This is a genomic window from Bradyrhizobium sp. Bra64 (assembly GCF_024519875.1).
In the GTDB taxonomy this organism is placed as follows: Bacteria; Pseudomonadota; Alphaproteobacteria; order Rhizobiales; family Xanthobacteraceae; genus Bradyrhizobium; species Bradyrhizobium japonicum_G.
In genome coordinates this window covers 1-53,276 of sequence record NZ_JALJRD010000019.1, presented here as the reverse complement: position 1 = coordinate 53,276, position 53,276 = coordinate 1, and the positions used below count along the sequence as shown (strand labels likewise).

Here is a 53,276-nt window from a genome sequence, read left to right as displayed (position 1 = left end):
TCCTTGGCCGACTGCGCGGCGATCTTCTCGGTCTGGTTGGCGTTGTCGGCGTTCTGCTTCACGTTCGAAGCCATCTCTTCCATCGAAGAAGAGGCCTCTTCCGCGGACGAAGCCTGCTCGGTCGCGCCCTGCGAGAGCTGCTCGGCGCTCGCGGACAGTTCCTGGCTGCCGGCGGAGACATTCTGCGCCGCCGTGAGCGCCTCCGACACGATCTGCCGGAGCTTCTCCACCATGCGCACGAGGGCTAGACCGAGCGTGTCCTTGTCCGACAGCGGCTTGGCCTCCACCGTGAGGTTGCCATGAGCGATCTCGTTCGCCACAGCCGCGGTCTGGTTCAAATTCACAGTCATCGCATTCAGCGACTTGATGAGATCCCCGATCTCGTCATTGCTGGAGGGCTCGATCTTTCGGCTGAGATCACCGATGGCCACCGCGTCGGCAAGGCTCACCGCGCTGAAAAGCGACCGGCTGATGTTCAGCGCCATCCAGACGGCGGCACCTATGGCAATGACCAGCGATGCAAGAATCAGCGAAAGCAGAATGATGGTGGCACGGCTGCCGTCGACCCTGGCCTGCTCGCTCTCGTCGGCCATCTGTTTCTTGACATAGGTGATGTAGTCGCTCGCCGCGGTGAGCGCCGGCGTGGAGGCCTTCAGGCCCTCGGTCATGGACCGCTCGGTCGCCTTGGCTCTATCGTGCTTTGCCAACACGAGCGTTTGATCCTGGACGTTGTTCGAATTTGCATACGCGTTAGCGAACGTCTCGATCATTTTTCTGCCGGTCTCGCTCGCGCTGGCGTAGACCTCGTCTTTCACCTTCAGGGCGCGCTCGCGGAGCTGGGAGATCTGGCCGATAAACTTGTCCTGATCGGCATCGGCCGCCAGGATGGTGTTCTTTTCCGCTCGTACCTGAAGCAATACGGTTTCCTGAAGCTCGCCGACCTTCGCCAGCCGAGCGGCCCTGGCCGACAGGTGCTCGGCCGTCACGACCATATCGTTCAGCTTCATATAGGCGACGCCTCCGGCGATCATGGAGAGCAGGATGACGACGCCGAACGCGCTGGCAAGCTTGGCTTTGACGGTGAATCTCATATCAATCTCGTTGGTTCGAATTGGGGTGCTTACGCTTGACCACGCACTTGCAAACTCAGGCGGCGCGGGACGAATCCGCGGCCGTGTTACGTCCTTCCGGGACCTCGTCGTTCGCCATCAGCTTGCCGAGATCGAAGATCACGACGAATTTCTCGCCCTTGCGGCCGATGCCGGCGGCATAGTCGGACTGCCATTTGCCGCCGACCTCGGGGATCGGCTCGATCGCCTGCTCGTCGATGTCGGTGACCTCGAACACGCAATCGGCGACGAAGCCGACGCCGACCAGACGATCCTTCATCGGCACGTCGAGGATGATGATGCGGGTCGCCTCGGTCGCTTCCACGGCCGGCAGACCGAGCTTGGTCCGGAGGTCGACGATCGGATAACCGCTGCCGCGCACGTCGATCATGCCGAGCAGGAAGTTCGGTGCATGCGGAAGCCGCGAGATCGGCCGCATGTCGAGAATTTCCCGGACATTGCGGATGCTGATGCCGAACGTCTCTCCGGCGAGCCCGAGCGTCAGATATTGCGAGGTTGCGGCCATGATGCAGTCCAGGGATACCGAGGGGCAGCGAATGAGCGCGGTCCGGCACGAGGCCGGACCGTTTTGATCAGCGTTGGAACTCGGCGTCGCGGTCGTCTTCGCCGTCATGCATGTCGAAAGCGAAGCCGCCGCCGCCAGCGACCTTCATCGCGCGTGCCGGCTTGCGGACCGGCGCAGGCTTTTTCGAGCCGCGATCAGCCGCCGCCATGGTTGCCGCCATGGTTGCCGCCTTGGCGCGCAGCTGGCCGACCGCACGGTCGATCGGCGCGGCTGCGGCTCTTTCATTGTGGTTGGCGTGCTCGATCCGGAAGAAGGAGATAGTGGACTGAAGCTGCTCGGCCTGCGAGGCGAGCTCTTCCGAGGTGGACGAGACCTGCTCGGAAGCGCTGGCGTTCTGCTGGCCGACCTTGTCGAGCTGCTGGATCGCCTGGTTGATCTGGGCCGAACCGACGTCCTGCTCGCGGCAGGCGGCGGTGATCTCCTGGACCAGCTCGGCGGTCTTCTTGATGTCGGGCACGAGCTTGGACAGCATAGAGCCTGCTTCCTGCGCGACCTTGACGGTCTCCGTCGACAGCGTACCGATGTCGGCCGCCGCCGCCTGGCTGCGTTCGGCGAGCTTGCGCACCTCGGAGGCGACCACCGCAAAGCCCTTGCCATGCTCGCCGGCGCGCGCGGCTTCGACCGCGGCGTTGAGCGCGAGCAGGTCGGTCTGTCGCGCGATCTCCTGCACGATCGTGATCTTCTCGGCAATGGTCTGCATCGCGTTGACGGCACGCCCCACCGCGACGCCGCTGGCCTCGGCGTCCTTGGCCGACTGCGCGGCGATCTTCTCGGTCTGGTTGGCGTTGTCGGCGTTCTGCTTCACGTTCGAGGCCATCTCTTCCATCGAGGACGAGGCTTCTTCCGCGGAGGAGGCCTGCTCGGTCGCGCCCTGCGACAGCTGCTCCGCACTTGCGGACAGTTCCTGGCTGCCGGCGGAGACGTTCTGCGCGGCCGTGAGCGCCTCGGCGACGATCTGCCGAAGCTTCTCGACCATCGCATTCAGAGACCCGACGAGGTCGCCGATCTCGTCGTTGCTGGCCGAGGGAATGGTCTGGCTGAGATCGCCCTCAGCCACTGCGCCGGCAAGACCGACCGCACGGCCAAGCGACCGGCTGATCGAGATCGAAATCCACAAGGCCGCGCCGATCGCAACCATCAGCGAGACACCGAGCAGCGTCAGCAGCATGAACTGGGCTTGGTGGCCTTCGTCCTTCGACTGAACGGCCTGCTCCGCCATCTGCTTCTTTGTGTTCTCGACATAAACGCCCATGGATTCGAGCGCATCATTCACCACCTTGCGCCCCTCGTTCGTCGAGCGTTCGGTCGCCTTGACCTTGTCGGTCTTTGCAAGCCGGATCGTCTCCTCCTGATAGGCGTTCATCCTGGCGTAGGTCACGGCGAAGCCATCGAGCAGCTTCCGACCAGCCTCACTCGCCAACGCGTAGACTTCGTCCTTGGTCTTCAGGGCGCTCTCGCGGCGTTTGGCGGCGTCGGCCGCGGCCTGCTCGACCTCAGTCTCGCTACCGATGATGGCGTTCTTTTCCGCGCGAAGCTGGATCAGAATGTCTTTCTCGATCTCCGTTGCCTTTTCCATGCGTTTCGCGCGCAGGACCATGTTGTCGGCGGTCGCCATCATATCGCCGAGCTTCATGTAGGCCACGCCACCCGCGACCATGGACAGGACGATGACCAGCCCGAACGCGCCGGCAAGCTTTGCCTTGACCGTAAATCTCATTTCCAGCCTCTACCCCAGTCTCGCCCCGAGACCTCATTTCAATTCAGGATGCGTTCCATGTTGGGAACGATGACGAACTCTTCACGCCATTTGGCGATGAAGCGAATGAACTCCGGCTTCCAATGCATGCCGACGCGCGGTGTCTGCTGCACGTCGGTCTGCGATATCTCGGTGACCTCGTAGACCTTGTCGGCGGTCAGACCGACCAGCACCGGCTCACCGTCGAGATCGAGCTCGATGACGACGATGCGCGTGTCGGCCGAGTCGTCGAGCTGCGGCATGCCGAAGCGGATGCGCAGGTCCGCGAGCGGAATGACGTTGCCGCGCACGTTGATCACGCTGGGAACGAACGACCGCGCGCCCGCGACCCTGGTCACGGGGACCGGATCGATGATCTCGCGCACGAGGCCCGCGTCGAGCGCGAACTTCTCCTCGCCGAGGCCGATCATCACGACCTGCATCGCGCCCGCCTTAGACTCGCCGGCCTGCATCTCGTACATCACGCCGCCTCGCTGATGTGCTGCTTCTCGACTTTCGACTGCGCCAGCGTCACGAGCTGCGCAACGTCGAGGATCAGCGCCGCCGTACCGTCACCGAGGATGGTCGCGCCGGAGAAGATCGTGACGTCCGAATGCAGCTTGGAGAGCGACTTGATCACGGTCTGGTGGTTGCCGATGATCTGGTCGGCGACGAGACCGACGTGAGTCTCGCCGGTCGAGATGATGATGGTCTTCTGGTGCCGGTCCGGCGTGCCCGATGCGGTCATGATCTCGCGCAGCCTGAGGAAGGGCACGAGGTTGCCGCGCACGTTGAGGAAGTTGCGACCGCGGGAGCGCTCGTCCTCGGCCGTCAGCTCGATGCATTCCTCCACCGCCGACAGCGGAATGATGTAGCGGCCTTCGCCGACGCGGATCAAGAGACCCTCGATGATCGCGAGCGTCAGCGGCAGGCGCAGCGTCACCGTGGTGCCCTGGCCTGGTCTGGTCGACAAATCGATCGTGCCGCGCATGTTCTCGATGGTGCGCCTGACCACGTCCATGCCGACGCCGCGGCCGGACAGCGCCGAGATGGTCTGCGCGGTCGAGAAGCCCGGGTGGAACAGGAACTGGTGGATTTCGTGGTCGGTGAGCACGGCGCCAGCCGCGATCAGGCCCTGCTCTTCCGCTTTCGCTCGGATCCGCGCGGTGTTGAGGCCGCCGCCATTGTCCTTCACGGTGACCAGCACCTGCGCGCCGGAATGGACAGCAGCGAGCTCGATCCGGCCCTGTTCCGTCTTGCCGTTGGCAGCGCGAGTCGCGGTGTCCTCGATGCCGTGGTCGATGGCGTTGCGGATCAGGTGAACCAGGGGATCGGCGAGGCACTCGATCATGGTCTTGTCGAGCTCGGTATCCTCGCCCGTGGTGACGAATTCGACCGGCTTCGACAGATCGCGCGACAGATCGTGGATCAGGCGGCGGAACCGCCCGAACAGCGAGCCGATCGGCACCATGCGCGCGCCCATCGTGGTGTCACGCAGGGACGAGGCAAGACGTTCGATTTCCTCGGCGATCATCTTGATCGAAAGGTCGGAGCCGGACGAAGCTAGCTGGGTCAGGCGCGCCTGGGCGATGACGAGCTCGCCGACGCGGTCCATCAGCTCATCGAGACGCTCCGCCTGGACGCGGACGGTGGCGATGCCGCGATCGTCGCGCTTGGCCTCGGACTTCGATTCGGATTTGGGGTTCGGCTTCGATTCAGATTTGGGCTCCGCCTTGACGGCAGGCTGCGCGGCAATCGGCGCGGCCGCCTCGACCATCGGCACAGGCATTTCGACCGGCGGAGCCGGCTCCTCGTCGAGCAGCTGGAAGAGCGGCATCGGCGCCGGCGCTTCGACCTGCTCCAGCGGCGAAAGCGTCAGCTTCATCTCGTCCTGGACGAACATGAAGACGTCGTCGATCGCGTCCTTGTCGCAGGCGGCGTGCAGCTTCACGTCCCACTTCAGATAGCAGTCTTCCGGGTCCATCTCGTCGAGGAACGGGATGCCGTCGGTCACCGGCACGACAAAGCAGGGCCCGAGCTTGCAGAGATCTTCCAGCAGGTCGAGCGGGTTCGAGCCGTTGCGCAGGATGTGGGATTCGAATTCCAGATAGAGATGCCAGCCGGCCTGCTTGCTCCCGCCGGGGACCGGCACAGGCGCATCGGCGATCCCGCCGACGGATGCGACAGGCTGGTCCGACGACACGAATCGCTTGAGGTCGTCGAGGATGGCATCGCCGATGACGTCGTCGGTCGACTGGGGATCCTCGATCAGCGCGCGGATGTAGTCCTTGGCCGCGAGCGCGACCGAGATCAGATCCTGCGTCGGCTTGATCTCGCCCTTGCGGACGCGGTCGAAGGCCGTCTCGAATTCGTGGGTGAACGAGGCGACCTTGTCGAAGCCGAACATGGCGCCCGAGCCCTTGATCGTATGCAGGGCGCGGAATGCGGAATCGACCAGTTCGCGGTCGTCGGGACGCTGGCCGAGATCGAGCAGGGCCCCTTCAAGAACTTCGAAGAGTTCGCTGGCTTCCTGACGAAAGACCTCGGTCGGGTCCATTGCGCTCATGCACGCACCAGCTTGCCGACGACAGCGAGCAACTGCTCGGGCTTGAACGGCTTGGTGATCCAGCCGGTGGCTCCGGCGCTCTTGGCCTCCTGCTTCACCGTGTCATTGGATTCGGTGGTCAGGAACACGATGGGCATGCCGACCGCGCTCGGAAGCTTGCGCAGCGCCCGGATCAGCTCCAGGCCGTTCATGACGGGCATGTTGAGGTCGGTGATGACGAGATCGAGCTTGCCGGCTTGCGCCTTGGCGAGCCCCTGTGCGCCGTCGCCGGCCTCGATGACGCTGTGACCGGCCGGCTCGAGCACGACTTTGATCATCTGCCGGATGCTGGGAGAGTCGTCGACCGTGAGAATCGTGGCCATTAGGCGCCATCTTTCTTTTGCGGGAAATGCTGATCGATCATCGCCTCGCTGGCGAAGCCGGCGCGGCGAAGGGTGTTGCGCAGAGACTGGGAGAAGGAGGTCAGGACCACAGGCCGGCCCTGGGCCTCGCCGGTCTTGGCGGTGGACAGCAGAAGCTGGATCGAGGTCACGTCGGCCTTGTCGACGCTTGAGCAATCGATCTCGAGCCGATCCTGCCGGCCGAACGCCTCGCGAATGAGGTCGTAGACATTGCGGATCGCAGCGATGCTGCAATCGGCAGGCAGCCGAAGGGACCATTTCGGCTCGGTGACATCAGACGACATGCGTCCCCCAAATTTCCTCAGGATTCTCTGCACGCATGGCGAGAATCCCGCTCGACGACTATTCGCAACGGAGAGTATGCAAACCCCTAATGAGCGCCTCCGTACAACTACGGGTCACAATTCGAAGAACTTCGCGTATGCATGCAGACGTGCATGGCCCGCCCAAATCTCATGCGCCGCGCGCGGTCTCGAGGCAGTTCGGCACGGGTTGGATGTTTGCTCCGCGTTAAATCGCAAAGGCTATTCGTTGAGGTCATGCTTCGCCATCCGAACGAGTCGGGCCGCCGATGCTGACCCAAGCGCTTCTGATTGATGACAGCCGCTCTGTCCTCAATTTCCTGAAACGTCATATCGAAGCCGAAGGCCTGGTCGAGGCTACCACCTTCCTCGATCCCGTCGAGGCGCTGGCCTGCGCGCGCGAGCGTGTCTTCGATCTCGTGCTGGTCGACTACGAGATGCCGCATATGGACGGCATCAGCTTCATCCGCGCCTTCCGCACCCTGCCCGGCTGCGCCGACATCCCGATCGCGATGATCACGTCGCGACAGACCGATGACGTGAAGATGGAAGCGCTGCAGGCTGGTGCAACCGATTTCTTACCGAAACAGCCACAGAGCCTCGAGATGACGGTGCGCCTGCGCAATCTGGTGCGGCTTGGTGCAGCCGTGCGCAAGCAGAACGACCGTGCGGCCGATCTGGCGAGCGCGGTGGCGGCCGCGACCCGGAAGCTCGGCGAGCGCGAAGAGGAGATCATCCTGCGGCTCGCGCTCGCGGTCGAGTACCGCGACAACGACACCGGCGAGCACACGCTGCGGGTCGCCCGCTACAGCCGCATCATCGCCGAGCAGCTCGGCCTGCCGGCCCGGCTCTGCCGCGACATCTATCTGGCCGCCCCTCTGCACGACGTCGGCAAGGTCGCCATCCCCGACAACATCCTGCTCAAGCCCGGGAAGTTGACCGGCGAGGAGATGGCGGTAATTCGCACCCATGCGACGATCGGCGAAAGGATCCTGGCGGATTCCAGCTGCGAGCTGATCCAGCTCGGTGCGCAGATTGCCGCAGGTCATCACGAGCGCTGGGACGGCGCGGGCTATCCGAGCGGCCTCAAGACAGACGAGATCCCGGTCGCCGCACGCGTGGTCGCGGTCGCCGACGTCTTCGATGCGCTGACGACGCGGCGGCCATATAAAGAGCCGATGGAGCTGGAAGTGGCGCGCGACTATCTGGTCGAAAACCAGGGCCGACAGTTCGACCCGGCCTGTGTCGGGGCCTTCCTGTCGCGCTGGGACGAGGTGGTGGAAATCGCCGCCGGTCAACAGGCGACACCGTATCAGAAGACCGAGGCCACGCTCGCTCCCAACATGTGCGCTCCCTATATAGAGAGTGCAGCGGAGAGCCACCCGGTCGAGGTCACTTTGGCCGAGGCCATCCCTGCCGAATGATATTATCAATCCGGCCAAAGGCTTGCCGTCGCACCGTTTCTCCGGTCGCCGGTTTGAACCTGTTCCTGATAGAGTGCACCAATAACTAAGAGTGATTCTGGTCACACTTGCCTGGGCGCTCCGCTGCTAAGCATCGGGCCAGGACGGGGACCGGGCAAGCATCGGTCGAATTGGATGAGAATTCCCATGAGAAGCCTGATCGGCGCCGTTGTCGGCGCGTGCTGTCTTTCGGCCCCCGCTTTGGCGGAGACTCCGGCCGCCATCGTCGAGGATGTGCAGGGCAAGGTCGACGGCATCGCGTTCATGGATTATGTGGCGCCGGGCAGGATCATCAAGCTGGGACCCAAGGCAAGCATTACGCTCAGCTATCTGAAATCCTGCCTACGCGAGACCATCAGCGAAGGCGTCGTCCTGGTCGGCACCGAGCAGAGCACCGTGCAACTCGGCGATGTCAAGCGGGAAAAGGTGCCCTGCGATACCAACGCGGCAAAACTGTCGGACCGCGAGGCGAACCAGAGTGCCGCGACGACTTTCCGCACCATGCGCTCGGACGCCAAGGGCGCTCCGGCCAGGCTGCCGACGCTCTACGGCGTCGCGCCGCTGGTGCAGGCCAAGAGCGGCAGCACCCTGGTGATCGAACGCACCGATGGCAAGGAGCCAACGATCAGCGTGCCGCTCAAGAGCGAGACCATGGTCGGCGGCAAGTTCTACGACTTTGCCAAGGCCGGAAAGTCACTGACCCCGGGCGGTAGTTACCTCGCCATTCTCGGTACCAAGCGCTACGCGTTCCAGATCGATGCCAGCGCCACGTCCTCGCCGACGCCGATCGTCGGCCGCCTGCTGCGGCTCGAATAGGCAACCAGCGACGGGGCGATGCGGCGGATCGGCAGGGGGGACATCGTTGCGGCGATCCTGATTGCGCTCCTTACGGGCGCGGTCGCCACGTCTCCGCCGCTCCAGACCCTGCAAGGCCTGTCGCTCGACATCCTCACGGCGCTGCGCGGCAAGCTGATCGGCGACCACCGCGATCCCGCGACATCGCCGGTCGTCGTCGTGGCCATCGACGGCGAGACCTACGAGACCCCGCCCTTCAAGGGATCACCGACGCAGACCTGGACGCGCGAGATCGGCCGGGTGCTCGGAAGCATCACCGAGGGCGGTGCCAAGGTGATCGGCTTCGACGTCATCTTCAAGAACTCGATCGAGCAGTCGGAGATTCCCTTCGGCGACGCGCCGCTCGGCGCCCGCATGAAGGGATTTGACCGGGACTATCTGATCGCCCTGCGGCAGATATCAGACAATGGCAAGCTGGTGCTCGGCGAGATCCTGAGCAACGACCATCCAGAACCACCCTATCGCGCGCAGCAACTGGCGGTGCGAAACAACGTCCGTGCGCTCAATGTCTACACCGATGCGGACGATGTCATCAGGCGAATGCCGCTCACTTTCTCCATCGACGGCAAGCCGGTGCCTGCCATGGCCGTCGAGCTCGCCGCGCGCGCGCTCGGTGCAAAGCCTGAGATCGCACCGTCCGGCGCGACCGAACTGTCCGGCTATGCCATCCCGAGCGTGGTGCCGAATACACTCACGCTCAATTTTCGAGGGATGGGCCGCGACGTACCGACCTTTTCGTTCGCCGACCTCCGGGCCTGCGTCGAAAAAGGCGACCGCGATTTCTTCCGCCGCGCATTCGACGGCAAGGTCGTGCTGCTCGGCACCGCCCTGAATTTCGAGGACCGCAAGCTCACCTCCATGCGCCTGTCCGGTGGACATGACGGAACGCCGGCCGCAAGATGCGCCCTGCCCGCACCGGCTAGCATCGCACAGAAGACCCGCAGCGACGTCGCCGGCGTCTTCGTGCACGCCACCGCAGTCCGAAATCTGATCGAGCGCGACGCCGTGACCGAGCTTGGCTTTCCGCTACGGAGCATTCTCACGATCGTGTTCTCAGCAATCATCGCTTGCGCGGCCTGCGTGCTCGCACCGGGTGGCGCGCTGCTCGCATGGTTCGGCCTCACCGCCGTCTACGCCGCAATGGCCGTCGGCGCATTCGTCCATGCCTTGGCGCTGCCACTGACGGAGCCGGCACTGGCGAGCCTTGCCGCGCTCGCCATGATGATCGGCTACCGTTTCGTGCTGGCCGACCGCGACGAACGTTTCCTGCGCAAGAGTTTCGCGTTCTACCTTGCACCCGAAGTGATCGACACCATGGTCGCCTCGGGCAAGATGCCGGCGCTCGGCGGCGAGATGCGCAACGTCACCATGTTTTTCTCCGACCTCAGCGGCTTCTCCTCGATCGCGGAGACGATGACGCCGGGCGAGCTGGTGACCTTGATGAACGAATATCTGTCCGCCATGACCGACATCATCGAAAGCCATGGCGGCTATGTCGACAAATATATCGGCGATTCCATCGTCGCCATGTTCGGCGCGCCCGCCGACGATCCCACGCACGCGCGCAACGCCGTCCGGGCCGCGCTGAAATGCCACGAGGAGCTGGCAGAGCTCAACGCCGGCAGTGCCGCCTTCGCCGGCCGCGGCCTGTCGCACCGCATCGGGCTCAACAGCGGCGAGGCCGTTGTCGGCAACATCGGTTCCCGCCGCCGCTTCAACTACACCGTGATGAGCGACACCGTGAACGTCGCCTCGCGGCTCGAAGGCGCCAACAAATATTACGGCACCGCGATCATGGCTTCGGAGACGACGATGGCCCAGACCGGCGATGCCTTCGCCTGGCGCGAGCTCGACGCGATCAGGGTGATGGGACGCGGCGAGGCGATCAAGGTGTTCGAGCCGCTCGCGGTCAAGGGCGCGGAGACCGCCGGTCAGACGAAGATGGCCGCCGCTTACGCAAGCGGACTGGCTTGCTGGCGCGCGCGGGAGTTTGCGAAGGCAGCCGACGCGTTCGATGACGCGGCAGACAGCGATCCGGCATCAGCGCTGTTCGCTGAACGCGCGCGGCGACACGCCTCCAGCCCGCCGCCTTCTGAATGGACGCCGGTGAATACGCTGGAAGGCAAATAGCGGCATTTGCGAGCACTAAAACGGCAACCCCACGTAATTCTCTGCCAGCAGCCGCTGCGCCGTCTCGGACGAGAGCAGATATTCGAGTTCGGTCTGCTGGAGCCGCTCCTCGTAGTCGCTCCGGTCGGGAAAACGGTGCAGCAGCATCGTCATCCACCAGGAAAAGCGTTGCGCCTTCCATATCCGCGCCAGTGCCTTGGCCGAATAGCCCCGGAGTCCGGAATCATCGCCGTTCCGATAATGCGCGAGCATGGCGTGGTAGAGATAGTAGATGTCCGAGGCCGCGCTATTGAGCCCACGCGCGCCCGTCGGCGGCACGATGTGCGCGGCATCGCCGGCGAGGAACAAACGACCGTAGCTCATCGGCTCGGCGACGAAGCTGCGCAAGGGCGCGATGCTCTTCTCGATGGACGGTCCCGCGATCAGGCGGCCTGCGACCTCCTCCGGCAGGCGGCGCTTCAGCTCGGCCCAGAATGCATCGTCGCTCCAGTCCTCCACCTTGTCGGTGAGCGGCACCTGGACGTAATAGCGGCTCAGCACTTGTGAGCGCAGAGAACACAGCGCAAAGCCGCGGGAGTGCTTCACATAGATCAGCTCCGGCGAGGCCGGCTTGGTACGCGACAGCACGCCGAGCCAGCCGAACGGATAGACCTTCTCATATTCCCGCAGCACGTCCTTGGGGATCGACTTGCGGCTGACGCCGTGAAAGCCGTCGGCGCCGACGATATAGTCGCAATCGACCCGGATGATCTCGCCGTTCGAACGATAGGTCACGTAAGGCCGATCAGACGTGAGGTCGTGCGGCGTCACGTCCTCGGCATTGTGCACGACGTTGCCGCCGAGGCGGTCGCGCGCCTCGTAGAGATCGCCCGTCAGCTCGGTCTGGCCGTAGACCAGCACCGAATTGCCGCCGGAATGCCGGTGCAGATCGATATGGGAGAGCACGCCGTCATGTGCGATCTCGAAACCGTTGTGGATCTCGCCCTCGCGGTCCATCCGTTCGCCGCATTGCGCCTCGCGCATCAGCCTGGCGAAGCCATGCTCGAGAACACCGGCACGGATGCGGGCGAGCACGTGGTCGCGGCTGTATTTCTCCAGCACGACCGTGTCGATGCCCTTCAAATGCAGGAGCTGCGACAACAGCAATCCGGACGGCCCACCACCGATGATACAGACCTGAACTTTCATTTTTGCGTCCTCCCGTCGGCAGTTTTTTGCAGTTTCGGCGCCGCAAACCGATGGAGGGTTTCGTCTTTGTCTTGTACAATTCGAACATGCGAAGCTTGTCCCCTGCCCCGGCAATCCGGGTCTACAATCTGTTCGGCGAGTCCGGCGACCTTCCCGACGTCGTGCATTGCGAAACGATCGCGGCGCGCTCGGTGCTGCACGACTGGACACTGGCCGTGCACCGCCATGCCCGGCTGCACCAGGTGCTGCTGATCGAGCACGGCGGCGGCGAAGCTACGCTCGACGGGCGAGTGGTGCAGCTGAAGCCGATGCAAATCGTCAACGTGCCTGTCGGCCACGTCCATGGCTTCCGCTTCGTGCCTGATACGCAAGGCTGGGTGCTGACCATCGCCGCGGAAATATTGGACGAGGCCCTGCTTGCCTCGGAAGGCCTGCGCGGCGCGCTGTCACGATCGGCCGTGGTACGCGGCACGCCGCAGGTCCGCTCGACCATGAAGCAGATCTTTGCCGAGCACGCCGCACGCGATTTCGGCCGCGCGCATGTGCTGCGTGCACTGTCGGCGGCCATGATCGGACTTGTGGCCCGCGCGCTCACCAGCGAGAGCGTCGGCACCGGCACGGCGGAAAGCGGACTCTACCGGCGCTTCGAGGCGCTTCTGGAGCAGCATCACCTGGAACGCTGGAGCGTTGCAGACTATGCAGGCGCGCTGTCGATCACGCCGACCCATCTCAACCGGATGACACGGGCGGCGACCGGCGACACGGCCTCGCACCTGATCCTCAACCGCCTGATCCGCGAAGCGCGGCGCAACCTCGTCTACACCAACCTGCCGGTCTCGACGATCGCCTATGCGCTCGGCTTCGAGGACCCCGCCTATTTCAGCCGCGTCTACGCCGCAGCCACGGGAGTGTCGCCACGCGCCTTTCGCGCGCAGCTCCATGGCGAGGACAATTGAGGCCTCAGACGTCGAAGAACACCGTCTCTTCCGGCCCCTGCAAATTGATCGTGAATGAATACACCACCTTGCCGCCGCGTTCGCTGCGTGTGGCAATCAACGTCTTGCGGCGCACCGCCGGTTCGACCAGGTTGAGCACGGGATCGACGGCATTGGCCGCCTCTTCATCCGAGAAGTACAGCCGCGTGTTGAGGCCGATGTTGATGCCGCGCGCGACGATCCAGACATTGATGTGCGGCGCGCATTTGCGCCCCGTCCTGTCGATGATCCCGCCCGGTTTGATGGTCTCGAAGGTGACGAGCCCGCTGTCGAAATCCGAGCCGCCGCGGCCCCAGCCGCGAAAATCCTGTTCCAGCGCGGCGGCGGAGCGATCGGCCGGATGGTTGTAACGGCCGGCCGCATTGGCCTGCCATATTTCCAGCAGCACGTCGCGCAGCGGCGTGCCGCTGCCGTCGAGTACCTTGCCCTCCAGCACGATGCGTTCGCCCTGCGTATTCGGCGTCACCAGGACATTCGAAAAATTCTTCTCGAAGATGTCGAAGCCTGCCATGGCCGGGATCAGCCCGATATGGACGTAGGGCCCGGCGGTCTGCGAGGCGGTCTCCTTGAGGTAGTTGAGCTGCTGCGGCATTGCTCAGTTTCCTTCCGGGCGGTTTTCAAAGAAGGTGGAGCGCTGGCCGCGCAGGACGATGTCGAAGCGGTAGGCGAGCGAGTCGAACGGGGTGGAGGCATTGAGGTCGAGCGGCGCGACGAGGCGGTCCAGCGCGTCCTTGTCCGGAATCGTCGTCAGGATCGGGCAGACAGGGATCAGGGGATCGCCCTCGAAATACATCTGGGTGATCAGCCGCTGCGCAAAGCCCGAACCGAACACCGAGAAATGGATGTGGGCGGGACGCCAGCTATTGACGTAGTTGCGCCAGGGATAGGGCCCGGGCTTCACGGTGCGGAAATAATAATAGCCGGTGTCGTCGGTCAGCGCGCGGCCGCAGCCGCCGAAATTCGGATCGATCGGCGCCAGATAGGTGTCCTTCTTGTGCCGGTAGCGGCCTCCGGAATTGGCCTGCCAGAACTCGACCAGTGTGTGCGGCACGCCGCGGCCGGTCTCGTCCAGCACGCGGCCGTGGACGATGATGCGCTCGCCGACGGGATCGCCGTCCTTGGCGTAGTTGCGGATCAGGTCGTTGTCGAGCGGGCCGAGATCATTGTGGCCGAACACCGGTCCGCTGATCTCCGAAACCGAATTCTCCAGCGACAGCAGCGCCTGGCGCGGCGACCGCAGGACCGAGGATTTGTAACCGGGCGCATGCGCCGGCGGATGGATCGAGCGATCGCGCTGGAAGAAACCGCCGTCGCCGAGCGGCGGCGTGAACGGCTCGGGGCGGTTGAGGCGGGGATCCTGCAAGGCTGGGAATGGAGCCTGGGCATTCATCGGCATGTCTCTCCCTTGGCGCCCGGATCCGGGCGCGGCTTATCGGGAGATCATGGAACGATCTATTCTCAAGATAAATAGATCGATTATAATGAATTGCATGAAAGGAATCGATCATTTGGCCCTGGACGGCCACGCGCTCGAACTGTTCCTCGCCGTGCTGGAGGAAGGTTCGGTGACAGCGGCCGCAACGCGGCTCGGCCTGACGCAATCCGCGGTCAGCCACGGCCTGAACAAGCTGCGGCGGATCGCCGGCGATCCGCTGTTCGCCAAGTCCGGCCGCGGTATCGTTGCCACCGCGCACGCCCAGGCGCTGGCCGCGAAAGCCCGCGCGCTGATCGACGAGATGCGCAGCTTTGCCGGCGGCGTCAGCTTCGAACCGGCTCGCGCGCAACTTTCGCTGACGATCGCCGCCAATGATTTCCAGCGCGATTTGCTGCTACCGCGGTTCTTCGACCATGTCGCCGCACAAGTGAAGAGCCTGAACCTGCGCGTGATCCCCTCGCAATCGCCCTCGCCCGCGATGCTGCGCGAAAACCGCTGCGATCTTTTGATCACGCCGCTGCCTCCATCCGGCGTCGACATCGTGCAGAAGCGACTGCTGAGCGATCATTACGTTTGCTACTTCGATCCCAAGACGCGCGCGGCACCAGCCGGCCGCGGCGCCTATCTCGCGGCGCGGCACATCACGGTGGTCTATACCGACAATGAGCGGCTCGACTTCGATCGCCGGCTCGCGGCGAACGGCTTCCACCGCGACATCGCGATCTCGGTGCCGAGCTTTTCCGGCGTGCCGTCGTTCCTGCGCGGCTCGCAGATGCTGGCGAGCATGCCGAGCCTGCTCGCCTCCGGCGTGATGCGCGGCTTCGCGCAAGCGCGGATTCCACTGGCGTCCCGCACGCGAACGCTGGCCGAGCTGCCGATGTTCATGGTCTGGCACCAGCGCTACCAGAAAGATCCTGCCCAACGGTGGGTCAGGAGCCAGCTCGAGACCGCGGCGGCGATGGCCGAGGCCTGAGCGATCGCCCCCCGGCCCGAGGACAGCCTGATCCTCGCCAAACCCACTGGTTGCGCAGGGGGAGCCACGCTAGAATTCCCCCCATGACAGTGACCGACATTGCGAGCCGGACCTACAATCACAGCTGGCGGCTGGATCCCATCATCCGCAGCCTGCTGGATACCGACTTTTACAAGCTATTGATGTTGCAGATGATTCGGGAATCGTACCCGAATCAGCAGGTGACCTTCTCGGTCATCAACCGCTCGCGGCATGTCCGGCTCGCCGAGATCATCGACGAGGGCGAGCTGCGCGCCCAGCTCGACCACGCCCGCACCATTCGCTTCGGCAAGAAGGAGCTGATCTGGCTTGCCGGTAACACCTTCTACGGCAAGACCCACATGTTCTCGGCGGACTTCATTCGCTGGCTGGCCGAATTCCGCCTGCCCGAATACGAGTTGCGCAAGGTCGAAGGTCAATACGAGCTGCATTTCCATGGGCCTTGGACCCACACCACGATGTGGGAGATTCCCGCACTCGCGATCCTCAACGAATTACGCTCGCGCGCCGCGATGAAGGGCCGCGGCCGCTTCGAGCTCGACGTGCTCTATGCCCGGGCCAAGGCCAAGCTGTGGACCAAGGTGGAGCGGCTGCGCAAGCTGGAGGGCCTCCGGTTGTCCGACTTCGGCACCCGCCGTCGCCACGGCTTCCTCTGGCAGCGCTGGTGCGTCGAGGCGGTGAAGGAAGGCCTCGGCCCATCCTTCATCGGCACCTCGAACGTGCTGCTCGCGATGGACAATGATCTCGAAGCGATCGGCACCAATGCGCATGAGCTGCCGATGGTCGCGGCCGCGCTCGCCAGGGACGACGAGGAGTTGCGATGGGCGCCCTATCGCATCCTCGACCAGTGGCGCCAAACCTATGGCGGCAACCTCCTGATCGCACTGCCCGACGCCTTCGGCACCAAGGCCTTCCTGCGCGATGCGCCGGAATGGGTCGCCGACTGGACCGGCTTCCGCCCCGACAGCGCGCCGCCGATCCAGGCCGGCGAAGAAATCATCAAGTGGTGGGAGCAGAAGGGCCGCAATCCCAAGGACAAGCTGCTGGTGTTCTCCGACGCGATGGACGTGGGCTCGATCGAGGAGACCTATCAGCATTTCGGTGGCCGGGTGCGTCTGTCCTTCGGCTGGGGCACCAACCTCACCAATGATTTCGTCGGCTGCCCGCCGGACGCCTCGATCAATCTCGACCCGATCTCGATCGTTTGCAAAGTGTCGTCTGTCGACGGCCACCCGGCGGTCAAGCTCTCCGACAATCCGGAGAAGGCAACCGGCATGCCCTCCGAGATCGAGCGTTATTTGCGCGTGTTCGGCGATGTCGGCCGGGTGCGCAAGCCGGTGCTGGTCTAGCACCGGACCAAACTCTCTCGATAGGTAACCCGCGCAGGACGAATGCGAGGCATTGGTTTGCAGTTGCCGCGCCGGTTCCGGTTTGTCGGCATTTGCAACGATCTGCACACATCCACTTCACGACGCCTTCACCCTCCGATGCAGTCCCCTGCGGAATTGAGGTCGAGTTAAGCAACCTTGTCCTCTACTTGGCGTTGCAGGCGCAACGCTCCACAGGGGTTCGTTGATCGATTTGGGGAACGCAGGTGTTTCGCAGGACAACGTCGTCGACGAAGGGAGGCAGCTTCCTTCACGTCATCAAGCTCGTCTCGCCTTTCGTCATGGTCGTCGTGCTCCAGGCGGCGATTGCGGGATTCAGCCTCGAGGTGATGTCATCGGTCCGCGCCTATGTCGCGGGCGAAGCGCTGTGGTCGCGCTCGCAGAAGAACGCCGTCTATTTCCTCAATCTTTATCTGCATTCGGGCGAGCCGAACCAGTTCGCGCAATACCAGGCTTCACTCTCCGTTCCCATCGGCGACGAGTTCGCGCGCTGGGCGCTCGAGCGCGATCCGGTTGACGTCGAGGCCGCCCGCATCGGCTTCCTGCAAGGCGGCAATCATCCCGATGACGTTCCGGGATTGATCTGGCTGTTTCGCTATTTCAGCCGCGTCAGCTTCCTCCAGGAAGCGATCAGCGAGTGGGCTGCTACCGATCCCATGCTGCTGGAGCTGAGCGTCTTCGGCGAGGTCATCCGGTCCGAGCTGGAGAAGGGCCCTGTTCAGGACAGCGGCCGCCTGCGCTTCCTGTCGTCGCGGCTCTCGGAGCTCAACACCCAGTTCACGGTGCATGCCAATCGCTTCTCCACCGTCCTCGGCGAAGGCTCCCGCGCGATCAAGGTGACGCTGACCTGCATCAACATCGTCACCGCCGCGACGCTGATCCTGCTGCTGATCTGGCATACGCGGCGATTGGTGCTGCAACGACATGCAATCGAGGATGCCTTGCACGCCGAGAAGGAACGTCTGGCCTGGCAGGCATCGCACGATTGGCTGACCGGCTTGTCCAACCGCCGCGCCTTCGAGGCGCGACTGCAAGGCGAGCTGGACACGACCGCGGCGGGACCGCTGGTCCTGATCCTGCTGGACCTCGACCAGTTCAAGAACGTCAATGACAGTTGCGGCCATCTCGCCGGCGACCGCCTGCTTTGCCAGGTCTCGCGCCTGCTGCAACAGGACCGGCGGCCACACGACCTGGTGGCCCGGCTCGGCGGCGACGAATTCGGCCTGATCCTGCCGCACTGCCCGCCCTCGCATGCCGTCGATATCGCCGAACGGCTGCGGCGATCGCTCGAGCTGTTCAGCTTCGCCTGGGACGACCGTTGCTTCGCGGTGACCGCCAGCATCGGCGTTGCCTGCATCTCCGGCGGCAAGACCACGCTCGAGGACGCGATGCGGCGTGCGGATACCGCCTGCTATCGCGCCAAGGAGAGGGGCCGCAACCGGGTTCAGGTCGAGAGTGCGAAAGCCGACGTCGTCGTTGTCGCAGCCCGGCCGCGCGAGGCTGCCCGCGCCTGACGCTGCTCGCCCCTCTCACCGTCGAGGCAGAATCCCGAGACCCGCAAGATGCGCGTCGAGGAATTGTTCGATCTGCTGGCGCAGCATCTGAGGTGGCACCGCCACCATGCGCTCTTCGAGACCGAGCGAGATGATCCCGTGCACCGCCGAAAACAGCGTGCGCGACAACAGTGCGATCTTGACGTCATCCGCATCGGGCAACAGCCGCACCAGAGGTGGATGCATCAAGGCGAAAGCATCCATCACCATCTGCAGGATATCATCGGGATAAGGACGGTCGTCCTCCATCCGATGCTCGAACAGCGAGCGCAGCAGGTTGGCGTGCTCGGCGAAGAATTCGAGGTAGGTCGCGGCGAGCCCGTAGAGCTGGCGAACGGGATCCTCGGCCGGAACCTGGCCAAGCCGCATCGTCAGCGCCTGAACGGTCTCCCGGTTGACCGTCAGGATCACCCCGTCGAAGTCGCCAAACTCGTTATAGACGCTGCCAACCGAGCAGCCGGCGGCCTCCGCAACGTCCCGAACCTTCAGCGATCTCAGGCCCTTAGCCGCAATGATACTGCGGGCGATCTCCACGACCTGGAGCCGCCGGCGATATTTTTTTCGGTCCCGCAGCGATTCTTCTTGAACATTGTTCATTTTCAAGCTACTCACATGAACATTGTTCAATTTAACCTGGAGACCTGCAAAATGCAAACGCTCGCTGTTGATATCGCCTTCACCTTCATCGACGACGCCGCATCCCTCGTGACCGGATTGGGCCGCGCTATCCTGCGGCTCGCGATGACGCCGATCGATCGCATCGCGAATGCCTGCGACATTGCCGGTGTACTGAGCGAGCGCCGCGCGACCTTCCGGATGTGGCGGGCCAACCGCGCCCGTGCCCGCCAAGAGGGCCGCCGCTTCAGCCTTATCGGCCACCTCTCGCCCTTCCGCCGCCTCTCCCAACTCACCTGAGGCGGGAGCAGCCGGCACGTTTGGGTCACCTCGAATGCAATATCAGGTTGCAAGAAAGGACTTACCATGTCCCGACATTCGAAGCCGATGCCGCGACCTTCGGCGATGCGGTTCAGGTTTTCCTCACCGCCCGCGGCGATATCCCGGCGGGCGCGGTCCCCTACCGGAGCTCGACAGGCCGTAACCGAACCATTGCGAACCAAACCACACCGTGCGGAGACCAACAGGATCGGAAGGTAAGCGCGCAGAGCAGGCCGGGGCGACCGTCAACCCGCAATTGCCCGTCGCATATCCTCTGGACCCGACGTCCAACCGACAATGAAACTATCTCAGGCTGCCTTCCAAAACAGGACTGGTCATGATCAGGGAATTGATGTCGTCACGCCGCTTCGCGCCGCTGTTCTGGGCGCAGTTCTTTTCGGCACTCAATGACAACGTGCTCAAGAACGCACTCGTCATCATCCTGCTTTACAGTGCCGCGACCGGCCACGGCGATGCGCTGGTGACTGTCGCAGGCGCCGTCTTCATCTTCCCTTATTTCATCCTGTCCGGGCTCGGCGGCCAGCTCGCCGACAAATACGTCAAGTCCGTCGTCGCGCGGCGGCTCAAATTCGCCGAGATCTTCGCCGCGGCCTTTGCCGCCGCTGGCTTCTTCCTGCATTCGGTGCCGCTGTTGTTCGCAGCGCTCGCGCTGTTCGGCATCATCGCCGCCCTGTTCGGCCCCGTGAAATACGCGATGCTGCCGGATCAGCTCGAACTCGGAGAGCTTGCGAGCGGCAATGCGCTGGTCGAAGGCGCGACCTTCATGGCCATCCTGCTCGGCACCGTCGCCGGCGGCCAGTTCGTGGCCGGTTCCGCGCATATGGGCTGGGTCGCATCGGCCGTTGTCGTGCTGGCCCTGCTGTCATGGGCCTTCGCCTCCCGCATCCCCGCGACGACGCCGTCTGCACCCGACCTGCCCGTCAACGCCAATCCCTGGACCTCGACGCTCGGCCTGTTGAAGACGCTGCACGCCGACCACCGGCTATGGGACGGCACCGTGATCGTCTCCTGGTTCTGGCTGGTCGGCGCGATCGTGCTGTCGCTGCTGCCGGCGCTGGTCAAGGACGTCGTCGGCGGTACCGAGGGCGTGGTGACGCTGTGTCTTGCGATCTTCGCAATCGGCATCGCCATCGGCTCGCTGTTCGCAGCAAGCCTCAGCCACGTTCGCCCGAACCTCGCACTGGTGCCGATCGGCGCCATCATCATGGGGTTTGCGGGCCTCGATCTCGCCTGGGCGATCGGTGTGACCGCCAAGGGTCAAGACATCACCGCCGCCGACTTCGCAACCTCGTTCGCGGGCCTGCGCATGCTGGTCGACTTCGTCGCCTTCGCATTCGGCGGCGGGTTGTTCGTCGTTCCCTCCTTCGCCGCGGTCCAGGCCTGGTCGGCAGCATCCGAGCGCGCCCGCATCATCGCCGCCGGCAATGTGCTGCAGGCGGCCTTCATGGTGGCCGGCTCGCTGTTCGTCGCGCTGCTGCAGGCGGCGGGCCTCCATATCGGCTGGATCTTCTTCGGCCTCGGCGTCGCCAGCTTCGGCGCGGTGTGGTTCGTGCTCACGAAGTGGGGCAAGGAAGGCGTGCGCGATTTCGGCGGACTGCTGTTCCGCGCCCTCTTCCGCACCGAGGTTCGCGGCCTAGAAAACCTGCCGCCTCCGGGCACCCGGATGCTGATCGCGCCCAACCATGTCAGCCTGATCGACGGCCCGCTGCTGCACGCCGTGTTGCCGATCGACGCGAGCTTCGCGGTCGACACCGGCATCGCCAAGGCCTGGTGGGCCAAGCCGTTTCTGCGCGTGGTCAAGCACTACACCATGGACCCGACCAAGCCGCTGGCCGCGCGCGACCTGATCAAGCTCGTCGCCGCCGGAGAACCGGTGGTCATCTTCCCGGAAGGACGCATCACCGTCTCCGGCTCGCTGATGAAGGTCTATGACGGCACCGCGATGATCGCAGACAAGGCCGACGCGGTGGTCGTGCCGGTGCGCATCGAAGGCGCGCAGCGCTCGCATCTCAGCTACCTCAACAGCAGCCAGATCAAGCGCACGTGGTTTCCGCGGGTAACGGTGACGATCCTGCCGCCGGTCAAGCTGCCGGTCGATCCGGCGCTGAAGGGCAAGACGCGCCGCAATGCCGCCGGCGCCGCGCTCCAGGACGTGATGATCGACGCCCTCGTGAAGAACGCCATGCTCGATCACACGCTGTTCGAGGCGCTCGGACATGCCTATCGCGACCGCGACACCGGCAAGGTCATCGTCGAGGACGCGCTCGGCACCAAGCTGACCTATCGCAAGCTGATTCTCGGCGCGCAGGTCTTGAGCCGGAAGCTCGAGAACGGCACCGCGGTCGGCGAGAATGTCGGCGTGCTGCTGCCGAACTCCGCGGGCGTCGCCGTCGTCTTCATGGCGCTGCAGAACATCGGCCGGGTGCCGGCGATGCTCAACTTCTCGGCGGGCCCGGTCAACGTGCTCGCCGCCATGAAGGCCGCGCAGGTCAGGACCGTGCTGACGTCCAAGGCCTTCATCGAGAAGGGCAAGCTCGACAAGCTGATGGCTGCGATCTCCGCCGAGGCGCGCGTGGTCTATCTCGAGGACGTCCGCGCCTCGATCAGCACGGCCGACAAGATCAAGGGCCTGCTCGCAGGCACCGCGCCGCGCGTCACCCGCCAGGCCAGCGATCCGGCCGTGGTGCTGTTCACGTCGGGTTCGGAAGGCACGCCCAAGGGCGTGGTGTTGTCCCACCGCAACATCCTCGCCAACGCGGCGCAGGCTTTGGCGCGGGTCGATGCCAACGCCAATGACAAGGTGTTCAACGTGCTGCCGGTGTTCCACTCGTTCGGGCTCACGGGCGGCATGATGATGCCGCTGCTCGCGGGCATTCCGATCTACATGTATCCCTCGCCGCTGCACTACCGGATCGTGCCCGAGCTGATCTACCAGACCGGCGCCACGATCCTGTTCGGCACCGACACGTTCCTTGCCGGCTACGCCCGCTCGGCGCATGCCTATGACTTCCGCACCCTGCGCCTGGTGATCGCCGGCGCCGAGGCGGTCAAGGATAGGACGCGGCAGGTGTTCATGGAGCGTTACGGCATCCGCATCCTCGAAGGCTATGGCGTCACCGAGACGGCGCCGGTGCTGGCGATGAACACGCCGATGGCCAATCGCCCCGGCACCGTTGGCCGGCTGTCGCCGCTGATGGAAAGCCGCCTCGATCCGGTCCCCGGCATCGAGGAAGGTGGACGCCTCTCGGTGCGCGGACCGAACGTGATGCTCGGCTATCTGCGGGCCGAAAATCCCGGCGTGCTCGAAGTGCTCGCGGAGGGCTGGCACGACACCGGCGACATCGTCGCGATCGACGCGGCCGGCTTCATCACCATCAAGGGCCGCGCCAAGCGCTTCGCCAAGATCGCAGGCGAAATGGTCTCGCTGTCCGCGGTCGAGACCATCGCGACGACCCTGTGGCCGCACGCCGCATCGATTGCCGTGTCGATCCCGGACCCGCGCAAGGGCGAGCGCATCGTGCTGCTGACGACGGAAAAGGCCGCCGAGCGCAGTGCGATGCAGGGCCAGGCCAAGGCCATCGGCGCATCCGAACTGGCCGTGCCCGCGGCGATCATGGTGGTCGACAAGGTGCCGTTGCTCGGCACCGGCAAGACCGACTACGTCACGGCAACGACGATGGCCCGCGAGCAGGCGTCCGCGCCGGAGCGCGAGGTGGCGTAAGACCCAGCCCAAGGCTGTCGCACCGGCGGTTGGTCGGCGCGACAGCGTGGTGCCGCTCAAAGCTACGTAGCCTGCCCCTCAAGAGCCAGGGCCATCGCATATGTGAGCGATTTCTCCGCAGCCATCCTTCGAGACGCCCGCCGTTGGCGGGCCCTCAGGATGATGACCGAGTGTGCGGCCTTCGTTTCGACGAGTACCGATACCACTTAGCCTCATGCTGAGGCGACCACGAAGCGGTCGTCTCGAAGGACGAGGCGCGCGCTGTGATCGCGCAAAATGCCATATGCGATTGCCGCCCCTCAAGAGCCGGCTTCGCTGCGACGCTCCTGTGCATAGCGAACCAGTGCCGCGAAGCGGTAGATGCCGTGCACGAACTTGCCGTAGGGCATGGTGATGAACAGCGCGAACACCGCGCCGAGATGCAGTGCCAGCAGCGGCCCCATCGCGGCGGTTTCCCGCAACAGCAGGAGCAGCATGCCGGTGAAGCCGGTCAGGAACAGCATGGCGATGAAGCCAACATCCATGCCGTAGCGCTGCTCGTCAAGCAGCTCCGGTGCGTGGCGCGATTTCGCGATGAACAATCCGATCGGCCCGATGATCAGACCGAGGCCGCCGAGCGTGCCGAGCACCACGGGCAGATCCCACCACGGATACGGCGCCTCGCGGCTAAGGAGATAGTGATAGAGCGTGGCGACTGACGTCGCGGCAAAGCACAGCAGGAAGCCGTAGAAGGTCAAATGATGGAAAAGCTTGCGCCGGTCGGTCGGCTTGTCGTCCTCGTTGTAGCAGCCGACGCCGCCGCCATGGAGATAGCGCAGCTCGCCGGCATCGCGGATCGCCTGGACAATCGAGCCGCCGTCGGCGCGGCCGCCGATCGGCGTACCGATGTCGCGCCAGAACGCGCGCACGCTCATGACCAGCGCGAGGATCGCATAGAGAAAGGCGGCGCTGAACAATGCGGCCATCGCGTTGTGCGGCATCAGTCTGTAGAACGCGCCGGGACCGGCGTGCACGCCGAACAGCACGCTGTGGTCATTGAGAGCAGCAAAGCCGAGGATGAAGGCCGCCATGCTGAGCGCGGCGACGATGCTGATGACGAGGCCGTTGCGCGCGAAGGCGCCCGAAAGTGCATGCGGCCAGGCATAGGCTGCATAGGACTCGGCGCGCGCGACCGCCAGCGTCTTTGGGACGTTGACGTTGAACTCGTGCGGCGGCGAGAACTGGCAGTCGACATAGCAGGCGCCACAGGAATGGCATAGGTTTGCGAGATAGTTGAGGTCGCCGTCCGAGAACGCACGGCGCATCTCCATGGCGGGAAACACCGCGCAGAGCCCCTCGCAGTAGCGGCAGGAATTGCAGACCGTCATCAGACGGTCGGCCTCGTCCAAAATTCTAGTTCCGTGCATGTTTCGCCGCTTCCCGTCCTGCGATCCGTCCGAACACGCTGCCGATCGTCATGCCCATGCCGGCGGCATAACCCTTGCCGAGCACGTTGCCGGCCATGATCTCGCCAGCCGCGAACATGTTGGCCGACGGCTTGCCGTCCGCCATCAGCAGCCGCGCCTCCTTGGTGACGCGGGTGCCGAGATAGGTGAAGGTGATGCCGGGCCGCACCGGATAGGCGAGATAAGGCGGCGTTTCGATTTTGCGCGCCCAATGCGTCTTTTGCGGCGTGATGCCCTCGGTGCGGCAGTCGTCGAGAATGGTGTGGTCGAAGGTGCCGGGCCGCACCGCCGCGTTGAACTCGGTGACGGTCTTTTCCAGCGCGGCTGGATCGAGCTGCAGCTTGCCGGCAAGCTCGGCCACCGTCTGCCCGGCGATCGGCGGGAACAGCGTCGGCATGAACGAGGTGACCACGGTCGAATCAAAAATGATGTAGGCGATCTGGTCGGGCTGCGCCGCGACCAGCCGGCCCCAGATCGCGTAGCGCTTCGGCCAGATGTCCTCGCCCTCGTCGTAGAACCGCTGCGAATGCTTGTTGACGACGATGCCGAACACGACCGAGTCGTGGCGCGTGATGATGCCACCGTCGAATTTCGGCGCACGGGCATCGATCGCCACCGCGTGGCACTGGGTGGGATCGCCGACCTCCTGCACGCCCTTGTCGAGCAGCATCTTCAGGATCGAGCCGCGATTATAGGGCGTACCGCGGATCAGGAAATTGTCGGCAGCCTCGCCCCAATATTGCTTGAGCCATTCGATGTTGGCCTCGAAACCGCCGGCCGCGGCGACCAGTGACGTCGCGCGGATCTCGGTCTCGCCCTTGACGGGCCGCTCGAGGCGCGCGGCGAGGAACATGCCGTCCTCGATCACGAGCTCGGTGACTTCGGCATCATATTCGACGTCGACGCCCAGCCGCTCGGCGGTCAGATACAGCGCATTCAGCATCGCGCGCCCGCCACCGAGGAAGAACGAGTTGGTGCGGCCGAGACTCAGCGTGCCGCCGAGCGAGGGCTGCCAGCGCACGCCCTGCTCCACGATCCAGTTCAGGATATCCTTGGACTCGCGGATCATGTGGCGGGCGAGCATCTCGTCGGTCTGTCCGCCGGTGACACGCAGCAGATCCTCCCAGAATTCCTCCTCGGTATACGGACCTGTGAGAATTTCGGTCGCCGCGTCATGAGCGCAGCGCATGTTGCGGGTGTGGCGGGTGTTGCCGCCGCGATAGAACTTTGGCGCGCCTTCGAGCACGAGGACGGAGGCGCCGCCACGCCGCGCAGCGATCGCCGCGCACAGCGCCGCATTGCCACCGCCGATCACCAGCACGTCGTATTTGCTGCTCATGCCGTGTACCCGGAGCGACGAAGTTAGAGACATTCTGCCCGACGGCAGCCTCGCCCACTCCGGACCGCCATTGCGCACCTTTGTATACAAGAATATACAGTAAGGGAGCAAGCGGCATCTCTGCATGGGCAGGATGCGCCTCGAGGGACCATGGCCAGACGCCCGGCAAAGACAGGCGGCTCGATCGCGCGCGGCGGCGGCGTGGCGCTCGGCGAAGCCGTGTTCCGTTCGCTCTGCGAGGCGCTGCAAGCCGGTAGCTACCGCGCCGGCGATCGCCTGCGCGAGGAGGAGGTCGCCCAGCGACTGAAGGTCAGCCGCACGCCGGTGCGGGAGGCGCTCGGCCGGCTCGCCGCGCGTGGTTTCGTCGAGCCGGCCGGCGGCCGCGGCGTGATCGTGCGCAACCTCGACATTTCAGAAGTGGTCGAGCTTTACGCCATGCGCGAGATCATGGAAGGCGCGGCCGCGCGCCTGGCCGCCGAGCATGCCTCGACGACGGAGATCGATGCACTCAGGGATATCGAACAGTCTTTTGTTGAATCCTCCGCGACCGACGCGGCCGAGATGGCGCGGCTCAACCGCGCCTTCCACGAAGCCGTCTGCCGCGCCGCGCGCAACCGCTATCTCGACAACGCCTCCCGCGAATTGCAGGACTGGATCGCGCTGCTCGGTCCCACCACCTTCACGGTGACGGGACGCCCATCGACCAGCCACAGCGAGCACCAAATCATCATCGAGGCCATCGCCGCGCGCGACGGCGACAAGGCCGAGCAGCTCGCGCGCGCGCATATCCGCGAGGCGTTACGCTGCCGTCTCAAGCTGTTGCAGAAGCAGTAGAACGCAACGCTCAGGCGATCAAGTCTGCGGCAACCGCGTTCGACACGTCCCGCACATCACCCGGCTTGAGCCGCACCTGCAGTCCGCGCTGACCGCCATTGACATACACATACTCGTGCGCGAGCGCGATCTGCTCGATCACGACGGGCACCGGTTTCCGCTGCCCGAACGGACTGATGCCGCCGACCTTGAAGCCGGTGAGGCGCTCGGCCTCCGGCGGCTTCATCATTTGCGCGGACTTGCCGCCGACAGCAGCGGCGAGCTTCTTCATCGACACTTCCTGGTCGGACGGAACGATGATGCAGACCGGCTTGCCGTCGACCAGGGCTATCAGCGTCTTCAACACGCGCGCGGGATCCTCAGCCAGGGCAGCCGCCGCCTGGAGGCCGATGCTCTCGGCGTCGGGATCGTAGTCGTAAGCGTGAACGGTGAAGGCGACACCGGCGGCTGTGAGCGCGCGTGTGGCGGGGGTGACTTTCGACATGGATTACGTTTACCACCGTCGTTGCGAGCGGCGAAGCCGGCGCTGTTGGTGATCATGCATTGATGCAGGTGTTTTGACCGACGCCGCAAGTCGTTTCGGCAAGACCGAAAATTCCTCAAGCCTTTCAACCCCTCGCCTACTGTGCATGGGGTTGTTTTTCGCGAATTGCTACTCCGCCGCGTCCCGCATCTCCGCGCGCTCGGCTCTCGCCGCGCAGAACTTGAACTCCGGGATCTTGCCGAACGGATCGAGCGCCGGATTGGTCAGCAGGTTCGCCGCCGCCTCCGCGTAGCAGAACGGCATGAACACCATGTTCTCGGGCACGTCGCGGTCGGAGCGGACCTTGACCTCGACCGCGCCACGGCGGGTCTCCAGGCGAATGAAATCGCCGGGCGCCAGCTTCTTCCTGTGCATGTCCTTTGGCGACATGAACGCAACCGCCTCGGGCTCGATCTGGTCGAGCACCTGGGCGCGGCGCGTCATCGAGCCGGTGTGCCAGTGCTCGAGCACGCGGCCGGTCGAGAGCACCATCGGATATTCGTCGTCGGGGATCTCGTCCGGCGGGATGACGTGAGCCGGCACGATCTTGCCGCGCCCGCTCGCGGTCGGGAATCCGGTCGTGAAGATGATCTCGTTGCCCGGCTTGTCCGGATCGTCCGCCGGATAGGTCACGGCACCTTCGCGCACCAGCCGTTCCCAGCTGATGTTCTTGAGCGACGGCATGAGCTCTGCCATCTCGGTGTAGACATCGCCGGGGCCGGCATAATTCCACGGCAGGCCCATGCGCTTGCCGATCTCCTGGATGATCCAGAGATCCTGCCGCGCATCGCCCGGTGGCTTGATCACCTGGCGCGCGAGCTGCACGCGGCGATCGGTGTTGGTGAAGGAGCCTTCCTTCTCGGCAAAGGCCGAGGCCGGCAGGATGACGTCGGCGTGGAATGCGGTCTCGGTGACGAAGAGGTCCTGCACCACGAGGTGATCGAGCATGGCGAGCGCCTGGCGCGCATGCTGCAGATCGGGGTCGGACATCGCCGGATTCTCACCCTCGATATACATGCCCTTGATCTCGCCGGCGTGGATCGCATTCATGATCTCGACCACGGTCAGGCCGCGGACGGGATCGAGGTCTTGGCCCCACAGCTTCTCGAAGGCCCCGCGCAAATCGTCGCGACCGACCGGCTGATAGTCCGGCAGGAACATCGGGATCAGGCCGGCGTCGGACGCGCCCTGCACGTTGTTCTGTCCGCGCAGCGGATGCAGGCCGGTGCCGGGACGGCCGACCTGGCCGGTGATCAGCGCCAGCGCGATCAGGCAGCGCGCATTGTCGGTGCCGTGAACGTGCTGGCTGATGCCCATGCCCCAGAAGATGATCGACGATTTTGCGCGCGCATAGGTACGCGCCACCTCGCGCAGGGTTTGCGCCGGGACGCCGCAGATCGGCTCCATCTTCTCCGGCGTGAACTCCTTGATCTTCTCCTTGAGATCCTCGAAGCCTTCGGTGTAGCCGGCGATGTACTGATCGTCCGTCAGGCCTTCTGTGATGATCGTGTTGATCATCGCGTTCAGCATGGCGACGTCGGAGCCGGGCTTGAATTGCAGATGCTTGGTGGCATGACGCGACAGCGTCTGCCGGCGCGGATCCATCACGAACAGCTTGGCGCCATTCTGCTTGACCGCGTTCTTGATGAAGGTCGCGGCGACCGGATGATTCACGGTCGGATTGGCGCCGATCACGATGATGACCTCGGCGTCCATCGCCGCCGAGAACGGCGCCGACACCGCACCGGAGCTCAGGCCCTCGAACAGCGCGGCGACCGACGAGGCGTGGCACAGACGGGTGCAATGGTCGACATTGTTCGAACCGAAGCCGGTGCGTACCAGCTTCTGGAACAGATAGGCCTCCTCGTTCGAGCCCTTGGCCGAGCCGAAGCCCGCCAGCGCCTTCACGCCGTTGGTGTCGCGGATCTTGACCAGGCCCTTGGCGGCGATGTCGAGCGCTTCCTCCCAGCTCGCTTCACGGAAATGCGTGAAAGGATTGGCCGGATCGACCTGGTCGTTGGAATCCTTCTTCGCATTCGGCAGCCGCACCAGCGGCTTGGTCAGGCGATGCGGATGGTGGATGTAGTCGAAGCCGAAACGGCCCTTCACACAGAGACGATTGTGATTGGCGGGGCCGTCGCGGCCCTCGGCGTAGATCACCTTCTCGTCCTTGACCTCGTAGGTCACCTGGCAGCCGACGCCGCAGAACGGGCAGAGCGAATCCACCTTCTTGTCGGCATAGGTGACGCGCGTCTGCGCCTCGTCCAGCATCACGGCCGGCATCAGCGCGCCGGTCGGACAGGCCTGCACGCATTCGCCGCAGGCAACGCAGGTGGATTCGCCCATGGGATCGTCGAAGTCGAACACGATCTTCGAGCCATGACTGCGATAGGCCATGCCGATGACGTCGTTGACCTGCACCTCGCGGCAGGCGCGCACGCAGAGGCCGCACTGGATGCAGGCATCGAGATTGACGCGCATCGCCGGATGGCTGGCATCGGTCGCCCAGCGCTCGGCGGCAGGGAAGCGGCTCTCGGTGACGCCAGTGGTCTCGGCCCAGTGCCAGAATTTGGATTCCGGATCATGCGAGGTCTCGCGCGCCGGCTGGTCGGCGACGAGCAGCTCCATCACAATCTTTTGCGCCGCGACCGCACGGTGGCTTTCGGACTTCACCTTCATGCCGACCGACGGCGTGCGCTTGCAGGAGGCCGCAAGCACGCGCTCGCCCTCGATCTCCACCATGCAGGCGCGGCAATTGCCGTCGGGGCGATAGTCCGGCGCCGGCGAATAGCACAGATGGGGAATCTCCCGGCCCTGGCGTTTTGCGACTTGCCAGATCGTCTCGCCGGGACTGGCCTCGACCTGCTTGCCGTCAAGCTCGAACGTAATCTTCGTCATTCGGCCGCTTCCTTGAACTCGTCAGGGAAATATTTGATCACGGTGGCAAGCGGATTCGATGCCGCCTGTCCGAGCCCGCAGATCGAGGCATCACGCATCGCCTGGCTCAATTCCTCCAGCAAGGCGCGGTTCCAGACCGGCTGCTGCATCAGCAGCGCCGCCTTCTGGGTTCCGACGCGGCATGGCGTGCACTGGCCGCAGCTTTCGTCCTCGAAGAACTTCATCAGGTTCAGCGCCGCCGCCCGCACGCTGTCCTTCTGCGACAGGATCACGATCGCGGCCGAGCCGATAAAGCAGCCGTATTTCTCCAGCGTGCCGAAATCGAGCGGGATGTCGTCCATCGACGCCGGCAGGATGCCGCCGGACGCGCCGCCCGGCAGATAAGCATAGAACTGATGGCCGTCGGCCATGCCGCCGCAATATTCGTCGATCAACTCGCGCACGGTGATGCCTGCGGGCGCGAGCTTCATGCCCGGCGTCTTGACGCGGCCTGACACCGAGAAGCTGCGCAGGCCATGACGCTCGTGCCGCCCATGGCCCTTCCACCAGTCAGCGCCCTTCTCGACGATGTCGCGCACCCACCACAGCGTCTCGATGTTGTTGATCAACGTCGGCAGTCCGAACAGGCCGACCTGAAACGGGTAAGGCGGCTTGTGCCGGGGCAGGCCGCGCTTGCCCTCGATGCTTTCCAGCAGCGAAGATTCCTCGCCGCAGATATAGGCACCGGCGCCGCGGCGCATGTGCAACGTCGGGCCGCCCGCGGGCAGCTTCGCGAGCTCGCGCTCGAGGATTTCGCGCGATGCCGGATATTCATCGCGCAGGTAGATGTAGACGTCGGAGGCCTGCACCACATGCGCGCCGATCAGCATGCCCTCGAGAAAGCGATGCGGATCGCTTTCGAGATAGACGCGATCCTTGAACGTGCCGGGCTCGCCCTCGTCGCCGTTGATCGCCATCAACCGCGGCCCGGGCTCGCCCAGCACCGCGCGCCATTTGCGCCCCGTCGGGAAGCCGGCGCCGCCGAGCCCGCGCAGCGAGGCGTCGTCGAGCGCCTTCAGCAGATCATCCTTCGACAGTTCGCCGGAGCGCACGCGATCGAGCAGCTTGTAGCCGCCGCCGGCGACATAGGCGTCGTAGTCGATATATTTGGGCAGATGCGCGTGGGTGTCGCCGGCCTTCGCGGCGGCCATCACATTTGCGACCGTCGCATGATCGACGAAGTTGTGGCCGACCTCGGCCGCCGGCGCGGTATCGCAGCGCCCGACGCAGGGCGCGCGGACGACACGGATGCCGGGACCCGACGCGCTCTGCAGATCCTCGAGCAGCTTCTCGCCGCCGAGCATCGCGCAAGTCAGCGAATCGCAGACGCGGATCGTCAGCGGCGCGATATCGGGCTCGCCTTCCTTCACGATATCGAAATGCGCGTAGAACGTCGCGGTCTCGAACACCTCGGCGAAGGCGAGATTCATCTCGTCGGCAAGCGCGGCAAGATGCGCGGCCGAGATCTGGTGATATTTGTCCTGGATCAGATGGAGATATTCGATCAGGAGATCGCGCCGCCGCGACCGGTCGCCGAGCAGCTGCTCGATCTCGTGCGCGGCGGTGGGATCGACCTGCCGCCCCTTGGGCGTGGCCTTGGCTCGCTTCCGTCCCTCGCCCGGATGCTCGAACGAGCGGACCTCATGCACGTCGTGGTTCATCGATGAGTCTCGTAAACCTTCTTTAGAACATGTCCAAGTCTAGCTTTTGGCATACCAGATGCCAAGCGAATTCATCCGTTCCGATAAGCATTTAAGGGGCATGCGGCCCAACAAGCCTCACGCCCCCCTACGCAAACTGATCGTGGAACCGGCTCAGGTCTTGTTCATGCACTCTTCGATGTAGAACCAGCGATCGTCGCCGGCGAGGCCCTTGGCTTTCACGTCGGCACGGCAGGCCTTGAGCTTTGGCTTGTTGGCCGCCCACTTCGCCTTCATGTCCTTCAGCTTCTGCATGGTGAGCTTGATCTTGCCAGGCTTGGCCTCGGTCGTCGCGGCTGGTGCGGTGGTCGCAGGTGCCGCCGCGGTTTGCGCGGACGCGGCATGAAGGCTTGCGGCCAGCAGCATGGCGGCAAGGCAGATACGGGTGCGAAGCATAGGAATCCCCCTAGGTCCCATTCTCATTGATCAGCAAGGCGAACACCGCGGGAAGCTGGCGTCAGCCTCCCGCGGGTGGTGGGTTTGCGGTCAGAGGATTTTAACCGCGCTCTCGAGCGTCTTATACACGCCCCACGCCATGGGAACGCCGACGACGAGCCAGAAAATCGCAGCCTTGGCGTCGAGGCCGCCAGTGCCGATTCCGAACGAACCCGTCTGGACAACATTGGCGCCGGCGTTCGCCGCCTGCAACTTCGCGACCTCCGCCTCGCTCATGTACCATTTCGAAGCGACCGGCTTGATCAGGTAGTTGCAGATGATGCCCGCAATCAGCATCGCGCAGAGAATGTACATAGTCGTATTGTATAGCTGGTCACGCGGCACACCCGCCGCGAGCTGGAACTCGCGGATGTAGTTGACCACAACGGGGCCGATGATGCCCGCGGTGGACCACGCCGTCAGCAGCCGGCCGTGGATGGCGCCGACGAACTGGGTCCCGAACATATCGGCGAGATAGGCCGGCACGGTCGCGAAGCCCCCGCCATACATCGACAGGATGACGCCGAAGCCGAGCACGAACAGCAGCTTCGAGCCCATCGCCGCAAAGGTCGGCGCCAGCGCGTAGAGCACGATGCCGAGGATGAAGAACGTATAGTAGGTGTTCTTGCGGCCGATATAGTCCGACAGCGACGCCCAGAAGAAGCGACCGCCGATGTTAAACAATGACAGCAGGCCCGCGAAGCCCGCCGCGATGCCGGCGATGACCGTCTTCTGATCGACCGAGAGCTGACTAAAGGTGAGCTCCGGATGGCCGATCAGCTTTCCGGCGAAGATTTCCTGCAACATCGGAGAGGCCATGCCGATCACACCGATGCCGGCAGACACGTTCAAGCACAGCACCCACCAGATCAGCCAGAACTGCGGCGTCTTGTGCGCGTTGTCCAGGTGAACGTGATGCTCGGAGATCATCGTTTTCTTCTCGCTCGGCGGCGTCCAGCCCTCGGGCTTCCAGCCCGCCGGCGTCACGCGGTAGGCGAACGCGCCGATGGTCATGAAGAAGAAATAGACCACGCCCATGACGACGAAGGCCTGCCACACGCCGACCTCGGTCGATGTCTTGAAGTAGTTGATCAGGAGATTGGCAAACGGTGCGCCGATCATAGCGCCGCCGCCGAAGCCCATGATCGCCATGCCGGTCGCCATGCCGCGGCGATCGGGGAACCATTTGATCAGCGTCGACACCGGCGAGATGTAACCGAGACCAAGGCCGATGCCGCCGATCACGCCGGAGCCGAGCCACATGATCCAGAGCTGATGCAGATAGATGCCGATGGCGCCGAGAATGAGACCGCCGCACCAGCAGATCGCCGCGACGAAGCCGGCCTTGCGCGGACCGACCCGCTCGAGCCAGCCGCCCCAAACAGCGGCCGCAACGCCGAGCACGACGAAGAATAGGGTGAACATCCAGCCGAGGCTCGCGACCTTCCAGTCGCAAGTGGTGGTGAAGAGCTCCTGCCACAGCGACATGTCCGGACAGGCCTTCGGCGCGGTGATGCCGATCGCGCGCGAGAGCGGCAACCAGAACACCGAGAAGCCGTAAGCCATGCCGATGCACAAATGGATGCATAGCGCCGCAGGCGGCACCAGCCAGCGATTGAAGCCGGCCCTCGCAATCGTCCGCTCACGATCAAGAAAGCCGGCGCCAGCGCCTGAAATCGTTCCAGCGCTCTCAATAGTAGCCATACAGTCCTCCCCTAAGCCGCCCTTCTGAGCAGCCTGCCACTAAGATCCTGATCCTCAGCCATCCGCGGTGCAGCCAGCTGTCCCTGCTGCCCCCGCACAATCATCCGACGCGCACCAGGATCGTCACGCGCCTCCGAAAAGTTAACCCCTCGAGCGGGGCTCTATGCCCGATACGACGTGCAAGCTTTGTGTGCGGCCCATTGATCCGCGTATCGCAGACAAGACTCAACCTCCGCGCCCCCACGGAGAAAGTCAATTTGGGCAGAAGCCATGATCGATGTCGATAGACAAAAGGTCGGTATCAACGCGGTAACGCGCTCAAGAACGCAGCGCACCATTGGCGCTGCCTATCGGACCATTCGTCTTTTCTATCAAGAACACGATGCGCGCGTCGTTGCGCTCGGTGATCTCCACCGTGTCGCCGGTCTCCCGAATCAGGTTCGGAATGTCAATCACCGACAGGGGATCCGTGCAGTGCACCTCGAGCTGATCGCCCGGCTGCAATGGTTTGAGTGCCTTGCGTGTCTTCAGGGCGGGCAGCGGGCATTTCAGCCCCGTGAGATCGAGCGTGGTTCTGGTCATGGGCGCAACATGGCGGGGCCGGTCCGTGGCGTCAACGCAACCGGTCAGAGCAGATCGGCATAGGACAGGAAACCTACGCCCTGCCCCGGCTCGACCTTCGTAATGTCCTCGCCGAGTTCGACAAGACCGTCGGTCTCGACCAGCGACGACAACAGCCCGGCGCCTTCGCGCGGGAACTTGACCGCCTCCAGCGCGCCGTCCTCCGCGCGCCGCAGGGAGACGCGAACATATTCGCGGCGGCCGATCTTCTTCTTGTAGGAGAACGACGCGCGCACCGGGATCGGCAACAGCGGTTCCGGCAAACCACCCATCAGCGCCAGCGCCGTTGGCCGCACCACATGGACGAAGGTGACGAAACTGGCCACGGGATTGCCGGGCAGGCCGATCAGCGGCGTGCCGCCGATGATACCCATCGCCACGGGACGGCCGGGCTTGATCGCCATCCGCCACAACACCAGCGAGCCGACGCTCTCGACCGCCGCCTTGACGTGATCCTCCTCCCCGGTCGAGACACCGCCGGTGGTGAGGATCAGGTCATGCTTGCTTGCAACCTGCTTCAAGCCATTGGCGAGCGAAGCACGCTCGTCGCGCAGGATGCCGAGGTCGCTAACCTCGCAGCCGAGCCGGCGCAGCATCGCCATCAGCATGAAGCGGTTGGAATCGAACAGCTGCGAGGTCGCGCGCGGCTCGCCCGGCGAAGCCAGCTCGTCGCCGGTCGAGAACACCGCAACGCGGATGCGCCTGACGACGTCGACCCGCATCAGGCCCAACGCCGCGGCGAGCGCGACATGCTGTGGCCGCAGCCGTTGGCCGGCGCGCAGCGCGACGTGCCCTTCGGGAATGTCCTCGCCGGCGGGGCGCACATTGGCACCCGGCTTCAGCCCTGGCGGCAGCACGACCTTGCCGGCCTCATCGATCCGGACATCCTCCTGCATGAAGACGGTCCCGGCCTCCGGTGGCATCGGCGCGCCCGTGAAGATGCGCGCGGTGTGGCCGGGCTTGATGGCGGCCTGTGCAAGGCCGCCGGCCTGGATGCGGCCATCGACCGGCAAGGCGTGTTCTCCGCTTTGCGGAAGGTCCGCATTGCGCACGGCGTACCCGTCAACTGCCGAGTTCGTGAAGGGCGGCAGCGGTAGCGGCGCAGCGACGTCGCGCGCCAGAACCCGCCCATCGGCATCCACGAGCGCCACGGTTTCGAGATCGGCAATCGCATTGACGCGCGTCGTGATCAGACCAACGGCCTCGTCGACCGACATCATCGGTCCACCGAACGCAAAACAATCGTCCGACAATTGCGCCATGGTGCCTCGTCAGCGCAGCGCGGCGCTTTTTGCGACCGCTTCCTCGACCGGCATCGCCGCGGCCAGCAGCAATGCCGCGGCAGCCTCGATATCATCGAGATGGACGGTCGGCAGCCGCGATTCAATGGCGATGTCGGCCACGATCCCGAAAATTCCGGGATCGTCGGGAAACAGCAACGGCTTGCCGTTGGCGGCGCGGTGCACCTCGATCTTGCGATGCGGCTCGCGCTTGAAGCCTTCGACCACGACCAGATCGACCGCTGACAGCTTGCTCAACAGTTCCGGCAGCCGCGGCTCGGCTGCGCCGCGCAACTCGTGCATCAGCGCCCAACGGTTCGACGAGGCCACCAGCACCTCAGCCGCGCCGGCCTCGCGATGGCGCCAGGAATCCTTGCCGGGGACGTCGACGTCGAACTGGTGATGCGCATGCTTGATGACGGAGACGCGCAGGCCCTGCGCGCTGAAATGCGGGATCAGCCGCGTCAACAGCGTGGTCTTGCCCGCACCGCTCCAGCCTGCAAGGCCGATGACTTTCATAACCTCTCGATCTCCGCCAACGACGCACCTGCCGATGGAACCTCCGGCCTTTCCCCGTCATTGCGAGCGTAGCGAAGCAATCCCGACTGCCACCGCGGAAGACTCTGGATTGCTTCGCTGCGCTCGCAATGACGACAGGAGCCATTTCGCTTTCCGCCAGCATGCTTATATCGGCTTGACCCGAATGTCATGCTAACGTCGCGGCCATGATGAAGATCGACAAAGCCCCGGTGCCCCTGATCCTCCCGAATCCCGGCGATCCGCGCTTGACCCAGAGCGTGACCGGCACGGACCAGTCCGGCGCCAGGGTCGAGATCAAGGTACCGATGGAGCGGCCGCTGACGCTCTACCTGAATTCGCAGGAGATCGTCACCATGATGACGATCGGCGACTATCCGGAATATCTGGCGCTGGGCTATTTGCTCAACCAGAACATGCTGAAATACAACGACGAGGTCACCGAGGTCGAATACGACGACGACCTCCAGGTGGTCGTGGTGCGCACCACACACCACACCAATTTCGAAGCCAAGCTGAAGAAGCGCACGCAGACCTCGGGCTGCGCGCAGGGCACCGCCTTCGGCGACCTGCTCGAAGCAGTCGAGAGCGTCGCGCTGCCGAAGGCCGAGCTGCGCACCTCCTGGCTCTACCAGATGACGCAGACTATCAACACCATGCCCTCGCTCTATCTGGAGGCCGGCGCGATCCATGGCTGCGTGCTGTGCAGGGAGGGCGAACCGCTCTGCTACACCGAGGACGTCGGCCGCCACAATGCCGTCGACAAGATCGCGGGCTGGATGTACCGCCACGGCGTCGATGCGTCCGACAAGATCCTCTACACAACGGGACGGCTCACCTCGGAGATGGTGATCAAGACGGTGCGAATGGGGATTCCGATCCTGGTGTCGCGCTCCGGCTTCACCGCCTGGGGCGTCGACCTCGCAAGACAAGTCGGGCTGACACTCGTCGGTCGCACCCGCGGCAAGCGCTTCATCGCGCTCGCGGGCGAGGAGCGCATCGTCTACGACCAGAACCTCGCTTACGTCGAGGAAGAATCCGCAAAGCACAAGCGCAAGGGTGAAGGTGGTGACGACTGATCTTCCTCCGACGCAAGGCGTCCTGCTCGCCGGTGGCTTGGCGCGGCGCATGGGCGGCGGCGACAAGCCGATGCGGACCATCGGCGGCCGTACCATCCTGGAGCGCGTGATTGCGCGCCTTGCCCCCCAATGCAGCGGACTGATCCTCAACGCCAATGGCGATCCCGCACGCTTCGTCGCGTTCGGCTTGCAGGTCGTCCCCGATGAGGTACCCGGCTTCCCCGGCCCGCTCGCCGGCATCCTCGCCGCGCTCGACTGGACCGCCACGAACCGGCCGGGGGTCGAATGGGTGCTGAGCGCCGCCGGCGACTGCCCCTTCCTGCCGCGCGATCTGGTTGCGCGCTTGCATGAAGAACGCATCGCGGCCAATGCCGAGCTCGCGGTCGCGGCATCAGGCGACCAGTCGCATCCCGTGATCGGGCTGTGGCGCGTCTCCTTGCGCAATGAGCTGCGCCATGCGCTGGTCGTCGAGGACCTCCGAAAGATCGACCGCTGGACCGCGCGCTATCCACTGGCGACGGTGACCTGGCCGGCCGAGCCGCTCGATCCGTTCTTCAATGCCAACACGGTCGAGGACATCGCCGACGCAGAGCGGCTGGCGGCGCTGGATGCGGCGTCCTAATCCAGCTCAGGCCGCCAGCGGCACGGTCCACGCATCGTAGCCATAGACCCAGCTCGTATCGGTCCGCTGCTTCAGCCAGATATTGGCGCGCGAGGTTTCCTGCACCCGCGTTGTCCGCTCCTTGCGGGTCGCCTCGAACCGACGGAAGGCATCTGCGACGCCGTCACGGTCGACGCCGTCGAGACAGCGCGACAGCACGGCGGCATCCTCGATCGCCATGGCCGCGCCCTGCGCCATGTAGGGCGTCATCGGATGGCAGGCATCGCCGAGCAGCGTCACCTTGCCGTCGACCCATCGCTCCAGTGCGTCGCGGTCCATGATCGCCCATTTGTGGACATCGGGACAGGCGGCCAGCACCTGTCCGACCTGCGGATGAAAGCCTTCGAACGAGGCGCGCAGATCGCGCACGTCGCCCTTCGCGGACCAGGACTCGATGCGGAAATCCGGTTCGGGCTGACTGGTGACGAGATAGACCTCGCTGCGATCGGGCTTGACGTAATAGATCACGATGTGGCGGTCCTCGCCCCACCATTTCGTGCAGTCGTCGATCTTTTCACCGCCAAGCAGCGTGGCGGGATAGGTGGTGCGATAAGCGATGCGGCCGGTGAATTTGACCGGCGCGGTGTCGAACAGGATGTCGCGCACGGCTGAATGCACGCCGTCAGCGCCGACCACGGCATCGGCGACTACGCTTGTGCTGTTTGCGAAAGTGAGCCGGACGCCTTCTCCTGTCTCGTCGAGACCGACGAGCTTGTGGCTGAGCTTGATGCTCGCGTCCGGCACCACGCTCGCCAGCGCCGCATGCAAATCGCCGCGATGGGCCAGCAGATAGGGCGCGCCGAACTTCTCTTCCGCGCTCTCGCCAAAAATCATGTCGAACTTGATATCGCCGCTGCGCCAGTCGCGGTTGTTCCAGGAGCGCGGGTAGAAGCAGTGCTCGCGCATCCGCGCTTCCAGTCCGAGCGCGCGCAGGACCTTCATCGCGTTGCAGCCAATCTGGATGCCGGCGCCGATGCGCGCAAATTGGGAAGCCTGCTCGTAGACCGTCACGTCGATGCCGGCGCGCTGGAGCGCTGCGGCAGTTGCTAGCCCACCCATACCGGCACCGACGATCGCAACCGAAAGCGGCCTCGCCATCGCGTCCCCCACCCTGTCGCGCGGCTTGAGTGCCGCATCGTCGTGACTCTAAGCCGGCCTGAAGCCAGCACGCTCCAGCGCCGCGCGAGCCTCATTCGAGCCGAGTGCGTCCAGAAAGGCCTGCACCGCCGGCCGCTGCCTGCGCGCCGTCACCAGCGCGAAGTCATAATGCTCCTCCGCGAGCGGGATGAAACCGAGGCGGGCCGCATGGGCGACCGGCGCAATGGTCATGCCCCAGTCGGCACGGTGCTGTACGACGGCCGCGGCAACGGCGTTGTGGGAGCGCGGCTGGTTCCAATAGCCTTCCGGGCGCGCGCCGCCGAGCAGCCGGTCGACCAGGATGCGCGTGCCGGCACCCTGGTTGCGGTTGACCATGATGCAGGCAGGGTCCGCGAGCGCGGCAGCGACGCCCTGCTTCGCGCTGAGGCCCTCGAAACGCTTGTCGCCTTTCCGGAACACGATGCCCTGCATCCGCCGCCAGCCCGGCACGAGCTCGAGCCCCTCGACCAGATAGGGCGTGTTGTAAGTCTCGCTCTTGTCGTCGAACAAATGGATCGGCGCGAGATCGCACTCGCCCCGTTTCGCCGCCGCAAGCCCGCCGAGGCTGCCGACCGCGATAGAGCGCACGGTCAGCCCGGCATGCGCAAGCTGTGCAGTGACGAGGTCGAGGCCGGTGCAATGGCTGCCGACGATGACGAGATCGGGCACCCGCACATGCGGCGTGAACAGCGTCACCTCGGCTTTGGTCCCGGCGGGCATCTGGTCGGCGAGCGCGTCGATGCGCAGAAAACCGTCGGCCTGCGCAAAGGACGTGATAGCACCGGACCCCTTGCCGGAGGGATAGGCGATCAAGCCGTCCTTGCCGTCCACCAGCGAGACCATGACGAATTCGGTGCGACCGAGCTCGGAAGCGATGCGCACCGGCACAGTCGCGCTCACTTTCGCATCGGAGCGCGGCGGCAATCCGGCCATCCTGCGCAGCACCGGCACGATCATGTCGTGGAAGGTGAACATCGCCGAGGTCGGAAAGCCCGGCAGGATCACCACCGGCTTGCCGTCGCACACCGCAAGGCACAGCGGCTTGCCGGGCTTGAGCGCAACGCCATGCGCGATGATGCCGGGCTCGCCGAGCCGGCCGATGATGCGGTGGGACAGATCGCCTGCGCCTTTCGAGGTGCCGCCGGACAGCACCAGCATATCGGCGTCCGCCAGCGCGCGCAGCATCGCGGCCTCGAGCTTGGCTTCATCGTCCGGAATCGCGCCGAGGAAAATCGCCTCGCCGCCGTTCTCGTTGATCGCGGCCGCGACGATCGCGCCGTTGGTGTCGTAGATCGCAGCCGGCGGGAGAGCTTCGCCGGGCTGGACCAGCTCGTCACCGGTCGAGATCACAGCGACGCGCGGCTTGCGCGCGATGATCACCTCGGCAATGCCGCAGGCCGCCAGCATGCCGATCTCGCGCGAGCCGATGACGGTGCCGGCGCGCAGCAGCGCTTCGCCGTGCGCGATGTCGGATCCTGCATAGGAAACGAATTGCCCGGGAGACGCAGCACGACGGACCTCGATTGCGTCAAGGCCGGCCGGCTGGGTGTGCTCCACCATGACCACGGCATCGGCACCGCGCGGCAGCGGGCCACCGGTCGCGATCGGTGTTGCGGTTCCCGCCGCCACTTGCAGCACTGGCGCCGTGCCGCAGTGAATGGTCTCGCCGTTCAGCCCGAGGCGAACCGGTGCGCCTATGCCGGCCGCTGCAAGGTCCGCCGAGCGCACCGCAAAGCCGTCGACGTTGGAACGGTCGAACGGCGGCACGTCGATCGGCGCCGTGATGTCTTCAGCGAGCGCCGCGCCGAGCGCAGCATCGAGCTTGCGCGCTTCGCTCGGAAGCGCGCGTGGGAACAACGCCGCTTCGAAGCGCGCCAGGGCCTCCTCGCGGGAGAGGATCTTGAGGAACTGCTCCTGTTCGAGCGCGCCGTGGACCTGTGATTGCGGGATCATCGTCATGCCGGAATCCATATCACTCCCGCATCAGATAGGCATCGACCGGCGCGCTCGCCGCAAATCCTTCGTCGCTGGCGGGAATGAGCAGCCATGCATCCGCGCGGGCAATTGCCTGCAGCGGCCATTCGCCTACCGCAAGCGGCACCCAGGCATGATGTTCCTCGGCCAGCAGGGCGATTTCAGCGATGCCGACGCCGGATGCGATTTTTCGCGCGAGCGGCAAGGTCATCCGGCGGCGCGGCCTGCGCGCCGACAGACGATCGACGAGCGGAAGCGCGAGCGCGAGCCAGACCGCGAGCGCATGGTCAGGCGAGCCGGGCAAGGCGACGACAGGAACCTTTCCGAGCCGCCCGACCGCGGCGGTGCGTCCAGGCTGCAGGGCAAGGCCATGGGCAATCAAATCACCACGCCTGGCCAGCGCGGTGACCGCCGCATCCTTGCGGCCGACGCCGCTGCCACCGATCGTCAGCAGGAGATCGCAGGAGGAAGCATCGAGCGCCTCCGCAATCGACGCAGCATCACGGCCGCCGGCGGTATGCATCGTCACATCCAGGCCCACCGGGCGCGCGACCTCGGCGATCAAATACGCCGTTGCCATTGCATCGGGCACGTTGACGATGCGCAGCCGCGGCCGCCGCACGCTGAATTTTGTTAGACCCGCGACGCGCGCGACAAGCAGGTCGGCCGCACCGATCGGATCCCCTTCTGCGCCGGCGGGTGCGCTGTTCGCGATGTCACTGCCGGCACGCCTGACGCCCTGCCCCGGCACGCCCTCCGCCAGTACCTGGGCGAGCGGACCGGACATCTCGACGGCGTCGGCGTCGAGCACACAGTCGCATCCCGCCGGCATCGCGTCGCCGGCATCGACCCAGGCGGGCGCCATCGGCAGGAGCAGCGGTGAATAGGAGGACGCGCCGACCAGATCGTTGGCGCATAATGCCCAGCCATCCGCAGTGGTAATGTCGCGCGGCGGATAGGCCGCAAGCAGCGGCGTCCCAGCCGCGACGCAGCCGGCGGCGTCGGTCAGCGGCAATTCGACCGGTGCGACGGGATCAAGCCCGTTCAGCAACGTGGCGAGCGCGGTGTCGAGCGGCGTCAGCGATGGCGGCAGGCGCTGGGTCATGCGGCATGATGGACCATGCATCGTCCGTTTTGGCAACCGAGGGCGATGCGGAGGTCAGCCGCCCGACTTGTCCGCATTGGGGAAGAACAGCTGCTGGCCGTCGACCTTGTAGCGGGCGATCGTGGCCTGCCCCTCCGGCGAGATCAGCCAGTCGACGAATGTCTGCCCCAGTTCCTTCTTCACGTTCGGAAATTTGTCCGGGTTCACCAGCATCACGCCGTATTGGTTGAGCAGACGCTTGTCGCCTTCGACGACGACGTCGAGATCGCCGCGCTCCCTGAACGCGATCCAGCTGCCGCGGTCGGACAGCACATAGGCGTTCGCCGTGCGCGCGGCCTCGAGGGCGGCAGTCATGCCCTGCCTGGCTTCGCGATACCAGGCGCCCTTGGTGCTCGCGATGTCGATGCCGGCGACGATCCAGAGCGCGAGCTCGGCGGCATGGGTGCCGGAGCGATCGCCGCGCGTCACGAACGGCGCGCCCTTGGCCTCGATAGCCTTCAGCGCGGTCGCGATATCCTTGCCTTTCACGCCGGCGGGGTCGCTCTTCGGCCCGATCAGCAGATAGTCGTTGTACATCACGTCGAAGCGCTTTGCGCCAAAACCGTCGGCGACGAATTTCTCCTCCTGCGGCCGCGCATGCATCAGCACGACATCAACCTCCCCCCTTCGCGGTCCGTCGAGCACCTCATCGGCACGCCGTGCGATTACGGTCACCTCGATGCCGGTCTTGTCGTGGAAGATCGGCAGCAGGTAGTCGAGCAGGCCGGATTCCTGCGTCGATGTCGTCGTGGCCAGGACGATCGCGCGGTCCTCGGCGGATGACGCCGCCACGCCCGCGACGAGGCCGCAGAGAAGTGCGAAGGCAACGGACAGTCGAACGGCCATGAGCGGGTTCCATTGGAGACGGCGCGATCATGATGAGCGATTGCGCCGCGCTCATGACGCATCTGCCCATCGGCGGAAGCAACAAAAGATAGAGCGCAAATCGGATTACCACCGGCAACAGGCTTTTTACCGTGCACCCGATCGCGATGTGGCGGGGTGCCGGGAAATCTCGGCAACCAATCAACCGGCACGTTGGTTGCGAGGAAAAGCGCGACGTCCGCAAGGCCCGCACCATTCGAGCGCTGCAGATTGTAAACCCAATGCGAAATCACTGATCAGCATCTGTTGCAAAGCAGCGAGATGATCGGGCATGGTTCGCGCGGACCGAAATAGAACTGCAGAATTCCACCTGCGACGAATGTCCAAAAAGAAGCAAGAATTTGCATAGGAATGCAGGATGGAATTCCTGACGACCAGCGAAGCCGCCGACTATCTTCGGCTCGGCGAACGCAAGCTTTACGAACTCGTCACCACCGGCGCGATCCCTTGCACCAAGGTGACCGGAAAGTGGCTCTTCCCGCGGCATGAGCTCGACCTCTGGGTGCTGTCGGGCCTTGCGCGTCCGGCCGGCATGCTGATCGCGGAGCCGCCGCCGGTCGTGGGCGGCAGCCAGGACGAGCTCCTGGACTGGAGCCTGCGCGAATCCGGCTCGGGCCTGGGATCGATGAGCGAGGGCAGCGCGCGCGGGCTCGAGCGGCTGCAGCGCGACGAGGTGATGGCCGTGGCGGTGCACTTCCACAGCCTGGATGCGGCCGAGAATCTCGCCCGCGATGCCAGCGTCGAAGCGCTGCGGGCCGCTCCTGACCTGCATGATGCATTGCTGGTCGCGTTCGTGCGCCGCGAGCAGGGCCTCGTGCTGCCGCCGGGCAATCCCAAGCGGCTGCGCGGCCTGTCTGACGTGCTCGCGCTCGGTGCCAGGATGGCGATGCGGCAGCAAGGCACGGGCGCGCAGATGCTGCTCGACGTGCTGCTCAAGCGCACCGGCGCCTCGACGCGGGATTTGCGACGGATCGAGACGCCCGCCCTGACCGGGCCGGATCTCGCCGAAGTGGTCCGCGCGGGCCAAGCCGATTGCGGAATCGCGACGCGCGCGGCGGCGCGCTCGGCCGGTCTCGATTTCGTGCCGCTGGTCTGGGAGAACCTCGATCTTGCGATGCGGCAGCGCAGCTATTTCCGCCCCGCCATGCAGGCCCTGATCCGGTTCCTCGGCGAAAAACGATTGCGCCAGCGCGCCGAGGAGCTGACCGGCTACGACCCCTCGCCCGCCGGGCAAATCCGCTTCGCGGCCTGACGTTGACGCCCGCCCCAAAATAGTTGCAAAAGAAACCAATTCAGCCGGGCCATACCCGGCCAGCAACACCGGCCAACGCGCCGGACCAGGGGAGGACAAACGTGAAGCCAACGAGATTTGGACTGCCGGTCGCGGCCGCCTTCGCAGCGCTGTTGCCGGGTGCCGCAATGGCGCAGGTTTCCGACGACATCGTCAAGATCGGCGTGCTCACCGACATGAACGGTCCGGCCTCGGCGCCGACCGGCCAGGGCTCGGTGACGGCGGCGCAGATGGCGATCGACGATTTCGGCGGCAAGGTTCTCGGCAAGCCGATCAGCATCGTGATCGGCGACCACCAGCTCAAGGCCGACATCGGCGGCGGCATCGCGCGGCGCTGGTACGACGTCGACCAGGTCGATCTGATCGTCGACGTCCCGGTCTCCGCGGTCGGGCTCGCGGTGCAGAACGTCGCCACCGAGAAGAAGCGACTGTTCATCACCCACTCCACCGGCACCGCCGATTTCCACGGCAAGTTCTGCTCGCCCTATGCGATCCAGTGGGTGTTCGACACCCGCGCGCTCGCGGTCGGCACCGCGGACGCGGTGGTCAAGCGCGGCGGCGACAGCTGGTTCTTCATCACCGACGACTATGCTTTCGGCCATTCGCTGGAGCGCGACGCCTCCAGCGTCGTCACCGCCAGTGGCGGCAAGGTGCTGGGCTCGGTGCGGCCGCCGCTGGCAACGCCGGATCTATCATCGTTCGTGCTCCAGGCGCAGGCTTCCAAGGCCAAGATCATCGGCATTGCGGCAGGCCCCCCAAACAACATGAACGAGATCAAGACCGGCTCGGAGTTCGGCGTATTCAAGGGCGGCCAGCAGATGGCGGCGCTGCTGGCGCTGATCACCGACATCCACGGCCTCGGTTTGCAGGCAGCCCAGGGCCTGCTGCTGACGACCTCGTTCTACTGGGACATGGACGACAAGACCCGCGAATGGTCGAAGCGCTATTTCGCCAAGATGAACAAGATGCCGACGATGTGGCAGGCCGGCGTCTATTCCAGCGTGATGCACTATCTCAACGCCATCAAGGAGACCGGCACCGACGATCCGCTCAAGGTCGCCGCCAAGATGCGCGAAAAGCCGATCGAGGATTTCTTCGCCCGCAACGGCAGACTGCGCGAGGACAATCTGATGGTGCACGATCTCTGGCTGGTGCAGGTGAAGACGCCGGAGGAGAGCAAATATCCGTGGGACTATTACAAGATCCTTGCGACGATCCCCGGCGACAAGGCGTTCGGTCCGCCGGACCCGGCGTGCGCGATGGTGAAGAAGTGACGGCGTAGCCGCGCTGACGGTGTACCCTCTCCCCTTGCGGGAGAGGGTGGATTCGCGAAGCGAAGCCGGGTGAGGGATTGTCTCCGCGAGCGCCCATCTCGCAGCTGAATTACCGGAGAGGTACCCCTCATCGGCGCTTCGCGCCACCTTCTCCCACAAGAAGGGAGAAGGGAAGTAAGCGGAGGCGCGGTGTCCTACTTCACCACGCCGATCTCGCGAAAATATTTCATCACGCCGGGATGGATCAGCTCCGGCTTCGGCGCCGCGGCGACGGTGTTTGCCGCGGTGGTCTCGCAGGCCTGAGCGAGCTTCTTGCAGAAATTCGCCTCGATACCGTGCAGCGTCTTGGCGAGGCGATAGGCGACATCGTCCGGCAGATCCTCCCGCGTCAGCACAAAGCTCCAGGAACCGAGCGAGCCGATCGGCTCGGCCTGCTTCGGGTAGGAGCCGGCCGGCACGGTCAGCGGCTTGAGGAACGCATGCTTGGCGCGGATGCGCGTGATCTCGTCCGCGCTGGGCGCGATGAAGCGCGCGCCGGATGGGCTCGAGGCCACCGCGGCAAAGCCGGGCCAGCCGATGCCGGCGCCCCAGAGCGCTGCGACACGCCCATCCTCGACCATCGCGGGGCCGTCGCCGGCGCGGTCGAGATAGACAGCCTTGAAATCCTCGTCCTGCTTCAACCCGAGGCCATCGAGCACATAGCGCGCCAGGATCGGCAGGCCGGAGCCCTTGGCGCCGAACGCCACCGGTTGTCCGACGAGATCTGCAATCGTCTTGTAGGGGCTGTCCGCGCGCACCACGAACATGCCGGGGTTGGAATAGATCGCGGTGAGAATCCTCAGCCGTACCGGCGCACGCCCGATGCCGGCGAAGGCTTCATAGGCCGGCTCGCCCGCGACCAGAGCGAGATCGAGCTCGCCTTTCTCCAGCAGCGGAATGTTCTCGTTGCTGCCCCTGGTGTTGCGCGGCGCGATGGTGGTTTGCGGATCGGCCGCGTTCATCATGTCCGCGAAGGCGTTGCCATAGAGCGGAAAGCCGCCGCCGGGCGTCGCGGTGCCCAGGCTTATCTTGAGGCCGGGTGTCGTGGTCGGAATGGCGCTGCCTCCGGTTTGAGCGGCGGCGGGGCTCAACAGCAGCGCCGCGCCGAGAAGGAAAACAAAAGCGAATCTCATGGTCGTTCCCGGCCGCCCCGCGTCAACATCGACGTCCGACGATGTAGGCAGGAAGCGGTTTTTGTGAAAGCATGTCACCCAACGACAATAGAACAACGGGAGGCTTCATGTTGCGAATTTTGCGTAACGGTTTTTTCGGGCTGGTTTTCCTTATCTCGCTTTTCAGCGCCCCCCTTCCCGCCTACGCCGGCTATCCCGACCGTCCCGTGCACTGGATGATCGGCTTCGCCGCCGGCGGTCCGGTCGACATCGTCGCGCGGATCATGGCGCAATGGCTGTCGGACCGCCTCGGCCAGCAATTCATCGTCGAGAATCGCACCGGCTCCGGCGGCAACATCGCGGCAGCTGCTGCGATCGCCTCGCCGGCCGACGGCTATACGCTGCTGTTCGTCGCGCCCAACAACGCGATCTCGACCTCGCTCTACAAGAAGCTGCCGTTCGACTTTTTGCGCGATACCGCCCCGGTCGCCAGCATCATGCAGCTCACCAACATGCTGGTCGTCTCCAACGCGTTTCCCGCGAAGACGGTTCGGGAGTTCATCGACTATTGCAAGGCCAACCCCGGCAAGATCTCCTTTGCCTCGTCCGGCAACGGCACCTCGGTGCACATGTCGGCGGAGCTGTTCAAGGCGATGACCAAGTGCGACATGGTGCACGTGCCCTATCGCGGCTCGGCGATCGCGTTCCCCGACATCATCTCCAACAAGGTGCAGCTGATCTTCGACAATCTGCCCTCCGCGCTCGAGCAATCGAAGGGCGGCAATGTCCGCGCGCTGGGCGTGACCTCGCCGCAGCGCTGGCCGACCGTGCCGGACGTGCCCACGATCGCCGAGACCGTGCCGGGATTCGAATCGGTCGGCTTCTACGGGATCTCCGCGCCGAAGGGCACGCCACCCGAAATCGTCGAGATCCTCAACAAGGCGGTCAACGAGGCCCTGAAGGACCCGAAGCTGGTGGCGCGCCTGGCCGAGACCGGCGGCATCCCCAAGCCGATGACGCCGGCCGAGTTCGGCAAGCTGGTCAGCGACGAGACCGAGAAGTGGCGCAAGGTCGTGGCGTTCGCCGGGGTGTCGGTGGACTAGCACCGGCGATCTGCCGCGAGCCTGCAGCTCGCCAACGAGACATCGGAGGGGACGAAAGGCCCCCTCTCATCAAAAACATCGAAAACAACCCCATGCACAGTAGACGAAGCTAGCGGTTACAAGGGGTTACAGGGTGAGACGAACGAACCCCGGTGAAGGCGATTTGACCCGTCGGGCAAAACAGGACTATAAGTGCATCATCGCCAATTTCGGGTATTCGCAAATCTCGGGCATTGCTGCGCCGGCGTCCCCATCCGCCAGAGCCAGCATTGCACCCCCGCCTCCATCCCTGTAAACGAACCGCGCACCGTTGCCGGCCGCGCAGTCCCGCGGCCGTCTCGCGGCGGGGCCTGTAGCTCAATGGTTAGAGCCGGCCGCTCATAACGGTCTGGTTGCAGGTTCGAGTCCTGCCGGGCCCACCATTCCTCGAAAGATCAAAGCCTTGGCTCCCGGATGTCTGCTGGTGGGACATTTCGGTGAGGCATTTCGTCGTGTTTGTTCCCTCGTATCTGGCCGTGTCACGTCACGGCATCTACTATTTTCGATGGCCATTGCGCGTTGCAGCTTCGATCAGACACAGACCATCGAGCGTAAGGGTTTCCCTACTAACGCGCGATCCGAAGGAAGCATTGCGCTTATCACGCGTACTAAGCTATTCGGCTCTACAGTTGGTCCAGCACTGCACCGAGCGTGGAATGACTTTTGAAGAGATACGAAGGCTACTGATAACGCACTTCAGTGAAATGTTAGCGCGGCACAAACTAAAGATCGTGACTAGCGGTCGCCTCACGCTACAGGATAAGTCGGCCTTGGAGAACGGACGGGCCTTCGCTGTCGAGGAGCTAGGTGGGACTTCGCTACTTCCAGATGGAGATCACCGCACAGTTGATCGGTTCATGGAGCGATACGGGCTCACTCTAGAAGCTGGCACGGTCCCTCATATAACCCTTCGTACAGAACTAAATCGAGCGTATCGCGACTATTGCTCGTCGGTCCTCGCCTACGATCGTTCTCTTGATAGCTATCAATTTGAGAATGAGACAGATACCACGTCTAGCGCAGATCGCAGTGCTGTTGGCTTGCCTTACATTTCGCTACAGCAACTCATAGAGCGCCATACGAAGGACAGCAATCTTGGTACGCAATGGACGCCGAAAACACAGCATGAGAAGGCCGATCATTTCGCGCTACTTACTGAACTGCTGACATCAGATAGAGACGTTACGAAGGTCTCGATTGCAGATGCTCATCGCGTCAAAGATACGCTGACGAAGTACCCCAAGAATCGTCGCAAAGACGCGAGGACGCGCGATCTTACGCTGCTCGACGCACTCAACGTTCCGGACGTACAGACCATCAATGTACAGACCATCAATAAGTACCTACAGACTTACGGTACGATGTTTAGCTGGGCAAAGCGCAACGGCCTCGTCAGCAACAACGTAATTTGAGGGACTACATATCCGACTGACCAAGAAACAGTCGAAAATCGCTCGCACCGGATTCACCGACGCACAGGTGCAGACAATCTTGAGCGAACTGCTGAACAACACCAGCGGACTTGTGCAGTTAGATTATCAGAAGTGGGGCCCGCTGATCGCTCTTTATTCCGGAGCGCGGCTGAATGAGATCGCACAGATTCATCTTACTGACATCCGACAGAAGGAAGGCGTGTGGTGCTTCGACCTGAACGACGACGACGAGACCAAGAAGCTAAAGACAGATGCATCGCGCCGCGACGTACCAATTCACTCGCGATTGATCGAGCTTGGTCTACTAGACCACGTACAGAAGCTACGTACCGAAAATGCTCAGAAGCTATTTCCCGGCTTTCAATACGACGCAAAGAACGGATGGGGACGCAGCCTTGGCCGCTGGTTCAATGACCGGTTTCTTGTGAAGACCGGCCTAAAGGATAAAGGCGTTTCGTTCCACGTCTTCCGACATACAGTGGTGACGAGGTTGTTGCAGGCGGGGATTGAGCAACCGTTGGTGCAGACCATTGTTGGTCACGAACGACAGGGCGTGACGCAACAAAACTATTTCACTATGGGATACACGCTGAACCAAAGGCGCGATGCGATTGAAAGGCTGCGCTTCGACTGCCCGACGCCATCCGTTGACGGAACGGGCTTAGAAGAAGCCAGGAAGGGCGCTGAGCGAGTTGCTTAAACCCGGCGCGGCATAACTAATTTCCAAACAGCGGCGACCTTGGCGCTCTCCTTACGACGTCAGCGAGCCGGTTTAGGTGGAGGCGGATATGGAAGTGATCGTGGTCGTTCTTCTGGCGGGCGTAGCTGGTTATTTTTTTCTCAGGCACGCCACCGAGCGAGGCAGGAATGCGGTCCGCGCTTATCTCTATTTGAATGCAATTCGTGATAGGCACTCGGTCGAAGAGGCGAACCAGATGGCTGGCGGACATGCCTACAGCCGCTCACCAGAAGCTATTCGCGGCGCTAAGCTGTATGCGCAGGTGTTATACGGCGGTAAGCAACTGTCGATGATAGCGGACGCGAAACGGCAGGGATTTGTACTACGCTGACTAACATCGGCAGACAGAAATCCGCGTGGCAAAGTACGACCCGCTGAACGACTATCTCTGCACGCAGAATTTACAGAAGTTCGTACTGAGCTTCAAAGAGATCTAAGACATCATTGGCGATCAAATGCCGCCTAGTCGCACCGCCCTCAATGGTGGGAACGTTACAGACCCAAATTCTTTCTCACGTACAGGGCATGGCTGGCCGCTGGCTACAAGGCTCAACCGATCAGACAAGGGTCGCTGTGAGAAGTCGCGATAATAAATAGTTGTCGGAAAGCATTGGGGCGAACTTGCTTACGATACCAGCTTACGGTGTTGACGTTAGGGCTAGCCCGCACTCGTCACGCGGTCGAAGCCGCGACTGCTGTTAAAGCGAGCGTGGCCATTATCTAGAGTACTAGCAGCTACGCTGTATAATCTTAGGTACTAGCAGCTACGCTGTATGAGTTAGATAGTATTATATATATAATATATCTAGTATCACTTAGTGATACGTGAGTTGTGTTGTATCCTTCCCCTCTTACTTTCTTTAGACCGATACACCAAAGCGGTGCATCGGACTTTGCAAGTAAGTGGAGCGATACAAGACGTTCACTGGATAGCGTCATCACTTGAGCGCATACATTGAGCGTGTTTGTAGAGCCTTCCCTATATTCCTAATAGGGAGGTAGCCGGCAAAATGATGGAAGCGTGTTGACACTTCGCGAGCAAGCCGCGCCAAGCGTTCTCAGCGGATCAGCGAGCTTCGCTGAAGCGTCTTGCCGGACACCGCCCACCGTTCTCCCACAAATTGGAGACGCCCTCAGCGAGCTTCTCTGAGGCCACGGTCCACCTCAATCTATCAGTCCGAACTTGGCATCTCGTTCGATTTCAGCGGCGCTCCGCTTCGGCTTGCTTGTAGTAGAACCTGTGATCTGCGCCTTTGCTGCTCGTGCATTCAGAACTCGATACACGGATGCACGTCCGATCTGTAGCTTCCCTGCAATCGCTGTTGGTCCAAGACCTGTAGCTTGCAACTCGCGAACCTGCGCAGCGTCCACTGAAGGCTTGCGGCCCTTGTACACACCTCGTGCCTTTGCCTGAGCAATACCCTCTAGTTGCCTTTCTCTACGCAAGTTCGTCTCGAATTCAGCGAACACGCCGAGCATGTCTAAGAAAGCTTTCCCGGCTGCCGTGCTAGTGTCGATAGGCTGTTCAGTAGCTCGCAGGGCAACACCCTTCTCCTTCAGAGATCGTACAATGTCCTGTAGGTCTCCTATTGAACGAGCCAGACGATCAATCCGTGTAACGACTAGTGTGTCACCCTTCCTCATGAAGTCGCGCAATGTTGCAAGCGCTGCTCGGCCCTTCGTGCTTGTGCCGCTTGCCTTCTCCTCACGTATGATCTCGCACCCGGCTGCCTTAAGTGCGTTCAGCTGCAAGGTCAGGTCTTGATCGGCGGTGCTCACGCGAGCGTATCCGTACATCGTCATGCGAGATCGTCCTTTGTCTCACTAGAGTCTAGACCTTGAATCGCATAACGTCTCAAAATTGTAAAGCGACTTGTATGAGACGCTGCTCATGTCTCACGTCAACGTCTCGCTAGCCTATACCCTAATAGACGGTGCGAGACGCAAGCACACATCGCTCAATCAAAAGACTGGGGTCGGCTCGCACAGGGGGTGGCGGGGGAAAGTCCACGAGCCTTTCTATCTATATGCCCGCGCAAAATTTTGGGTGATTTTCGCTTGGAACTGTATTTACTCAACCGACACTTGCATTCGTTTCGCGGACGCCAAATGCCTGCTCCTCCAGTAATTAGTGTAATCTATTCTGAGCTTAATGCGTCCGTCCCGGGCATCGTTTGTTGCGCCGGTTATGAATTGGGGCAATGGCGGACCGCTCGATTAGCAAAGCACTTGCTTGATTGGCTACCTGACTGCGCTTTGACCGCCGAGGAAAAGTCAGCCATCGAGCCACTTCAACCCTACAGAACGCTCGAAACAGCAGCGCGCAGATTCTTCAAGGTTGATGCAAAAGGTCCGAGAGGCGAACTCGGTGAGCTTCTAATTCACGCACTCTGCGTTCAAGAATTTAAGACGCGCCAGTTCGTGGCACGCCTGTTCTATAAGATGCGCACCAACAACACCATTACTGGCTTTGATATTGTCCATCTAAAGCATGATGCTGCGACAGACGATCTAGAACTTTGGCTTGGTGAAGCGAAGTTTCATAAGGACTTCGATCAAGGTAAGCGCTGTTCAGCGGCCACCTACCGGATGATGGGGTGATCTGCGAGTCTGCG

Annotated in this window: 46 protein-coding genes and 1 tRNA gene; 20 read left to right on the top strand and 27 right to left on the bottom strand. The window is 63.7% G+C overall.

Annotated elements, in window-relative coordinates:
• From NR187_RS31995 to NR187_RS31965, 7 genes are all read right to left on the bottom strand, one after another.
• Positions 1 to 1,091: HAMP domain-containing protein (locus tag NR187_RS31995; RefSeq protein ID WP_256809060.1), on the bottom strand; the 1,091-nt coding region annotated here is incomplete at its 3' end.
• A gap of 55 nt (positions 1,092 to 1,146) precedes the next feature.
• Positions 1,147 to 1,635, bottom strand: coding sequence for a chemotaxis protein CheW (locus tag NR187_RS31990; protein ID WP_211381838.1), 489 nt, complete (start codon positions 1,633 to 1,635; stop codon positions 1,147 to 1,149).
• A gap of 67 nt (positions 1,636 to 1,702) precedes the next feature.
• Positions 1,703 to 3,412 carry a methyl-accepting chemotaxis protein gene (locus tag NR187_RS31985; RefSeq protein ID WP_211381837.1) on the bottom strand — a complete coding sequence of 570 codons (1,710 nt, stop codon included), beginning with the start codon at positions 3,410 to 3,412 and terminating at the stop codon, positions 1,703 to 1,705.
• A 38-nt stretch (positions 3,413 to 3,450) separates the two neighbouring features.
• Complete coding sequence (locus NR187_RS31980) at positions 3,451 to 3,912, bottom strand: chemotaxis protein CheW (protein ID WP_211381836.1); 462 nt, start codon at positions 3,910 to 3,912, stop codon at positions 3,451 to 3,453.
• Complete coding sequence (locus NR187_RS31975) at positions 3,912 to 5,996, bottom strand: chemotaxis protein CheA (RefSeq protein ID WP_211381835.1); 2,085 nt, start codon at positions 5,994 to 5,996, stop codon at positions 3,912 to 3,914. The genes NR187_RS31980 and NR187_RS31975 overlap by 1 nt, the downstream gene beginning before the upstream one ends.
• Positions 5,993 to 6,358 carry a response regulator gene (locus tag NR187_RS31970; protein ID WP_018317043.1) on the bottom strand — a complete coding sequence of 122 codons (366 nt, stop codon included), beginning with the start codon at positions 6,356 to 6,358 and terminating at the stop codon, positions 5,993 to 5,995. The genes NR187_RS31975 and NR187_RS31970 overlap by 4 nt, the downstream gene beginning before the upstream one ends.
• Positions 6,358 to 6,681, bottom strand: a complete 324-nt coding sequence (locus tag NR187_RS31965) for a lipid asymmetry maintenance protein MlaB (protein ID WP_211381834.1) — start codon at positions 6,679 to 6,681, stop codon at positions 6,358 to 6,360. The genes NR187_RS31970 and NR187_RS31965 overlap by 1 nt, the downstream gene beginning before the upstream one ends.
• Positions 6,682 to 6,968: 287 nt before the next feature.
• On the opposite strand from NR187_RS31965, the gene NR187_RS31960 reads away from it, so the two are divergent.
• The 3 genes from NR187_RS31960 to NR187_RS31950 all read left to right on the top strand — a co-directional run bounded on the left by NR187_RS31960 (position 6,969) and on the right by NR187_RS31950 (position 11,147).
• A complete protein-coding gene (locus NR187_RS31960; RefSeq protein ID WP_211381833.1) occupies positions 6,969 to 8,123 on the top strand; it encodes an HD domain-containing phosphohydrolase in 1,155 nt (384 codons plus the stop codon).
• Between the two features lie 186 nt (positions 8,124 to 8,309).
• The gene (locus tag NR187_RS31955; RefSeq protein ID WP_256809058.1) at positions 8,310 to 8,978 is read left to right on the top strand and encodes a hypothetical protein; all 669 of its coding nucleotides are present in this window, start codon (positions 8,310 to 8,312) and stop codon (positions 8,976 to 8,978) included.
• A gap of 18 nt (positions 8,979 to 8,996) precedes the next feature.
• Complete coding sequence (locus tag NR187_RS31950) at positions 8,997 to 11,147, top strand: adenylate/guanylate cyclase domain-containing protein (RefSeq protein ID WP_256809056.1); 2,151 nt, start codon at positions 8,997 to 8,999, stop codon at positions 11,145 to 11,147.
• 15 nt (positions 11,148 to 11,162) lie between these two features.
• Here the strand turns inward: NR187_RS31950 and pobA are convergent, their stop codons facing one another.
• On the bottom strand, positions 11,163 to 12,335 hold the full coding sequence (gene pobA, locus NR187_RS31945) for a 4-hydroxybenzoate 3-monooxygenase (RefSeq protein ID WP_256809055.1): 1,173 nt from the start codon (positions 12,333 to 12,335) through the stop codon (positions 11,163 to 11,165).
• A gap of 50 nt (positions 12,336 to 12,385) precedes the next feature.
• Between pobA and NR187_RS31940 the strand changes: the two genes are divergently transcribed.
• Positions 12,386 to 13,291, top strand: coding sequence for a helix-turn-helix domain-containing protein (locus NR187_RS31940; protein ID WP_256809054.1), 906 nt, complete (start codon positions 12,386 to 12,388; stop codon positions 13,289 to 13,291).
• Positions 13,292 to 13,295: 4 nt separating this feature from the next.
• Here the strand turns inward: NR187_RS31940 and pcaG are convergent, their stop codons facing one another.
• Both pcaG and pcaH read right to left on the bottom strand, forming a co-directional pair.
• A complete protein-coding gene (gene pcaG / locus NR187_RS31935) occupies positions 13,296 to 13,922 on the bottom strand; it encodes a protocatechuate 3,4-dioxygenase subunit alpha (RefSeq protein WP_211381828.1) in 627 nt (208 codons plus the stop codon).
• 3 nt (positions 13,923 to 13,925) lie between these two features.
• Entirely contained in the window at positions 13,926 to 14,720 is a 795-nt protein-coding gene (gene pcaH, locus NR187_RS31930; RefSeq protein ID WP_256809097.1) for a protocatechuate 3,4-dioxygenase subunit beta, read from the bottom strand.
• A gap of 91 nt (positions 14,721 to 14,811) precedes the next feature.
• Here pcaH and NR187_RS31925 point away from each other — a divergent pair, with 91 nt between their 5' ends.
• The 3 genes from NR187_RS31925 to NR187_RS31915 all read left to right on the top strand — a co-directional run bounded on the left by NR187_RS31925 (position 14,812) and on the right by NR187_RS31915 (position 18,679).
• The gene (locus tag NR187_RS31925; RefSeq protein ID WP_256809053.1) at positions 14,812 to 15,738 is read left to right on the top strand and encodes a LysR family transcriptional regulator; all 927 of its coding nucleotides are present in this window, start codon (positions 14,812 to 14,814) and stop codon (positions 15,736 to 15,738) included.
• An 83-nt stretch (positions 15,739 to 15,821) separates the two neighbouring features.
• Positions 15,822 to 17,126, top strand: a complete 1,305-nt coding sequence (pncB, locus tag NR187_RS31920) for a nicotinate phosphoribosyltransferase (protein WP_256809052.1) — start codon at positions 15,822 to 15,824, stop codon at positions 17,124 to 17,126.
• A 245-nt stretch (positions 17,127 to 17,371) separates the two neighbouring features.
• Positions 17,372 to 18,679 (top strand): GGDEF domain-containing protein, encoded by a 1,308-nt coding sequence (locus NR187_RS31915; protein WP_211381825.1) that lies wholly within the window; start codon positions 17,372 to 17,374, stop codon positions 18,677 to 18,679.
• 15 nt (positions 18,680 to 18,694) lie between these two features.
• Here the strand turns inward: NR187_RS31915 and NR187_RS31910 are convergent, their stop codons facing one another.
• Positions 18,695 to 19,315 (bottom strand): TetR/AcrR family transcriptional regulator, encoded by a 621-nt coding sequence (locus tag NR187_RS31910; protein ID WP_256809096.1) that lies wholly within the window; start codon positions 19,313 to 19,315, stop codon positions 18,695 to 18,697.
• 51 nt (positions 19,316 to 19,366) lie between these two features.
• Between NR187_RS31910 and NR187_RS34930 the strand changes: the two genes are divergently transcribed.
• Together NR187_RS34930 and NR187_RS31905 are read left to right on the top strand one after the other, a co-directional pair.
• Positions 19,367 to 19,633, top strand: coding sequence for a hypothetical protein (locus NR187_RS34930; protein ID WP_306235818.1), 267 nt, complete (start codon positions 19,367 to 19,369; stop codon positions 19,631 to 19,633).
• A 358-nt stretch (positions 19,634 to 19,991) separates the two neighbouring features.
• The gene (locus tag NR187_RS31905) at positions 19,992 to 23,396 is read left to right on the top strand and encodes an acyl-[ACP]--phospholipid O-acyltransferase (RefSeq protein WP_211381824.1); all 3,405 of its coding nucleotides are present in this window, start codon (positions 19,992 to 19,994) and stop codon (positions 23,394 to 23,396) included.
• Between the two features lie 299 nt (positions 23,397 to 23,695).
• Here the strand turns inward: NR187_RS31905 and tcuB are convergent, their stop codons facing one another.
• Positions 23,696 to 24,802 (bottom strand): tricarballylate utilization 4Fe-4S protein TcuB, encoded by a 1,107-nt coding sequence (tcuB, locus tag NR187_RS31900; protein WP_211381823.1) that lies wholly within the window; start codon positions 24,800 to 24,802, stop codon positions 23,696 to 23,698.
• Entirely contained in the window at positions 24,789 to 26,180 is a 1,392-nt protein-coding gene (tcuA, locus tag NR187_RS31895) for an FAD-dependent tricarballylate dehydrogenase TcuA (protein WP_211381822.1), read from the bottom strand. Before tcuA ends, tcuB begins: the two co-directional genes overlap by 14 nt.
• 150 nt (positions 26,181 to 26,330) lie before the next feature.
• On the opposite strand from tcuA, the gene NR187_RS31890 reads away from it, so the two are divergent.
• Positions 26,331 to 27,014: a GntR family transcriptional regulator gene (locus NR187_RS31890; RefSeq protein WP_211381821.1), complete on the top strand. Its 684-nt coding sequence runs from the start codon at positions 26,331 to 26,333 to the stop codon at positions 27,012 to 27,014.
• A 10-nt stretch (positions 27,015 to 27,024) separates the two neighbouring features.
• Here the strand turns inward: NR187_RS31890 and ybaK are convergent, their stop codons facing one another.
• The 8 genes from ybaK to mobB all read right to left on the bottom strand — a co-directional run bounded on the left by ybaK (position 27,025) and on the right by mobB (position 36,733).
• Positions 27,025 to 27,498 carry a Cys-tRNA(Pro) deacylase gene (gene ybaK, locus NR187_RS31885; RefSeq protein ID WP_211381820.1) on the bottom strand — a complete coding sequence of 158 codons (474 nt, stop codon included), beginning with the start codon at positions 27,496 to 27,498 and terminating at the stop codon, positions 27,025 to 27,027.
• Positions 27,499 to 27,666: 168 nt separating this feature from the next.
• A complete protein-coding gene (fdhF, locus tag NR187_RS31880; protein ID WP_256809050.1) occupies positions 27,667 to 30,435 on the bottom strand; it encodes a formate dehydrogenase subunit alpha in 2,769 nt (922 codons plus the stop codon).
• Positions 30,432 to 32,135, bottom strand: coding sequence for an NADH-ubiquinone oxidoreductase-F iron-sulfur binding region domain-containing protein (locus tag NR187_RS31875; RefSeq protein ID WP_211381818.1), 1,704 nt, complete (start codon positions 32,133 to 32,135; stop codon positions 30,432 to 30,434). The genes fdhF and NR187_RS31875 overlap by 4 nt, the downstream gene beginning before the upstream one ends.
• Before the next feature lie 153 nt (positions 32,136 to 32,288).
• The gene (locus NR187_RS31870) at positions 32,289 to 32,570 is read right to left on the bottom strand and encodes a hypothetical protein (RefSeq protein WP_211381817.1); all 282 of its coding nucleotides are present in this window, start codon (positions 32,568 to 32,570) and stop codon (positions 32,289 to 32,291) included.
• Positions 32,571 to 32,660: 90 nt separating this feature from the next.
• Entirely contained in the window at positions 32,661 to 34,313 is a 1,653-nt protein-coding gene (locus NR187_RS31865; RefSeq protein ID WP_211381816.1) for an OFA family MFS transporter, read from the bottom strand.
• Positions 34,314 to 34,631: 318 nt separating this feature from the next.
• Complete coding sequence (locus NR187_RS31860) at positions 34,632 to 34,895, bottom strand: sulfurtransferase TusA family protein (protein WP_211381815.1); 264 nt, start codon at positions 34,893 to 34,895, stop codon at positions 34,632 to 34,634.
• 44 nt (positions 34,896 to 34,939) lie between these two features.
• Positions 34,940 to 36,196, bottom strand: a complete 1,257-nt coding sequence (gene glp, locus NR187_RS31855) for a gephyrin-like molybdotransferase Glp (protein WP_256809047.1) — start codon at positions 36,194 to 36,196, stop codon at positions 34,940 to 34,942.
• A gap of 9 nt (positions 36,197 to 36,205) precedes the next feature.
• Positions 36,206 to 36,733, bottom strand: a complete 528-nt coding sequence (gene mobB / locus NR187_RS31850) for a molybdopterin-guanine dinucleotide biosynthesis protein B (RefSeq protein WP_211381813.1) — start codon at positions 36,731 to 36,733, stop codon at positions 36,206 to 36,208.
• Positions 36,734 to 36,939: 206 nt separating this feature from the next.
• On the opposite strand from mobB, the gene fdhD reads away from it, so the two are divergent.
• Together fdhD and mobA are read left to right on the top strand one after the other, a co-directional pair.
• A complete protein-coding gene (gene fdhD / locus NR187_RS31845; protein WP_256809046.1) occupies positions 36,940 to 37,830 on the top strand; it encodes a formate dehydrogenase accessory sulfurtransferase FdhD in 891 nt (296 codons plus the stop codon).
• Entirely contained in the window at positions 37,811 to 38,452 is a 642-nt protein-coding gene (mobA, locus tag NR187_RS31840) for a molybdenum cofactor guanylyltransferase MobA (protein ID WP_211381811.1), read from the top strand. The genes fdhD and mobA overlap by 20 nt, the downstream gene beginning before the upstream one ends.
• A 6-nt stretch (positions 38,453 to 38,458) precedes the next feature.
• Here the strand turns inward: mobA and NR187_RS31835 are convergent, their stop codons facing one another.
• From NR187_RS31835 to NR187_RS31820, 4 genes are read right to left on the bottom strand one after another with little or no spacing between them, the layout of a single operon-like run.
• On the bottom strand, positions 38,459 to 39,589 hold the full coding sequence (locus NR187_RS31835) for an FAD-dependent monooxygenase (RefSeq protein ID WP_211381810.1): 1,131 nt from the start codon (positions 39,587 to 39,589) through the stop codon (positions 38,459 to 38,461).
• 48 nt (positions 39,590 to 39,637) lie between these two features.
• A complete protein-coding gene (locus NR187_RS31830; RefSeq protein ID WP_256809045.1) occupies positions 39,638 to 41,587 on the bottom strand; it encodes a molybdopterin biosynthesis protein in 1,950 nt (649 codons plus the stop codon).
• A gap of 13 nt (positions 41,588 to 41,600) precedes the next feature.
• Positions 41,601 to 42,707, bottom strand: coding sequence for a molybdopterin-binding protein (locus tag NR187_RS31825; protein ID WP_211381808.1), 1,107 nt, complete (start codon positions 42,705 to 42,707; stop codon positions 41,601 to 41,603).
• Between the two features lie 54 nt (positions 42,708 to 42,761).
• Positions 42,762 to 43,592, bottom strand: coding sequence for a substrate-binding domain-containing protein (locus NR187_RS31820; protein ID WP_211381807.1), 831 nt, complete (start codon positions 43,590 to 43,592; stop codon positions 42,762 to 42,764).
• A 397-nt stretch (positions 43,593 to 43,989) separates the two neighbouring features.
• Here NR187_RS31820 and NR187_RS31815 point away from each other — a divergent pair, with 397 nt between their 5' ends.
• Positions 43,990 to 44,883 carry a helix-turn-helix transcriptional regulator gene (locus NR187_RS31815; RefSeq protein WP_211381806.1) on the top strand — a complete coding sequence of 298 codons (894 nt, stop codon included), beginning with the start codon at positions 43,990 to 43,992 and terminating at the stop codon, positions 44,881 to 44,883.
• A 101-nt stretch (positions 44,884 to 44,984) separates the two neighbouring features.
• Positions 44,985 to 46,196 (top strand): ABC transporter substrate-binding protein, encoded by a 1,212-nt coding sequence (locus tag NR187_RS31810; RefSeq protein ID WP_211381805.1) that lies wholly within the window; start codon positions 44,985 to 44,987, stop codon positions 46,194 to 46,196.
• Positions 46,197 to 46,390: 194 nt separating this feature from the next.
• Here NR187_RS31810 and NR187_RS31805 read toward each other — a convergent pair whose 3' ends face one another.
• Entirely contained in the window at positions 46,391 to 47,368 is a 978-nt protein-coding gene (locus NR187_RS31805) for a TAXI family TRAP transporter solute-binding subunit (RefSeq protein WP_211381804.1), read from the bottom strand.
• Positions 47,369 to 47,475: 107 nt separating this feature from the next.
• Here NR187_RS31805 and NR187_RS31800 point away from each other — a divergent pair, with 107 nt between their 5' ends.
• The 5 genes from NR187_RS31800 to NR187_RS31780 all read left to right on the top strand — a co-directional run bounded on the left by NR187_RS31800 (position 47,476) and on the right by NR187_RS31780 (position 50,992).
• Positions 47,476 to 48,450, top strand: coding sequence for a tripartite tricarboxylate transporter substrate binding protein (locus NR187_RS31800; protein ID WP_256809037.1), 975 nt, complete (start codon positions 47,476 to 47,478; stop codon positions 48,448 to 48,450).
• A 346-nt stretch (positions 48,451 to 48,796) separates the two neighbouring features.
• Positions 48,797 to 48,872 (top strand) — tRNA-Ile (locus NR187_RS31795).
• Positions 48,873 to 49,145: 273 nt separating this feature from the next.
• Positions 49,146 to 49,901 (top strand): hypothetical protein, encoded by a 756-nt coding sequence (locus NR187_RS31790; RefSeq protein WP_256809036.1) that lies wholly within the window; start codon positions 49,146 to 49,148, stop codon positions 49,899 to 49,901.
• 67 nt (positions 49,902 to 49,968) lie between these two features.
• Positions 49,969 to 50,622, top strand: a complete 654-nt coding sequence (locus NR187_RS31785) for a site-specific integrase (protein ID WP_372703287.1) — start codon at positions 49,969 to 49,971, stop codon at positions 50,620 to 50,622.
• 88 nt (positions 50,623 to 50,710) lie between these two features.
• Positions 50,711 to 50,992 carry a hypothetical protein gene (locus NR187_RS31780; RefSeq protein WP_256809032.1) on the top strand — a complete coding sequence of 94 codons (282 nt, stop codon included), beginning with the start codon at positions 50,711 to 50,713 and terminating at the stop codon, positions 50,990 to 50,992.
• Between the two features lie 833 nt (positions 50,993 to 51,825).
• Here NR187_RS31780 and NR187_RS31775 read toward each other — a convergent pair.
• Positions 51,826 to 52,464, bottom strand: a complete 639-nt coding sequence (locus tag NR187_RS31775) for a recombinase family protein (protein ID WP_372703286.1) — start codon at positions 52,462 to 52,464, stop codon at positions 51,826 to 51,828.
• Positions 52,465 to 52,770: 306 nt separating this feature from the next.
• Here NR187_RS31775 and NR187_RS31770 point away from each other — a divergent pair, with 306 nt between their 5' ends.
• Positions 52,771 to 53,262 carry a DUF1837 domain-containing protein gene (locus tag NR187_RS31770; protein ID WP_256809089.1) on the top strand — a complete coding sequence of 164 codons (492 nt, stop codon included), beginning with the start codon at positions 52,771 to 52,773 and terminating at the stop codon, positions 53,260 to 53,262.
• Positions 53,263 to 53,276 lie beyond the last annotated feature (14 nt).

Excerpts from the sequence above, each read along its gene's own strand:
- NR187_RS31990 (WP_211381838.1), bottom strand. The coding sequence starts at position 1,635 with ATGGCCGCAACCTCGCAATATCTGACGCTCGGGCTCGCCGGAGAGACG.
- NR187_RS31985 (WP_211381837.1), bottom strand. The coding sequence starts at position 3,412 with ATGAGATTTACGGTCAAGGCAAAGCTTGCCGGCGCGTTCGGGCTGGTC.
- NR187_RS31980 (WP_211381836.1), bottom strand. The coding sequence starts at position 3,912 with ATGTACGAGATGCAGGCCGGCGAGTCTAAGGCGGGCGCGATGCAGGTC.
- NR187_RS31975 (WP_211381835.1), bottom strand. The coding sequence starts at position 5,996 with ATGAGCGCAATGGACCCGACCGAGGTCTTTCGTCAGGAAGCCAGCGAA.
- NR187_RS31970 (WP_018317043.1), bottom strand. The coding sequence starts at position 6,358 with ATGGCCACGATTCTCACGGTCGACGACTCTCCCAGCATCCGGCAGATG.
- NR187_RS31965 (WP_211381834.1), bottom strand. The coding sequence starts at position 6,681 with ATGTCGTCTGATGTCACCGAGCCGAAATGGTCCCTTCGGCTGCCTGCC.
- NR187_RS31960 (WP_211381833.1), top strand. The coding sequence starts at position 6,969 with ATGCTGACCCAAGCGCTTCTGATTGATGACAGCCGCTCTGTCCTCAAT.
- NR187_RS31955 (WP_256809058.1), top strand. The coding sequence starts at position 8,310 with ATGAGAAGCCTGATCGGCGCCGTTGTCGGCGCGTGCTGTCTTTCGGCC.
- NR187_RS31950 (WP_256809056.1), top strand. The coding sequence starts at position 8,997 with ATGCGGCGGATCGGCAGGGGGGACATCGTTGCGGCGATCCTGATTGCG.
- pobA (WP_256809055.1), bottom strand. The coding sequence starts at position 12,335 with ATGAAAGTTCAGGTCTGTATCATCGGTGGTGGGCCGTCCGGATTGCTG.
- NR187_RS31940 (WP_256809054.1), top strand. The coding sequence starts at position 12,386 with ATGGAGGGTTTCGTCTTTGTCTTGTACAATTCGAACATGCGAAGCTTG.
- pcaG (WP_211381828.1), bottom strand. The coding sequence starts at position 13,922 with ATGCCGCAGCAGCTCAACTACCTCAAGGAGACCGCCTCGCAGACCGCC.
- pcaH (WP_256809097.1), bottom strand. The coding sequence starts at position 14,720 with ATGAATGCCCAGGCTCCATTCCCAGCCTTGCAGGATCCCCGCCTCAAC.
- NR187_RS31925 (WP_256809053.1), top strand. The coding sequence starts at position 14,812 with ATGAATTGCATGAAAGGAATCGATCATTTGGCCCTGGACGGCCACGCG.
- pncB (WP_256809052.1), top strand. The coding sequence starts at position 15,822 with ATGACAGTGACCGACATTGCGAGCCGGACCTACAATCACAGCTGGCGG.
- NR187_RS31910 (WP_256809096.1), bottom strand. The coding sequence starts at position 19,315 with ATGAACAATGTTCAAGAAGAATCGCTGCGGGACCGAAAAAAATATCGC.
- NR187_RS34930 (WP_306235818.1), top strand. The coding sequence starts at position 19,367 with ATGCAAACGCTCGCTGTTGATATCGCCTTCACCTTCATCGACGACGCC.
- NR187_RS31905 (WP_211381824.1), top strand. The coding sequence starts at position 19,992 with ATGATCAGGGAATTGATGTCGTCACGCCGCTTCGCGCCGCTGTTCTGG.
- tcuB (WP_211381823.1), bottom strand. The coding sequence starts at position 24,802 with ATGCACGGAACTAGAATTTTGGACGAGGCCGACCGTCTGATGACGGTC.
- tcuA (WP_211381822.1), bottom strand. The coding sequence starts at position 26,180 with ATGAGCAGCAAATACGACGTGCTGGTGATCGGCGGTGGCAATGCGGCG.
- NR187_RS31890 (WP_211381821.1), top strand. The coding sequence starts at position 26,331 with ATGGCCAGACGCCCGGCAAAGACAGGCGGCTCGATCGCGCGCGGCGGC.
- ybaK (WP_211381820.1), bottom strand. The coding sequence starts at position 27,498 with ATGTCGAAAGTCACCCCCGCCACACGCGCGCTCACAGCCGCCGGTGTC.
- fdhF (WP_256809050.1), bottom strand. The coding sequence starts at position 30,435 with ATGACGAAGATTACGTTCGAGCTTGACGGCAAGCAGGTCGAGGCCAGT.
- NR187_RS31875 (WP_211381818.1), bottom strand. The coding sequence starts at position 32,135 with ATGAACCACGACGTGCATGAGGTCCGCTCGTTCGAGCATCCGGGCGAG.
- NR187_RS31870 (WP_211381817.1), bottom strand. The coding sequence starts at position 32,570 with ATGCTTCGCACCCGTATCTGCCTTGCCGCCATGCTGCTGGCCGCAAGC.
- NR187_RS31865 (WP_211381816.1), bottom strand. The coding sequence starts at position 34,313 with ATGGCTACTATTGAGAGCGCTGGAACGATTTCAGGCGCTGGCGCCGGC.
- NR187_RS31860 (WP_211381815.1), bottom strand. The coding sequence starts at position 34,895 with ATGACCAGAACCACGCTCGATCTCACGGGGCTGAAATGCCCGCTGCCC.
- glp (WP_256809047.1), bottom strand. The coding sequence starts at position 36,196 with ATGGCGCAATTGTCGGACGATTGTTTTGCGTTCGGTGGACCGATGATG.
- mobB (WP_211381813.1), bottom strand. The coding sequence starts at position 36,733 with ATGAAAGTCATCGGCCTTGCAGGCTGGAGCGGTGCGGGCAAGACCACG.
- fdhD (WP_256809046.1), top strand. The coding sequence starts at position 36,940 with ATGATGAAGATCGACAAAGCCCCGGTGCCCCTGATCCTCCCGAATCCC.
- NR187_RS31835 (WP_211381810.1), bottom strand. The coding sequence starts at position 39,589 with ATGGCGAGGCCGCTTTCGGTTGCGATCGTCGGTGCCGGTATGGGTGGG.
- NR187_RS31830 (WP_256809045.1), bottom strand. The coding sequence starts at position 41,587 with ATGACGATGATCCCGCAATCACAGGTCCACGGCGCGCTCGAACAGGAG.
- NR187_RS31825 (WP_211381808.1), bottom strand. The coding sequence starts at position 42,707 with ATGACCCAGCGCCTGCCGCCATCGCTGACGCCGCTCGACACCGCGCTC.
- NR187_RS31820 (WP_211381807.1), bottom strand. The coding sequence starts at position 43,592 with ATGGCCGTTCGACTGTCCGTTGCCTTCGCACTTCTCTGCGGCCTCGTC.
- NR187_RS31815 (WP_211381806.1), top strand. The coding sequence starts at position 43,990 with ATGGAATTCCTGACGACCAGCGAAGCCGCCGACTATCTTCGGCTCGGC.
- NR187_RS31805 (WP_211381804.1), bottom strand. The coding sequence starts at position 47,368 with ATGAGATTCGCTTTTGTTTTCCTTCTCGGCGCGGCGCTGCTGTTGAGC.
- NR187_RS31800 (WP_256809037.1), top strand. The coding sequence starts at position 47,476 with ATGTTGCGAATTTTGCGTAACGGTTTTTTCGGGCTGGTTTTCCTTATC.
- NR187_RS31790 (WP_256809036.1), top strand. The coding sequence starts at position 49,146 with ATGACTTTTGAAGAGATACGAAGGCTACTGATAACGCACTTCAGTGAA.
- NR187_RS31780 (WP_256809032.1), top strand. The coding sequence starts at position 50,711 with ATGGAAGTGATCGTGGTCGTTCTTCTGGCGGGCGTAGCTGGTTATTTT.
- NR187_RS31775 (WP_372703286.1), bottom strand. The coding sequence starts at position 52,464 with ATGACGATGTACGGATACGCTCGCGTGAGCACCGCCGATCAAGACCTG.
- NR187_RS31770 (WP_256809089.1), top strand. The coding sequence starts at position 52,771 with ATGCCTGCTCCTCCAGTAATTAGTGTAATCTATTCTGAGCTTAATGCG.